This is a genomic window from Photobacterium sp. NCIMB 13483 (genome assembly GCF_003025475.1).
GTDB classification, from domain to species: Bacteria; Pseudomonadota; Gammaproteobacteria; order Enterobacterales; family Vibrionaceae; genus Photobacterium; species Photobacterium piscicola.
The window spans coordinates 1-57,671 of sequence record NZ_PYLV01000015.1 but is presented as its reverse complement, the minus strand read 5'-3'; the positions used below and the strand labels follow the sequence as shown (position 1 = coordinate 57,671).

The window sequence follows — 57,671 nt, the reverse complement described above, 5'->3', positions numbered from 1 at the left end:
GAACAAACATCCAAATACCAATGCCTAACGCAACCAATGGAACAATCCATATTGGTGATACTTGTTTCAAACGTTGCACTTTAGCCTCAACCGGCTGGTTATCACTCATAATCTGCTTTCTCATTTATGTACACTAGGCACTACTGAATGGGATTCAGTAGCATCTAACTCTGAATCTTGTTTATACGACTTACCTTTAGGTATCCAAAATACCCGCGGATCAAAACTCATCGCTGATAACATTGTAAATATCACCACCGTTGCGAAACATAACGCCGCAGGACCCGGTGAAATTGCCATCACATTTTGTAACTGTACTAAAGCCACCAAAATAGCAACAACGAAAATATCAACCATAGACCAACGACCAATAAATTCGGTTAAACGGTATAATTTTAAACGTTTAATTGCGACATGGGCGGAATTATCTGCTTGCTTACCCGCACAAAAGTAGAGCCATGCTAAGGTAAACATTTTTGCCATAGGAATAAAAATACTGGCAATGAAAATAACTAATGCAATCGGCCACGACCCCATTTTCCAAAGTAATACAACACCGCCTAAAATCGTAGAGCCTTCAGTTTGACCTAAGCTCACGGTGTACATCATTGGATATAAGTTAGCGGGAATATAAAAAACGATGGAGGCAATTAAATATGCCCAAGCAAATTGCAATGAATGGGTAGCATCAAAGACATGTAATCGGCTATCACAACGTAAACAACGTGCGTGATGGGTTGTTGGCATTGGATTTATTTGATTACAAGCATGGCACCCAACATGGTTATGATCCATATGTGTATCACCATCATGAACCCCTGCTACGGGAACCATGGCAAAAAACTGATCCCACAACCACGTTCTATCAACTAATGAAACACATTTAACGACTAATACACTGTAAAGACAAAACGCCCAAAACGAATTCCCTAAGCCTATGTGAGCTAATGCGGATATTTTAACAAGACTCACTAACACGCCAATTAAAAATACATCAACCATTAGCCATGGCTGGATTTTAAACAATACTCGGCATAAAAATTTAAGCCAACTACGCGCATGAATCACATGTCCAATATTCTTTACTTTGTGGGCACAATAATAAAGGTAAAGAACTAACACTATATATGCCGCAGGAAACACAATAACGGTTGTCATTAATAAAACTGCTAAAACACTATTTTCAAAATGCTGCAATGTTTCCGCCGCATTTAATAGTGTAATTTGATGCCCCATACCATTTACAGTAAAAGATAAAAATGGAAATGAGAGGCTTAATGCTAGCATGATCAAACACGCGATACCGTAAGCAACTGGACGTTGAAAAGGTAAACTAACGGTTTTGATTAAAGTATGGCCACAACGAGGACACGTCGCTTTTTCACCTTCATTTAAATTCGGGATATCAACGACTAACCCACACTCTTCACACGCAATCATCATCGATTGTTGCACGTCAACCGCCTTTCGTGCGAGTTTACTTTGTTTACTCAACGTACATCACCTATGACAAATAAATCTGATAGTATAGTTTACTAACATGTTAAAAATCATTTTCAAAAAATAGACAAATGGTCAGCAGTCTTTCGCTGAGCCCCCCAAACCGCATTATTATCACATCCTAAATCTATATCGCTACATATGATTATTTTAGAATATGCCAGTTATTCCATCATTCTAAAACGCAATCCAATAATTACAAGTAATGCATTAAACATCAAAAACTTAACAACAAAAGTTGGCTAATTAATATAATTAATCCTTATATATTGTTTAATATAGTTAGATTATTTATGATTAGTTATCATTATCTTTACTATGAAATTTTATTTTGAACGGTATACATTATAACAGTATTCTCGCTCTATGCTGCATTACATTTACCAACAGTTAATTTTTACTTATGCTCTTCTTCTAATAACAGAATTATGCTACTTAGTTTAATAAAGCACAAATCTCCAATAAAACGCCTTTTTTTCACACAAAAATACTGCTTATTGTAAATTTAACCACTTTTATCCCTACTTATGATTTGAAATCATGATGAATTGTTACAAATAAAGACTATTCATCTGTATTTCAAACACAGTAATATAGTATTTCATTAAGTATCAATATATTATCCGATAAAAGACACCACAACATGAACATTAGCCATAGTATTAGAAAGAAGATCACCCACTACATTTTACTATGCCTAAGCTTATTAGTTATATTCAATATAGGCTATTGGTCCTATAACCAATATACTAATATTCAAAAGATGCTGACACGAAATCAGACCGTCACAGAGAACAATGTATTAACGATTGTTAGTAAACATACTGACTTATTAACAGCAATATCGAATGATACCGTCATGCAGGATCTATCATTACAGTTACCCCAACGAATTGAAATTATTCGCCCCTATCAACAAGCATTTAATATCGAAACATTAGGTATTAGTGACATGAAAGGTAATGCTGCAACAACTTACCGAATGAATGCTGAAAATATAAACTATCGTCATTATTTTCAGCAAGCAATACAGGAAAAAAGATTAACGATTAGTAACTTAATCTACTCTCCTATCTCTAATAGCTATGTTTATATAATCTGTAAGCCGTTTAATAATAGCATTAATGAAGGCACTATCTTTGCATCAGTCTCTTATGCTGATATCAATCACGCCTTAACTTATCAAGAAAACACCAGCATCAAAAATAATATTCTCAATGATTGCAAAGACACCAGTAATAATTGTAAGAACACGAATACACTCAAGAAAAATAATATTTATTCTTCATTAAATAACGAACAAATATCACATAACATTAAGAATAAAAACACATTTAGTTATCATGTTATCAATAATAAAAATCAACTTGAAATATTATCATTACATCCATTAAAAAATACACCTTGGTATTTAGTTACAACACTTAACTATAATCAATATTTAAAAGATAGAGTTCTTTTTATGATTATTAATATTTGTATCTCTGTCATTGCATCAATCGCTATTGGCTATTACCTAATGAAAAAAGTATCTATCATTACATCTCCGATAGATGCATTTATTAAAGAAAGTACCTCTATTGTTCCAATTCAATCACCATCTAAAAATAGCAATATCGATATAAATCATCATTTTAAAAACATCATTAACACGACTAAAGATGGTGTCTATTGTTCTCGAACAAATTTACTGAATCGTAAGTACTTTATTCAACATGCAAACATTACGATTCAAAAACGTCATCAAAATTTAGCCTTACTTTTTATAGACCTAGATAACCTTAAAACCATCAATGACACCTTAGGTCATTATTACGGTGATGATGTTATTAGTATCTTTGCCCAACATGTGAAGTCATTTTTTAATAATCCAATCGATTTAATTGGTCGTTTTGGTGGGGATGAATTTATTGTATTAACCAGTGGTTTCAATAATGAAACAGATTTAATCAACATATTAGAAACTCTGATTAGTCAGCTAAATGGTTCCGTAAGTAATGGTGACATAGTCATTCCGTTTTCAGCATCGATTGGTGTTGCCGTAACAGATAATCAAACACGCGATATCGAACAATTGATCAACAATGCAGATCAAGCGGTTTATGACAGTAAGAAAAAGGGCAAAAACTGTTACAGTTTTTATGTTAACCATTAAAAAAGCCCCTAATGTTATCATCAACATTAGGGGCTTTTTTTACATTATTCGGTATTAATCTTGTGGTACTACTGGCACTGGAAATAAGCGGTCATAAGCAATGTTGTACACATATGCATAAATGAGATAGAAGAGTACCATTCCAATATCAAGCACAAAAGCTTCCCATAACGTCACTTTTAGCGCCCAAGATAAGATAGGAATCGTAACAAAAAGAAGTCCAGCTTCAAATCCAATACTATGAAGAATACGAACAATTGTAGTTTTTACCGTTGTTTTATAACGACGATAAAGCATACGATCAAACCATATATTGTAAATATAGTTCCAACCCGTTGCTAAAATTGAAAAAGCAATCCCGACTACGCCAACATGACTACCATCAAACCCGAATTGGCTTAATACACACACCAATAAAATTAAACCAATAACTTCAAAACAAATCGCATGGCGAATACGATCCAACCGCGTTCTCATCAAAAATTCCCTCAGTACATGTATTTTTATAATCGATAGCTTTTCTGTATACGGACTATAAATGTTTTTTTGCTATTAACAAGCTAGAACCTATCCGCAAAAGAGATAGATTAACTATTTGTCTAACAATTCCGAAGCCTTATAGCTGCGCTGAGTTACCATAGTTGACGACGATAGCATATTTAAATTCATGGATTGTTGTAACGCTTTTTTATCCGCCTGTAATTGCATGACTTGCTGGCGAAGCTGATCAATAACTAATTGAGAATTATGTTGTTTTTCAGCTTTCTCTTCTAATTGTTGAAATAAATTTTCAACGTCAAGCACACTTGTTTCGGTTCTATTTTTTGATACGATTAATGCTTGTTGTCGTTGCTCAGCCTCAATAGCAAGCTGTTTTACAAACGATCCCATTTCATCAGCAGATCCAACAAGACGATTAAATATTAATAAAAAAGAACAAATTTCTGCATCAGTAGAAAAATTGGGATAACGTATTTTATGATCTATTTCTGTCCATGCTTCTTCAAAAATAGTTCTCACTTGTACTTCAGTAAAAATACGTCGGTGTTGTAGTTCACTACCAAACACATAATGTAATGATCGATAACCTGCTGGATGTATTTTTACTGTAATATCTGCGGGTAATTCAGCCGACACTTCATCATCACCATTTCGAACATAATAAACTGGTGGCTCTTCATATTGCCACTTACTCATTAAATAATCATGAATAGCTAACCCATCATCTTTAAATAAATGTAGCGCACGTACGCCAATAAGATCAGTAACAATGGCGTCATAATTATACTGATTAATACCGAGATATTTAGCTTTAAACGTCGCACTATTAGGTTGTGTTTTTCGAACAATTTTCTCCATCAAATGCTGTGGTTTTTTCACTCGCCAACGAACAGAATGAACATGAGAACATTGCTGAATAATGCGTGCATATGATTCTGCGGTAACATTCAATGCCTCGGTTCGTTGTTCATGACACAAACCAATTGCTTTTAATGTCGACCATGAAATTTGGCTTGCTTGCCACTGCTGTTGACTAATTCGATTCTGGTAAAGAAACTCATCTTCTGTCAAAGAAGCAATACTCATGCTGACTCACTTATTGATAAATAACATTACAGATAAAAACGAACGAACAATTACTTATTGTTGTGTTTGTTATTTTAATAAATGCGTTAAATTATGCTTTTTACATATATTTTTCAACTTAATACGAATCTTAAAATGATAACAAAGTTACCACTAATAATATTAAGACTGCAGTGAATAACTTGACCGAATAACCTGCTGGTAATACTCATCAATCGATGTGGCTAACGAAAAATGATAAAAAGCATATAGAGATACATTAGTATAAACTTCGTACTCACCGCGCTGGCCAAAATCAATATAAAGGCAGTCATTACTCGCATCATGCCCTATTTTTTTTATCACATCAGAACTCACAATAAACCAATTAATCATTCATATTCACTCGTTATTATTTGAATAATTAATCATGCCAAAAACGTTATAACATACCTACTTTTTTTTGCTTTTCATCATTTTTGCAGCCAAAAACGGCACTTAACTAACGCTTCTCTCAGTTATACTAGTCACTTTAGGGCTGCTCACGTAAACTGACCGTATTATTTTGGTACTTAATCGTTTAGGAATTGAGTAAAAACATGAAACGTATTCCAACAAATATTATTACTGGCTTCTTAGGTGCAGGGAAAACGACCTCTATTCTTTCTTTGCTCGCTCGCAAACCTGAACATGAAAAGTGGGCCATTTTAATTAATGAATTTGGTAATGTTGGTGTCGATGGCGCTATTTTAGAACAGCAAGGGGCAATTATTAAAGAAGTCCCTGGTGGCTGCATGTGTTGTGTGGCAGGTTTACCTATGTCTGTAGGTATTAACGCATTACTCGCACAAAAACCTGACCGCTTATTGTTAGAACCAACAGGCCTCGGTCATCCCAAAGAAGTCATCAATAAGTTAACCTCTGAAAGCTACCGTAATTATGTTGATCTTCGAGCAACCATCACAGTGGTTGACCCTCGCCATTTTGCTGACAGTATTTATACTGATAACGCTAATTTCCAAGATCAACTTGCATTAGCTGATGTTGTTGTTGCCAACAAAATCGATCAGTGTGACGATTTTGATTTATACACATTCCAAACCGCAATGGAAAAAGCAGAGCCTAAAAAAGCCCTAATCGCAGAAGTAGATCATGGTCGTCTTGAACTTGAGTGGCTAGACATTGAACGTATAGAACGTCAGGCACAGCATAGCCACCACCACCATCACGATAATCAAATGGAACCATTGCCAGAATTAGAGCTCGCTCCTGGTCAGCAGTTTATTCGTAAAGAAAACCATGGTCAGGGTTATCACAGTTGCGGTTGGTTCTTCGCAGCTGATCAATTATTTGAATTTTCAAAACTATTTAGTCTATTTTCTAATCTTAATGCTAATCGTGTTAAGGCTGTAGTGAATACTGAAAATGGCTGCTTTGCCTTTAACGTGGTCAATCAAGTGGTATCGGTTAATGAACTCTCGCTAGAAGGCTTTGAATCACGCATTGAAGTGATCGATAGTGAAGTTCTACCGTGGAATGAACTAGAGAATATTTTATGTTCAATCACTGAAAACACAGTAGCTAAATAACCCTATTGATCCGTACTTATCGATTCATTGCTCATACCGATTGCAGTAATAGTGAGAAATTTTATCACTTTACTGCTAGGTTATAAAATAGAGCTCATAAAAAGAAGGGAGCACAAATGCTAAACCCTAATACTGCTAAAACCGTCATTGATCACGCGCTATTTCTTGGTGCCGATTTTGCTGAATTATTTGTCGAACATCATCAATCAAGTTCAGTCCAACTTATCTCGGCTGAAATTGATAAAGTTAACTCAGGCATTGATTTTGGCATTGGCATCCGCCTATTCTTTGGCCATAAAGTCCTCTACGGTTACACCAATAGCACCGATGAAGAAGAGTTAAAACGTGTTACTTCTTTACTGGCTGCAAAAGATAAACGCGACCAAATATTAACGGCGGGCTCTTTCGATTTAAGCCGTTATGACAATAAACATAGCTGTCAATTACCGCTAAGCCAAGACACCAATATGGCGGCTAAAATTGCCTTTTTACGCCAAGCTGATCAAGCTGCTCGCGCTGAAAACGAAAAAATCGCCCAATTTATCGGTAGTGTTGCACAACGTGAACAGCAAATTGAGATCTTCAATTCCGATGGCCTTCATATTGGCGATACTCGTCATTACACCCGTATTTCTGCTAATGCTGTTGCACAAAATGGTAGTGAGCAATCAACAGGTTACGAAGCACCTGGCGCATTTACAGGATGGGAATTTAACACCCATCTAGACGCACAAAAGCTGGGACATGATGTGGCACAACAAGCCATGGTTAAACTGTTTGCTGACGCCTGTCCATCTGGTGAAATGCCAGTCATCATTGGTAACGGCTTTGGTGGCGTTATCTTCCATGAAGCCTGTGGTCACTTACTTGAAACCACTTCTGTTGCTAAAAAAGCCTCGGTTTTTTACGACAAAATGGGCGAAATGATTGCTAATTCTGTTGTTAGTGCTGTTGATGATGGCACCATGACCAATCAATGGGGTTCCATCAATATTGATGATGAAGGCATGGAAACCCAACGCACTCAATTGATTAAAGACGGTAAGCTAACTAGTTTTATGGTCGATCGTATGGGTGGGCTAAAAACTGGCTTTGAACGTACAGGTTCCGGTCGACGCGAGTCTTATAAGTTCGCCCCTACTTCACGAATGCGTAATACCTTTATTGAACCGGGAACAAGCACTCTTGATGATATGCTTGCGGGCGTTGAACGTGGTATTTATGCTAAGAAAATGGGCGGCGGATCAGTACAGCCAGGTACGGGTGAGTTTAACTTTGCCGTCCAAGAAGCATATTTAGTTGAAAACGGTAAAATCACCAAGCCACTAAAATCAGCCACATTAATCAGCACAGGCCCTAAAGTACTAAAAGAAATTAGCATGATAGGTAATGATTTTGCCCTTGCCGCTGGCATGTGCGGATCTGTAAGTGGCTCAGTGCCAACAACCGTCGGTCAAGCAGCATTGAAAGTGGATAATATTCTTGTGGGAGGTGGCAACTAATGACAGATCAAAATGCACTACAACAGGCCATCGATTACGTCCTTGATCGTGTTAAGGCACATAATGCCGAAGCTGATGTTATTGCAAATCGCAGTAACAATTTTTCATTAAAAGCTAACCAAGGCGAACTGGATGAATATAAAGTAACATCTGGTCAAGTCATTGGTGTACGAGTAGTTAAAGATCAACGTACGGCCACCAGTTACTCAGAATCACTTGATATCGCTAGCCTTGATTTAATGGTAAATAATGCGCTAATTAATGCTGAATATTCTCAACAAGATCCCCATCAGAACATCAGTTGTCTTGATAGCCGATTAGCGACAATTGAACCTGAAGTGTACCAAATAGAAACGGCAACTGTTGATGACAAAATTGCACTTGCGTTATCATTAGAGCAAGGTGTAGTGAGTAAGCCTAATGCGACCAGCGCACCTTACAATGGTTTTGCTGAATCAGATAGCCATGTCATTTTAGCCAACACCCAAGGCACATTATGCAGTCATAATGAACGTTCAACATATTGCTATGCTTATACTTTATATGAAAAAGATGGTAAACAAGCCATGCATGGTGGTATGTCATCAGGACGTTTATTTCATCAGCTAGATTCAACATATTGTATTAACCACGGCTACGACATGGCACAAGCACTATTAGATGGTGCTCCCATTGCCAGTAAGCACTACTCGGTAATATTTACCCTTAGTGCTTTGAGTAACCTCTTTTCTGCTTATGGCATGTGTCTATCAGGACAAGCAGCAATGAAAGGGATAAACCCTTGGCGTGATGCGCTTCATACTCAAGTTGCAAGCCCACTGCTAACTATTACTGATACCGCGTATGTAAATGGCGGCTTTGCAATTAAAGCATTTGATAGTGAGGGATTTGCAACCCGTGACACATTATTAATTGGTGAAGGTAAGCTTCAGAGCTTATTACACAATAGCCACACTGCGAGTTATTTTGGCATCGAGAATACAGCCAATGGTTCCCGTTCAGCCAAAGGTGGATTAGGTGTCGGTGGTTCTCATACCGTTATTCAAGCAGGTAGTAGTTCCGAAGCAGATATTACCGCTGGTGAATACCTTGAATTAGTTGAATTACAAGGCGTTCACTCAGGTGCTGATGCCGTAAGTGGTGACTTCTCATTTGGTGCTAGTGGTTTTCTCTGCCGTGACGGACAACGCGTACAAGCGGTTCGTGGTATTACTGTTGCCGGTAATTTCTACCAAATGATCAAAGAAATTGATGCCGTAGGAAACCAACTTGATAATGACTATAGCCGCAGTTTCTATGCTCCTAAAATACGCTTCTCTCGCTTAAATATCGCAGGGAAATAATACAATTTAACCTGATTAAACCTTACTGATGTTCTTCATCAGTAAGGTTTTTTTTTGCGCCAACTCAAATACTTGTCCATTATTATCGTTACAACTAACAATCCCTATTATTAGATTTAAAATCTTTCACAAAATGCGATAACATAGAAAAAACACCTAATAAGAATGAGAATAAGACCATGAATCTTACTGCCATTGCAACACTACAAATGAATAATAAAATGTTTGCTAACCCACGTCGTATTGCACTCTTAAAAGCCATTGATACAACGGGTTCTATCAGCCAAGGAGCTAAATTAGCAGGCATTAGCTATAAAGCCGCCTTTGATGCAATTAAAGATATGAACACCAGCAACGAACAACCGTTAGTTAACTGTGAGAAAGGTGGTAAAGGCGGTGGTGGCGCAACCCTAACGCGATTTGGTCAACGTCTGATCCAGATGTATGATCTGTTAAATAAAATTCAAGATATGGGCTTACAAGCGCTTAATGATGAAAATGCACCTCTTGATAGCCTGCTCGGCGTTATGAGTCGTTTCTCACTACAAACAAGCGCGCGTAATCAATTATTTGGGCATATTAGCGCCATTGAAACCCATGACCTATATGATGTGGTCACTATTGCGATTACTGAGCAGCATCAGATTCAAGCAACAATCACCCATGGCAGTACCTTGCGTTTGCACCTTAAGCCTAACAAAGATGTGGTGACATTAATTAAAGGGCCAGCAATTACGGTCTGTAGTGAAGAAAATCTTATTCATGGAAAGCGGGATCGGTTTGATAACCAATTGCTTGGTACACTTACCGCAATGAAACAAGATAAGCAATCAACTGAAATCACAATTAGCTTAACTGATGAAATTAGCATTTGTGCTTTCGTTGACAACCAAGATTTAATGGATGAAACGTTACGGTTAGGTATGCCTATTTACGGCTTATTTCATTCAACTCAGGTTATTGTTGCGAGTATGTGCTAAAGAATAAATTGATAATAATAACCTTATGCTCAAAGGAATGAGCTTATTATCAATCCTCATTTTATATCTTGTACACCCACACTACATTCACCTGAAAATGCATTGTAGTTAAAACCTTTTCTTATACAGTCAGTAAAACGTGCATAATCTTCATATTGCTGAACAACGATCAATCCGCAGGCAATAAAGACAAACGCTAAGGTCGTCATATTCCACCAAATTTTTTTCTGTTTAAGTGAACATAAAAAAAAGGTGACGGATAATGGAACGCAAGCAATACTTATAAACCATAGTGTAGCCGATGAAAATATCATTATGAAATACCAGTAAAGTGCAATTTACGCTACTAGCATTTTAACGCTTTTTATTAATTAAACCTTCACTTTAATTTCAAAAATATACTAATTTTACCGTAAACTAACATAAACAAAGAAACATTGATAAATATGATGCTTATATAACCATACCCTTAGCGTGATAAATATAAAAAACATTGCATCTATTAATATTAACAATCAATAGACACAATGGTTTTAAAACAACGCTTAATCATAATCAATCACTAAATAACCAATCCACCATCGACTTTTAATACTTGTCCCGTAATAAAACTTGATTGTTTACTCGCTAAAAATAATGCGCAATTCGCAATATCTTGTGCTTTACCCATACGCTTTAATGGTGTTTTTGATGTCATATGATCAATCACCTTTTCAGGTAAGTCGACTGTCATTGGTGTTTCTATAAACCCAGGAGCAATACAATTTGCACGTACTTGTGCACCTTTACGCGCAAACTCTTTTGCCCATGACTTCGTCATTGCAATCACACCAGCTTTAGTGGCGGCATAGTTAGTCTGACCTATATTACCGTCGGTTCCCACAACTGACGACATGGTAATAATTGAACCACTGCCTGTTTGCATCATCGTAGGTGCAATCGCTTGGGTCATATTAAATACCCCTTTGAGATTAACATCCATGACTAAGTCCCAGTCAGCCTCTGTCATTTTATCGATTAAATTATCACGTGTGATGCCAGCATTATTCACTAAAACGTCAATATGCCCATATTGTTCTGTTAACTGCTTCACAGCATCTGCAACCCCTTGTCGATCACAAACATTAAGCTCTAAAGCGGTCACATTAGGAAACTGTTGTTCTAGATCCGCCATCATGCCCATATTCATATCACAAGCAATAACACGGGTTGCGTTTTGACGAGCAAAGGTTTCAACAATACAACGGCCAATTCCTTGAGCCCCACCTGTTACAAGACATACTTTACCTGCTAACATATTTTTCCCCTCTTTATATTTATTATCATCCTATTACACAAAGTAAAACTAAGTGCTTAATCTTCATTCTAGATAACTCTAGCGAGAACATTAGGCCTAATATCACAAGACACAATTGCATAAACAAGATAATCGCCATTATTACCACTATTATTAAGTGCAACATGAAGCATATTGGTATACTTTATTCATAGCTTATTTTTACTTTTAATTGTTGTCGTAAGGAAAACGATGCTAAATAAAATTATCTTTTTTCTGCATGTTGTACGGTGCCAATCTGTCACAGAAGCAGCAAAACAATATGGTATTTCAGCATCAGCAGGAAGCCGTTGGATCACTGAACTTGAAGAAATGATGGGCATCAGTCTGGTAAAACGAACTACGCGCAAAATTTCTGTCACACAGGCTGGGCAACACTTATTTCAACGTTTCACGCAGATTAATAATCAAATCACCGATGTACTTAATGAAATACAAAACCTCAGCCAAGAAGATAGTGGCACCATAAAAGTCGCCTGTACTCCACTGTTTGCCAAGCATTATTTAAGTGTCATTATTGGTGAATACGTCAGTGATAACCCCAACATTAATTTTGTCGTTATTGAAACGGCTTTTGAAGTCGATAATGTGCATGAAGTTGATTTTGCGATACGCGCGAATGCGACTTATCGTGGTTTTCAAGATAAAGACAGTTTATTGGTAAAACGAACCCTATTCCGTGAGCCACTAAAAGCATGTTGCTCACCTGCTTATATTGTGCGTTATGGGCAACCCGTTATTCCTAACGATTTAAAAAATCATTTATGTTTATTTGCAACCACGCTTGTTGGTGGAAACCGTTGGATTTTTGAACAAGATGGAGAATATAACTCAGTACAGATTTCACGTACCGTCGAAGTTGATGACAGTGAAATTTTAAAAAGTATTGCACTTTCTGGTGGGGGAATTGCGTATTTGCCTTACAGCTTGATTCAAGAGGATTTACAGCAAAACAATTTAGTATCAGTGCTTAATGACTATATTAGCAGTGAGTTTGAACTGAGCTTATATTACAAACCCAGAAAATACATGCCAGCTCGCTGTGCTAATTTTAAAGAATATCTATTGAAACGCGTCGCAGACATTAACCTTAGCCGTAATGTAAGTTGATACCCTCAAAAAAAAGACATAAAAAAGCCAGACTTTCGTCTGGCTTTTTTTATTACGCTAGCGCAAATTAAGCGTCAGTGCGTGGCTTACGGTCGCCCGCTGGACGTGCTGCTGCACCATCACGGTTGCCACGGTAGCCACCACGGCTATCGTTGCCACGGTTGCGATCGAAACGACGCTCGCCACCGCGCTCACCGCCACGGTTGCCTTCGCGATTGCCGTCACGGCTACCACGATGACCAGTACGCTCACCGCCACGGTTACCGTCGCGATTACCTGTACGTGGACGATGTTCACGTAGTACTTCACCTTCAACAACAACTGCTTTAACGTCATTCTGGCGAATACGTAGTTTCTTCAGTTGTGCTGCAACTTCTGCTGTCATCTTCTTAGGAAGTTGAACAAAAGTATGTGAAGGAGCAAGTTTAATTGCACCGATGAACTCTTTGCTTAAGCCAAGTTCGTTTGCAATTGCGCCAACGATATCTTTAACTTGAACGCCTTGCTCACGGCCAACTTGTAATTGGTAAGTATCCCAATCAGCGCTGTTGAAAGTGCGACGTTCGCCACGCTCACCACCACGCTCACCGCGACGTTCGCCACGATCAGGACGGTCACCACGACGATCACTACCACGGTCATCACGATCACCACGACGCTCACGACGTTGTGATTCACGCTCGATAGCTGCGATCATTGGATCTGGACCTTTATAGAATAAAGGACGATTACCTTGTTGGCGTTGAAGAAGCATTGCTGCTAGTGTTGCTGCGTCAACATCGATTGATTCTTGTAGTTTTGCTACTAGTTCAACGAATGCATCAACATTTGTTTGTTCTTTCTGTGCAGCTAGTTCTTCACCTAAACGGTTTAAACGAGATGCAGCTACTAGATCACGTAGAGGAAGTTGGATTTCTTCCATACGAGACTTAGTAACACGCTCGATAGTACGTAGCATGCGGATTTGGTTAGTACGAACCAATAGGATCGCTTTACCTTCACGTCCAGCACGACCAGTACGGCCGATACGGTGGATGTATGACTCAACATCAAATGGGATATCGTAGTTGAATACGTGTGTGATTCGTGCAACGTCAAGGCCACGAGCAACAACGTCAGTTGCAACTAGAATATCGATCACGCCACGTTTGATATGGTCAACAGTACGCTCACGTAGCGACTGAGGAATATCACCGTGAAGTGCCGCAGCTTTAAAGCCACGAGAAGATAACCAATCAGCTAGACGCTCAGTATCTTGACGAGTACGAACGAATACGATTGATGCATCAGTATCTTCAGTTTCAAGAAGACGGCTCATTGCTTCGTCTTTCTCTACGCCTTTAACAACCCAAAATTGTTGAGATACTTGAGATACAGTACGGTTCTCACCTGCAACGTCAATGCGTGCTGGATCACGTAAGAAACGATCAACGATTTCTTTAACGATTGGAGGCATAGTTGCAGAGAAAAGTACACGTTGTGCAGTTTCTGGTGCTTGTTCCATGATCCAAGTAACGTCGTCAACGAAACCCATTTTTAGCATTTCATCAGCTTCATCAAGAACGAAAGTAGATACTTCGTCTAGGTGAAGTTGCTTACGTGAAATAAGGTCTTTAACACGACCAGGAGTACCAACAACAATGTGAGCACCATTTTTTAGTGCACGCATTTGATCAACGATTGAAGCACCGCCGTAAATTTCAAGAACCTTAAGGCCTTTGATATTTTGACCAAGTACTTTAATTTCTGCAGCAACCTGAATTGCAAGCTCACGTGTTGGAGCCATAACAATAGCTTGTGGCTTATGCTGAGAAAGATTTACTTTGTTCAGTACAGGCAACGAGAACGCTGCTGTTTTACCAGTACCAGTCTGTGCTTTACCAAGCGCATCCGTACCAGTTAAAAGTAGAGGTATTGACGCCGCCTGGATAGGTGTAGGCGATACGAAACCCATAGAGTCTAGTGCGGATAAAAGCGTGTCGGCCAAATCTAATTGGCGAAATTCTGTAACAGTTTCTTGCATTGGGATCCCAATATATGATCAACTTAAAAACGGGGCCCCTTTGCTACAGAGGGTTCTGCAACAGCAACCACTAGCACGGGCCTCGACTAATAGGGGGCGTATTGTGGGCTAATACTGGATAAAAAGCCAGAAAAAATTGAACAACGTCACAAAATAACTCACAAACAACCATTTATTGAACAAATAGTACATCTGATAAACATTTTAGAACTTTTCATCGATTACCAATTAACTATGTTGTTGAAAATAAGAGCAATAGTTAACCTCGCTACCAAACTTAATCTATTAAACTGAGTTTTGACATTAGATTAGGGTAATCTTTTATTAGCATTTTTATATTGCCGTTTTTTTTGTTCCTTCTTTATATAAGTGTTCTTTTTGATTTTTTATGCTTAGCGAGCACTCCTCGACAACACTCACCTTTAGTTATTGTTTTTTAATGAATTTAAATAAACAAATTAACATTGCTTTATATAAATTTAGTGCTACCAAAACATAAAAAAGCTATATATGCCGTTTTAAGGTTCTTTTCTGTTTCTAGCCGATATTTTCTTTATTATTTATATTTATCATCATATGTTGTTATTAAATATTTACTTTATGACACAAACTGCAAAATATGAAACGTAACTCATTGATTGTAAGATAAATCATGATGTAAGATGAAAATTAAAACAGTCAAATCTTGGTTTTAGATGACCAAAAACGTATAGTGTCTATGTCGATAATCTGAGACCAGACATAATGTTTCAAGATAACCCGCTGTTAGCACAGCTAAAAAAGCAAATACAAGAAACACTTCCTAAGAAGGAAGGTTACATCAAAGCGACCGATCGTGGCTTTGGCTTTCTAGAAACTGATAACAAAGAAAGCATCTTCATTCCACCGGTATACATGAAAAACGTTATGCACGGTGACCGTGTTATCGCCGTTCTTCGTACCGAAAAAGAGCGCGAAGTTGCTGAGCCACAAGAGCTTGTTGAACAATCTATTACACGCTTCATTGGCCGTGTAAAACTGATTCGTAATCGCCTACATATCATTCCAGATCACCCACAGTTAAAAGAAGCGATTAGAGCACGTGCCGCAAAAGGTATTAATCCCGAAACCTTAAAAGAAGGTGATTGGGTTGTTGCTGAACTAACTCGCCACCCTCTTGCTGGTAGTAATCAACCATTCTTCTGTGATGTCACTCAAAAAATCACTGACAGTAATGACAAAATTGCACCTTGGTGGGTGACACTTGCTCGCCACCAGTTACCTAATGCAGAGCCAGCACCACAAGATAGCTGGACCATGCTTGATGAAGGTATCGAGCGCCAAGACTTAACTGATTTGCCTTTCATTACTATTGATGGTGAATCAACCAAAGACATGGATGATGCCTTATATACTGTCGCTAAAGATGACGGTAGCTATGAAATCACCATTGCGATTGCTGATCCTACCTCTTACATTGCCGTTGGCGATAAGATGGATGATGAAGCGCGTGAACGTGGATTCACTATTTATCTTCCAGGCCGCAATATTCCAATGCTGCCACGTGAGCTAAGTGATGAGTTATGCTCACTTATCGAAAATGAAAAACGCCCAGTTCTATGCTGCCGTGTTTCTATCGATAATACGGGTGTTATTCAGAATGACATCACTTTCTTTGGTGCATGGATCAAATCTCAAGGTCGTTTATCTTACAACAATGTGTCTGATTTCCTTGAAAATGGCCATTGTGATGACTGGACACCAAGCGCTGTTATCGAACAACAAATCGTTGCTCTACAAGGTTTTGCAACGTTACGTTCTGATTGGCGTATGGCAAATGCCGTGGTATTCCCAGATCGTCCCGATTACCGCTTTGAGTTAAGTGAAGATAACGATGTTGTCGCTATTCACACCGACTTACGCCGTATTGCTAACCGCATGATCGAAGAAGCAATGATCACCGCCAACATTTGTGCGGGTCGTGCTTTACAAGAGAAATTTGCAACGGGTGTGTTTAACGTTCATAGCGGCTTCAATCAAGAAAAACTTGATGCTGCAATGGAGTTCATCACCAATGCAGAAGCACCGTTTACTAAAGATGAAATAGTTACTTTAGAAGGCTTTAGTGCATTACGTCGTTGGTTAAACACGCTAGATAGCACCTATCTTGATAACCGCCTACGTAAATTCCAAGCTTACAGTGAAGTGGCTAATACACCTGCGCCTCACTATGCAATGGGTCTGGATGTTTACGCTACATGGACATCACCTATTCGTAAATACGGCGATATGATCAATCACCGTTTACTAAAAGCATTAATCACAGGTAATGAGCCAACACAAAAGCCTGATGATAATGTAGGTGATGAGATTGCTAATCACCGTCGTCACCATCGCATGGCGGAACGTGACGTGTCTGATTGGCTATACGTGCGTTTACTTAAAGATGCAGTGAAGAACGAAACCGTCTTTAAGGCTGAAATCTTTGATATTAACCGCGCAGGTATGCGTGTACGCCTACTTGAGAATGGTGCCGCAGCCTTTATTCCAGGTTCGCTAATTGTTGATAATAAAGAGCGTATTGTATGTAGCGGTGAGCTTGGCATTATCAGCATTGATGGTGTTAAAGAATACCAACTAGGTGATACTTTTGAGGTGAAACTAGCGGAAGTTCGCGCAGCAACACGTCAATTAGTAGCAAAACCTGTACAACAGTACCCAGCACCAGAAGTAACATCAGTACCGGAACAAGCAACAGACGCACCACAAAAAGCATAACGATGTAAATCGGCTTTATAACAAAACAAAAGGCCAGTGAATGCTGGCCTTTTTTACATCTTACACACTATTATTCCAATATAAATAATTCATAGAAGTCAGCTCTCAATGTCAAATCATACTCCAGCAAGCGATAACAAAAAAAACAACGCGCCAGACCAATGCCAACTTATCGAACAGCAAGTAAAACAATGGCTTGAAGATGTCGTCATCGGCCTTAATTTATGCCCTTTTGCCGCAAAGCCTAATCGCAATAAACAAATTAAGATCTTTGTGAGTGAAGACGATAACGAAAATGATCTGCTTGAAACAATTTATATGCAGTTCAAAGAATTAGATGAAACACCACCCGAAACACTAGAAACAATTCTAGTGGTCGCCCCCTACTTATTTGAAGAATTTGATGACTACAATCAATTTCTTGATCTTGTTGAAGGCTTAGTGGTTCAATTAGGAAAAAGCGGCACCTATCAAATTGCCAGCTTCCACCCTGATTACTGCTTCTATGGTGCAGAACCTGATGATGCAGAAAACCTCACCAACCGCTCACCCTACCCAGTATTTCACCTTATCCGTGAAGAAAGCATGGCTAAAGTGATCAAGCACTACCCTAATCCAGAAGCAATCCCTGATCGTAATATTGAATGCGTTGAAAATTTAACGCCAGAACAAATGCGTCAGTTATTTCCTTATTTAATCAAATAATAGATCGCTTTTTCTTAACGTTATAACCTTAAACGTCGAAGTCATAAAATAGCGACAATATTCAATTATTGTCGCTATTTATTTGTTATCTTAATAGCCCATTACATCTTCTGCTTAGGGCTCATTGTTAAATGCTGTCATTGTTTCGTCTACACTCACCCAATTTACGCTTTATACTGCCCTTGCTTATCACTGCACTCATGGTTATTTGTTACCCTTTATTCACCCCTTTTGTAGTGAGCTACTCACAACTGTGGGTTAATCTTCCTTTTATACTACTGGGTGCGGTTATTATTCTCAGTAACAAACAACCTCAAGCGCAAAGTGGGTTTATTGCTATCGTTATGTTGGTTGCTTACTGCGTTATTTTATATTGGCTACAAACGTCATTAGCAAATACCGACACTAAGTTAATTTTTTGTTTGTTAGCGACACTATTACCCATTAATCTTTTATTGCTGCGCTTTATTACCCTACCTAAATTACTGTCTTGGGGTACTGCGGCATTATTGTTATTGGTGATGATTCAATGCAGTATTGGTGCAACTATCAGCTATTTTTATCATACTGATTTTGAAAACTGGCAACAGATCCACCTTTTTACCTATCACAATATTTCATCACTGCCGTTAATTTTAATTCTTTTTAACCTTGCTGTGTGTTGTAGCACAGGAGCATTAGCCGTTAAATATCATCGTCGCATTGATCGTCATATTTTTGTATGTAGCTTATTAGCGACCACCACTTTTATTTTTTTTCATTATCCATTTATATCAAGCAGTGCTTTTATTCTATGCGCTGTATTTCTGTTAATTGATCTTGGTTATAGTCACTACCAACAAAGTTTTCGCGATCCACTCACTCAATTAGCAGATCATCGCGCCCTTGCACAAGCGCTCCCCCTATTACACCATGATTGTACGATTGCAGTACTAGATATTGATAACCCAACCGCCATCATTGATAAACATCATCCACAAGCGATAAGTGATATACAAGCTTCTATTGCCGCCATCTTAACGGAGCAAACTCAACTATCGCCACATCTCTATTTTGTCGCACAGCAATTTATTGTGATTTTTGAGCATAAAAAAATAACCGACTGTCAGGCCATAATAGAACAACTGCAACACGCTATTGGCTCAGAAAAACACACGATAGCGCCCATAATAATTGAACCTCAGCCACAACAAACAGCAACAAAAGTAAAAAAACCACGAAAAAAAGCCATCAAAGTCAGTGTTAGCGTAGGGATGTGTAGTGCGAATACCGAGCAAACAGCCGCAGTAGTATTACAACAAGCCATTGAGGTATTACGCATAGCACGCCAAAAGAAGAAAAAGCAGCAAATCTACATCGCAGAAAATAATGATGACACATTATGTTAACGATAAAGATCACATAATAAAAAGCCCGATAGAAATCGGGCTTACTAAGAATTTACGAGTATTGGCGTAAAATTAGCTAAGAGGAAAGCGCAAGAATAAAAGTAATGTTAGCGTTTTCAGCGGCCATACTCATGCTAACAACTACATTCACCGTTATTTATAGCACAATGTTCACACATAAACGCATCATTTAGTTAACAAGACACCGCGTAGCCACTAATCTAAATAATATGAGCGAAAACATAAACCACTCGATAAAAACAGTACAATAAACACCTACTTATTTGCATCAATTCATTGTTTTACATTTTGGTATAAAATAATAAGAGGCAGTATTGAACCGTCACTCAATGGGAGGATTAAAATGAACAACCAAGATAGAATCGAAGATATGGAACAGAAAATATCTATTGCCTACCAAGAAGGTCATTTTGAGCAAGCAAAAGCCCTTGAAAAGACACTCAAGCGTGTTCGAGGTCATCATAATTTATACGATGAGAACGATCCATACTCCCTAGAAGGCCGAATATTTAACGATGACGAATAGCATATCAATGGATAAGTAAGGACCATCACCATTACTTATCCATTGCATACTTTATGACACATAAAAAACTCACTTTGCTTTGATATTGAAGCCGCAAATCATCAGTATTCTGCAACACAGAAATAGACGATTGCTATGGTGTTTCTACTCCATGTCTTTTCTCATGCAAAATCACACCAGTATATAAATCCATCTCTAGTTCAACCGATTCACCTATTTTGTTACGCGCTTTCACTGCAATTTCATTATGCTTTCGTTCGATCTTGATCATTCTAAAATCATAATAACCGTCAGATTCAAGTTGCTTCATGGCACTCGGCACACTTAGCATATTAGCCGCGCTGGTATCTACAGGATCAGCATGAGTAATATAACTTTGTAATAAGCAACACATGCTACTACTAATAAATAACACCTTAACACTTCTGATCACTTGTCCCCCTTAATAGCACACTTGCTAAAGTTAACATTAACCTTCTCAATATTATCTCTCTTATGTAAGAAGCAAGAATTGCACCAATAATTATAAAATGACTTATCTGTTACTGTTATTTACCTTAGTGAAACTATTATAAAAAGCGCCTAATAATAAAAACAATAGCTGTGTATTCGCAAACTATGATATCAATAAAAATTCGACCAAACAGTGGCCTATAATAACTTATCGTCTCATGGTAATAAGTAACGATAGTGTCAGAACCACATCCATTACCGTTTTGGAGCATCATCAATTTAAAGGATAACATTATGTCAGAATTACATCGTATCGAAACTGATAGTATGGGTGACGTTGAAGTCCCGCAAGACGCGTTATACCAAGCTCAAACACAACGTGCTATCAATAATTTCTCTATCAGCGATTTAACCATGCCAGATGCTTTTATTCAGGCACTCGCCTATGTAAAGCAGGCAGCAGCACGTACCAACCTTGAACTACAATTAATTGATGATAAAACAGCCCATGCCATTATTGACAGTTGCCAGCTAATTATTGATGGGGCTCACTCGGATCAATTTCCCATTGATGTATTCCAAACCGGATCGGGTACCAGCTCTAATATGAATGTTAACGAGGTGATTGCAACACTAGCCTCACAACAATTAGGCATAACAGTCAGCCCTAATGATGATGTTAACCGTGGTCAAAGCAGTAACGATGCCATTCCAACAGCCATTCAAGTCAGTGCCGCTATCACCTGCCACCAGCAACTATTACCCGCATTAAAGCATTTAGAACAAGTACTAGCACAAAAAAGTCAGCAATTTAGTCATTGTGTGAAAACAGGTCGTACCCATTTAATGGATGCAATGCCGATTACACTAGGACAAGAATTAGGTGGATGGCAAAGCCAAATTGAACATGCGCGTAATGGTATAGAACAAGCATTAGACACCGTTTCTGCACTTGCGCAAGGAGGGACAGCTGTTGGTACAGGTATCAACACCCATCCGCATTTTGCAGCCATATTTACAAAAAACATTGCAATTGCAACCGCCGTGCCTTTTACAACCAGCAGCAATTTCTTTTATAGCATGAGTAGCCAAGATGCTGTAGTTGCTTTGTCGGGGCAGTTAAAAACCCTCGCTGTGGCAATCATGAAAATATCTAATGACCTACGTTGGATGAATTCAGGCCCTCTTGCTGGCCTAGGTGAAATTGAGTTAGAGCCATTACAACCCGGTTCATCGATTATGCCGGGAAAAGTAAACCCAGTGATCCCTGAAGCTGCGGCAATGGTGGCAGCACAAGTCATCGGTAATGACGCAACAATTACCGTTGCAGGTCAATCTGGCAATTTCCAACTCAATGTAATGCTGCCAGTTATTACCTATAATTTATTGCAAAGTATTACTTTATTAGCCACAACTGCGGTGCAATTAGCAGATAAAGCCATTGCTACGTTTACCGTCCGGAATGAACATCTCAAACAAGCGCTGAGTAAAAATCCGATTCTTATCACAGCTTTAAATCCTGTTATTGGTTATTTAAAAGCGGCAGCCATTGCCAAAAAAGCCTATAAAGAACAACGTCCTATTATTGATGTCGCAGAACAAGAAACAGATTTAAGCCGCACTGAACTTGAATCATTGTTAGATCCTAAAAAGCTTACCGAAGGTGGTATTGCGAAATAAGTTCCTTTTAATTAGAAATATAAAACATTGTTCAGTTTTGAAATGTTAGTATAATGAATGTTAGTCTTAAGCAATTAATCATTGCCGCTACTTGTCCATGTGTAAAACTGGATGTAACGTATAATATAAATAGACGCCAGTTCAACACCTTGTGCTGGGTATCTCTGACAAACAAAGAGCATTATTAATGAAAAAATTTGTTTTAGCCGCAGCTATCGCGTCAACACTATTTTTAGCAGGTTGTAGTGATAAAGTTGACGAGTCCACAATTACTAATGTTGTTCAAACAAGCCAGTACGAGCAGCCTAATCTAGGTATTACTGCAAAAACAACGCCTTTTGAAGTAAAAAACCTCAAGATTACTAAAGTATTGCTTGATACTAAAACAGACTACAAAGCAGAAGTAAGCTACGACTTAGTTGCAAATAAGAGCTTAGACGAATTTAAGAGCTCAATGAAAGCACTTGCTGCTAAACCACAAGCACCAGCAGCAAATACGACCGATACTACTGCTGATACGACAAAAGATGATATGACATCAGCACTGCATACATTAAAAAATAATCTAGCAGCAGAAGTAATGGTTGTTGCATTTAGTGCTAAATACGGTGATTTCAAAGCAGGACAAACCGTTGATACGATTAATGAAACCGTATCAATGAAGAAAGTAAATGATCAATGGGTTAAAGATTAATTCTCTAACCATAAATCATAAAAAACCGCCTCTTTGAAGGCGGTTTTTTTATCGCTTTTATTTATAACTGTACTTTTTATTAAGTACTATAAATTAAAGCTCTTCTTTCAAGATCTTCATTAATGGTTATTTATCAATTGGAAATAATTTCCCTTCAAAAACAGTACCATAAATAGGAATATCTTTTAGCTTTTTCAACTCAACTTTATAAGGGTCTTGTTCTAAAATGGTAAAGTTTGCAATCTTACCTGTTTTGATACTACCCAAGTTCTGTTCTTGTCCCCAAGAGTAAGCCGCTTCAATCGTAATACCACGCAATGCTGCATCACGAGATAAAGCTAAATCAGGACGCACGACGTTCCCTGAGTTGGTAATACGTGTGGCAGCGCTCCACGCTAATAGTAATGGATCAGACGGTGCCATTGGAGCATCTGAATGAAGAGAGACTGATATGTTCTCTTTCTCAATGGTGGCTAAACGTACCATCGCATGAGCACGTTCTTTACCTAAACCAACCTCACCAAATTTTTCACTAAAACCTGTCACGTAATAAGGATTTACGCTAATAATTGCGCCAAGGGATTTTAGCTTCTTAATTTGTGCATCGGTTGAGTTAGCAAAATGAATAATGGTAAAACGGTGATCTTTACGTGGATATTCTGCTTGGCGCTTTTCTAAAATACCAATAAGCTTCTCAACCCCAAGATCACCATTTACATGTACTAATACTTGGTAATCATTTTCCCAGAAGATCTTGGTAATCGCTTCCACATCTTCTGGTGTTTGAATCCATTCACCATGATGTCCATCTTGATAGCCGTCTTTCATTTTCATTAATTGTGAAATGATCGCACCATCAAATAACAATTTAACTTGTTTATCAAAATAACGAACTTTACCCGTTTCTGGTAGTGTCGTTGTAATACGCTCCACTTCTTTTAATACACCCTCTTTTCCTTTTGTGAAATAAGGTGTTTTACTCTCAGGTGTAAAAAACGAATACATAGGTGTTGATTCACTGCCTAACACATCAAGATAAGTGTCAATCATATAATCAGGAATAAAAGCACCAGGCTCATTATAAGCCGTCACACCTTTTTGGTGTAACATGGTTACCATTTGCTTTAATCCAACAGTAAAACGTTCTTTATTGGCAAGATCTGTTGCAATGCGTGGTAATAAATAAATTAATGCGCCACCTTCTAAGAAATGTCCTTTTTCTAAATGAACTTGATCCGCGACTTCTTTTCCTAACTTATCTACATCCGCTTGGTTTAACTTATATTTTTCAATAAAAGCTGAATTGACATAAAACTCATGCGCAGAGCGATGCCATACACCAATCGGACGGGTGCTTGAGATCTTATCCAACTCTTGACGTGATAATTCGCCATGGAAATAGTTATTAAAACCCCATGTCCATAATGTTTCATTAGGATCTTTTAATGCTTTTTCTTGAGCCGTTAGCGCAGCAATATAATCCTCATGATTGGTTACTGCTGGCCATGTTTTATTAGGTAACTGCCACTCTTCTGGCGCAATAACGGGCATGTTTAATGTCAATGCACCTAAAAATGGGTGTAAATGCTGTTCAATAAAGCCAGGCATTAGCACTTTGTCATTCAAATCTATCTTTTTAGAATCTGGATATTGTTTTAGTGCATCTTTCTCAGAACCAACGTAAACAATTTTGCCATATTGACTCGTTACCACAGCTTCTGCTGTTGGTTTTGCCTTTTCCATCGTAATAATTGGACCGCCATAAAAAATGGTTGTCTCAGGTGTTGTTGATGGGGCCGCAAATGCCGAGTAAGAAATAACTGAAGATAAAAATAATAAAGACGAGGCTATTTTAGTCTGTTTCATAAACATGATTTATCCTTAAATCTAACGTGTCTTAAAGATATACTATCTCATTCAAAAAAACGAATAATTAATTGATTTTAAAACATTGTTTACAGTTAATTATTCCCGTCTTATATTAAAAATGCCTGTACTATATTGAATATGATTATTTATATTTAAAACTAGAGACAAGTGACAAACTCAGTTAAAGTTATTTATAGATAGATTAGTATTATAAGGAAGAATATACGATGAATCTTGCTCAAGCTGTACTGACAGTACCCTCACATATGGTGCCCGGTGGTATGCCGCATCCGAATCTTAAGCAACTGGGGTTTAAAGATTTTGAGCGTTGTTCTATCGTCGATAAAACAAAGCTAACGCAATTTAAATTTTCAGTGCCCGCCTTAAATGCTACCGAAGACCAATTCGACGAAGCTATTGAGCAATTTATCTGGCTTTTTGCCAAAGGCACGCCTTATGTTATCGATAAAGAATTTAGCGATAATACACCTGATAGCCACCACCGTTATTACTACACCAATAATAAACGTGTTTGCGAAGTAATCCGCTAATTATATCTGTTAATGGCCAATCTATCGTATTGATTTAGATTGGCCACCCCGCCTTAGGCCATTACAACTGTGCTAAGGTGCCATTATCAGATTGTATTCGTAGCCAATCACCGTCAGCTTTTAATAATAGTAGCGTGCCATCTATATTGACTGACTTTTCAGTTAAGTGATTAAGTTGATGGGTATTATTTCTAAATACACGCTTTAAATTTGTTCCTAAAAGCGTGTTCATATAATGTTGTAAAGCAGCGTCTTTTTGAAACACCACGGTGGTATTATCCGCTAATTGAATCTGTATTTGCTCAATATCAGTAACAACAACCTGCTGTTGTGCCAATTCAGAGGCAAGATCTAGATCATTAATACAACTCGTTGTAATAATCACTACAGTATTACTCATCGCCATTTCCTATTGAAGAGACATCTATCGTTAACGATAAATTACACCCACCACTACAAAAATAACATAAGATCATTTTTATATTGCATAACCCTGTAGTACTCAGAAAATGCTCGCCACGAACAAGTTACGTAATCAAATGTAGTAAAAACAACATCGGAACATCATAAAAGTGTCATCGTTATTTCCTACTCTGATGGCTAATTACACACTAACTATAAATATAACAACAAAGAAAGAAGGAATTACACTTGTCATTTACCACTCAGACGATAACCAATAACAACATAACGATGCCATCTTACCTTGCTATTTTTGACTTAGATGAAACCCTTATTGCAGCAGACTCAGCCCGCCTATGGAGCCATTTCCTTGTTGAGAAAGGGCTAGCGCCTGTTACATTACTCACACATGAAGCCACCATGATGATCGCCTATGCTAAAGGCACGCTAGATATGAACAGTTACATGACCACGACACTTGAACCACTAAAAGGGAAAAGTCCTAACGAGATAAAACAACTGGTTGATGACTTTATTCAAGACATTATTATACCAGCAATATATCCACAAGCACTTGATCGTATCGCATGGCATCGCAAACGAGGAGATCATATTTTGATTATTTCTGCGACAGGCGAGCATCTGGTAAAACCAATAGCAACCGCCCTTGGTATTGATAATGTTATTGCAATTGAAATAGAACAAAATCAAGGGGTATATACTGGAAAAACAACCGGAATATTAAGTTTTAAAGAAGGAAAAGTTGAACGTTTAAAGTTATGGTTACAACAACAAAAACACAGCTACAAAGGCAGTTATGGTTACAGTGATTCAATCAATGATTTACCATTACTTAGCTTGGTAAATAAGCCTTTTGCTGTTAATCCTGATCCAATATTAGCCATGCATGCTCAGATGCAAGAATGGACGATCATGGATTGGCGTCACGACAACAATATTCTTCGTTAACGGCGTTCTTCCCCTTTCGTTATATTAGCGCCCACCTTCTCAAAATAAGCAACACGATCACTATAAAAAACGCACAATAATGAGAGCCGATTGCTCATCAAACAATAAATAGTATCATTATGCTTGATAATACATTTATCAGTACCCATTTACAGATAGTAACAAACTAAATTAAATTTCTTGTAGCAAACTATAGATGTAGTACAGCGAACGTAATACAGTATTCGCGCATTCTATTTCGATTTACAAATTATGATGGTGTATTCATCACCTATTCAACATCGGTATGGGAATACTATAATTTGTGAATAATCTTATTTAGCAAGGCTGATGTTAGCGAAACGACCATCAACCAAGCAACGGTACACCCTACCACTGACAGGGTATTGAGAAGGTAATTATAATGACTCCACAAGAAAAAGAACTTATTCAAAGCGTTGCTGCTAAGCTTCAAAAAAGCCCTGAAAGCAAGAAAGATGCAGAAGCAGAGCAATTTATTAACACTGAAATTGGCGCACAGCCTGATGCTATCTACAAACTAACACAAGCGGTTCTTGTGCAAGAAATGGCATTAAAGCAATTAAAAGAAAAGAACGATTACCTAGAGAAAAACGCTGAATATTATAAAGAAGAATCAAACCGTGGCACCATGAGCCGTATGTTTGGTGGTTCTCGTCAAGCGCCTCCACAGCCTCCACAACCCCCTGTTCGCCAACCAAGTGCTTTTGGTGGTTTCATGCAAACAGCAGCGGGTGTCGCGGCGGGTATGGTTGCAGGTAGTGTGATCAGCAATATGCTGTTTGATGATAAACCAGCTGAAACAGCTGCGGCAGATCCAGCGCCAGCAGCAGACGCGGCAACAGACACAGCACAGACGGATACAGCAGCTGACGCAACGACTGATCCACAAGCTGATAATGAAAGCTTCTTAAATGATGACTCAAACAGCTTCGCTTCTGACTACACCGGTGGTTTTGGTGATGCAGGCTTTGGCGATAACAATGGCGGCTTTGGTGATTCAGGCTTCGGCGGTGATGATAACGGCTTTGGTAACTCAGGTTTCGGTGACGACAGTGGTTTTGGCAACGACGACACCTTTGCTAACAATAGCGGTTTTGGTGATACCGACGGCGGCTTTGGCGGTGATTTTGGTGGCGACGACGACGATTTCTAATCGCTTTGTCCTGACCTACAATAAAGAGCGCTTATGCGCTCTTTGTTTATTATATAAGCCAGCTCTCAATCTCTCTCCATGCTTATTTCACCACCCTTCTGCTGTAAGCATTACCTCAGTATCCTGACACCAGCTTACAAAAAATATTGCGTTTATTTTAAAATTTCCATCGTAACGTTTAATACGCCAGTGCGAGGATTACCAATGGCTTTAAATGCAGAACTTGATAAATCAATCATACGCCCACGAATAAAAGGCCCACGATCATTAATAGTAACAATCACACTTTTATGATTACTGGTGTTGGTTACTTTTACTCTTGTACCAAAAGGCAATGTGCGGTGGGCAGCGGTAAGCTTACCTTGATCAAAAATTTGTCCATTCGCTGTCTTTCGCCCTTGAAACATATTGGCATAAAAAGACGCTTTGCCATAAATCACCTTTGATGAAGATGTTGGTGCTGATATTTGTGTAACCTCTTTCTTATACTCAACAGGTTTTACGATCAACACTGGTCGTTGTGGTTCAACTTTTGCTGTTTTATCAGGTATATCTGATGTTGCACACCCAGACACTATAATCAAAAGAACCGAACTTAAACCCCAATTTCGTATCATAGACCTATTCATACTAATGACCTCCACCGAACATTATGATTCAGCTGTTTAGTTATACATCAATATAAAACAGCCAGTGCTTACTAAATTCTATCACCAAATGTACGTAAAAATGGAACGAATTAAAATTTACGATTTTTAAATAAAAAAAACCGACATTATTGATAATGTCGGTTACAAAAAGGAAATAATAAAACATACTGTTCTCGCACCATCTTTTATTTCTACATCCATTGTAAAAATAAGCAATGACAATATATACAGAGCAAGCTGCATGCCAACGTCTATTTTTTAGTGATATAAATAAAATAGCCACTAATAATATCCATTACCGCCATTGTCATAGTATTAATATCCTTTATGCAAATATAATTTATATGTAACCGTGCAAAATGCATTGCATAACTCTGTGCATTATTGAAACAAGGTAAATATAAATTACGTAACTTTACCCTAGTCGCGCACCACAAAGCCCTTTAAAATGCCCGTTTTCAATCAATACAGATATATTTTATGTTTAAGTTATTAACGTCAATGCCACCATTGGTCGCATTATCAATTGCCATCATTTTTGAAGTCATTGCCACTTCGTTTATACCCAAAGCAGAGCAATTTACGAAACTGGTACCCAGTGTGATTATTATTACAGGTTACGCGATTGCGTTTTTCTTATTATCTGTCACCGTAAAAACCATGCCAGTGGGAATTGTATATGCAATCTGGAGTGGTTCAGGCATTGTTCTGGTCGCAACCATTAGCTATTTTGCTTATGGTCAACGCTTAGACTTACCCGCTATTATTGGTATTGGATTAATTATTGCGGGTGTATTAGTGGTTAACCTTTTATCAAAAACTGTTTCGCATTAACCCTCTCAATTAAACCTTTATCGTTGTTTTCATTTAAAGCTAAACAGGAGAAGCCTTAACTTCTCCTCTGTTTTTAACACCAATACAGCAACCACCAACACCGCGGTAATTAATACCCAATAGAAGCAATAAAATTATGTAGCCAGTGCTGCCCTAGTGGCGTAAATACAATAATAAAAACACTGATATTAATAAAAATTGTTAGCCATAAAATAGCTTTAAACGGTTGTTTTTGTGATTTATGCCGCAGGATTTTCTGCGCCCATAACGCACCAGGCCAACCACCAGCTAATGCTAATAAATGCAAGCTCGCTTCTTTGGTTCGCCATGCCTCTTTGCGTGCTGCTCGTTTATCATGGGCATACACAGCAAAAGTCACAATACTTAAACAGACATAACCAATTAATACCCAATACGGGCACTGAAATAACCATACACACAGGCTAACCAATCCAAGGAACAACACACTGAATCCTTGGGCCTTACTCATTGGAGCCGTATATTTATCTAACCCAGAATGAGGCTTAACAAATTCAACAGCTTGTGCAGCTTGCTTACCTTTATTATCCCTACCCAATTGATAATGCACACTTTCATTCACTCTAGGGCGGCTTTGGCGATCCACTAATGCGCTAATATGAAAAAACACATTTTCACCCCCCGCTTGAGGTTGAATAAAGCCAAAGCCTTTTTGATGATTCCATTGCACAACCGTGCCTTTATATTTCATGTTTTACCTATTGTTTTACACTGTAAACAGAACGAAGATTAATTAACGATGAATAATAGATAACACCATGAATTACTGATGCTTTATTATAACAATTATCAATGAATACTTTGTTTAATAATGGCTATAACGACATTACACTGCCGTAAACCTTTTTTTGCTATCAAGTTAATACTTTCATCATTAAAAATATCACAATTGTTGAGTGCAATTAAAGTAATGCATACAATAGCAACACACCCTCTTCCATTATTGTTATTAAAATAATTGTCGTAACCACGGCTTAATATTCATCTATACATCTCGTTAATTTGCTTATTGCGCCTTTCATCAAATTAGGTGAACCATGTTTAAACGCTTTGAAAATTTCACGGAAGCATTTCCCAAACAAGACCCTGAGCAACCACCACAAGGTATTATTGCTTTTTGTCGTTACTATAGCCGAGGCTTTGAAAAGCCATTGATTATAATGGCAATCCTTAGTGCAACTGTTGCTATTCTCGAAGTTGTGTTATTCGGTTTCATGGGAAAACTGGTTGATTGGCTAACAGAAAGTGATCCACATACTTTTCTGGCTCAAAATGGTACGAGTCTGTTTTGGTTAGGGTTGGTTATTTTGGTCTTAATGCCAACACTGGTATTAATTTCATCGTTAATTACCCATCAATCATTATTGGGCAACTATCCGATGTCAATTCGATGGTTAGCACACCGTTACTTGCTCAAGCAAAGTGTGTCGTTCTATCAAGATGATTTTGCTGGTCGTATCGCGACCAAGGTTATGCAAACCTCACTTGCGGTGCGTGAAACAGTAATGAAAACCGCTGACGTATTTGTCTATGTCTCGGTATATTTTACGTCATCGTTAGTCATTCTAGCCCAAGCTGACTGGCTATTAATGCTACCAATGTTATTTTGGTTAGCCGCTTATGTGTGTATTCAACTTTATTTTGTACCTAAACTTAAACACATTGCAGCAGAACAAGCAGACGCACGTTCAACCATGACGGGCTCAATTGTGGACAGCTACACCAATATTTCCACAGTTAAATTATTCTCTCACGATCAACGTGAAACCGAATATGCCGAAAAAGGCATGAAAGGCTTTTTAAGCACGGTTCATCAACAAATGCGGTTAGTAACAGGGTTTAACTTCTGTGTTCAATTAACTAACTATACCCTGCTGTTTGCCATTTCTGCGATCTCGATTTATTTATGGATGCACAGTGCAATTCAAGTGGGTGCCATCGCAATAGCTATCAGCCTTGCATTACGCATCAATGGTATGTCGATGTGGATCATGTGGGAAGTGGGCGCATTATTTGAAAACATAGGTACGGTTGTGGATGGCATGAAAACTTTATCAAAACCAATTGCGATTGAAGATGCCCCTGATGCTAAACCATTAGATGTCACTCAAGGTGGTATTGAATTTGATGATGTTAGCTTCCATTATGGCGAAAATAAAGGCGTGATCAGCCATCTTAACCTCAATATTAAACCCGGTGAAAAAGTGGGTTTAGTCGGGCGTTCTGGCGCAGGTAAATCAACCTTAGTTAACCTATTATTGCGCTTCCATGATGTTGAAGGCGGACAAATACGCATTGATGGCAAAGACATTACCTCTGTTACTCAAAACTCGTTACGTTGTAACATTGGTATGGTTACCCAAGACACCTCATTGCTGCATCGCTCTATTCGTGAAAACATACTCTATGGCGCCCCTGATGCTGGTGAAAAACGTTTATTAGCGGCAACACATCAAGCACATGCCCATGAGTTTATTGAAACGCTCACCGATTCTTTTGGTAATGTCGGCTATGATGCTCAAGTGGGTGAACGTGGCGTTAAACTTTCAGGAGGACAACGTCAGCGAATTGCTATTTCACGGGTCTTACTTAAAAACGCTCCAATATTGATTCTAGATGAAGCCACATCAGCATTAGATTCTGAAGTTGAAGCCGCAATTCAAGACAGTCTTAATAAATTGATGCAAGGTAAAACCGTCATAGCCATTGCCCACCGTTTATCGACCATTGCCGCGATGGATCGTTTGATTATCCTTGATAAAGGCCAAATCATTGAGCAAGGCTCCCATGCTGAGTTATTACAGCAAAATGGCATTTATGCACAATTATGGGCGCATCAGACGGGTGGCTTTATTGGCGAGCAGGATGTTTCTGACAGCGCTGATGATTTGAATCGGAATATATAGCTGTAGTGCCACTATAACGAAGCCGCTTTTTTAGCGGCTTTTTTTTGTTATGTGCTTTATGGTGGGTTAGCTGATTAGCTAACTTACTTATGGACAAAAGCTTGTTAGGTACTCTGCTCTATTTAGGCTGGTAAGTATTAGGAAAAATAAGGGTAATGTTATGGTCTACTTAAGTTTACTAGCACTCAATTTCCCCGTGGCATTAATCAAAATAATATGATCTATACTTACCCCTGAACTTTTGGCTTCTTCTATATATTTAACAAGTTCATAGTATGAACTACTTGGACACCCAGAATTGAGCACTACGTAAATTCCTTTATCTGTTTTTTCGCCACATTTGTATTGAGTAAGTTGGTGCGTAAGACCACTCAAGGCATTTGGGTTTTGTGACAGCTTAAGTTCGACACAGATTTTAGATCCGTTACCTTGGGAAAATTTAAAATCAACAATACCACCACCAGTACTTGTTTCTGGTGATATATCAACATCATACAATTCACAGGTTCGACGCAAATATGATTCAAATACTCGTTGAAAATGTTTTTCTGGCCCATCTTTCAAACTTCGCCACAGATCTCTCTCTTCAACTTGATGCTTGAATGAATCAATCTGCGTCAAAAGCCAGCTATACAGTTCGTTCTCATCCATTTTTAACTGGAAAAATAACTTTGTATCTCCCATTAAAAAGCCAAAATTTTGATCGATCAATTCCAAGTGCTTTTCAATGCCAATCAGGTTTTTTGATTCTATCATATTGACTATTTGATCACTGATGTCAAATAGATGTTCGAACATAAGCCATGCTTTGAATACATCGTGATCAGTCTCCCCTTCAAACTCAAAATCAGCGATTAAAAACTCCCAATCACCATCTTCGTCATAGCTTTTGAAACGGTCTGCAATCCTTGATGAGATATAGTCTTTTCGTTTCTGATTAAAATGACATCTTAGCTTGTTCAAAAGGAAGGTATGAAAGGTTGGCACATTCATTTCTTTTACATGAATGTTGCCATACGGAATGTTTCTAACGTTATGGTTATGATAACGGGCATCGCTTGTAGCTCTGTCATACTCATGATATACAGCTTTAGCATCGGAAGAATTTGGTTTAATCAAAGGTGAAGTGTACTTAAAAATATGATTCCGTTCTGATACGATCGATGAATCAATACACTTTCTTAGTTCTTTCACTTCATCAGTCATAGTCATACAATCCCATATCTTCTAAGTGGCTATTAATTATAAAGATTAAAAAGGGGTATGTCTTGCCTCCTATCTTTTATATGCCATAACATTCAATATTATAAAATCAGAATCTAGCAGATTTGATCTAAGGCATATGAGCTAGTCATGGAAGCTAGCTCATATGTGGACAGAGCTGAGCCAGCGTATACTTAGCTGGCTCTATGATGGTTACTCCATAGCTAAGAAGCGATTAGAGTCTATCAAAGATAGAGCCTTTTCTTGGACTAAATAATTTCTCGTAAAACTTAGTTGCATAATCATCCGTCATTCCTGAAACAAAATCACAAATCACACGCATTTGAGCTGCTACTTTCTTATCTCCATCAAGACCTTCACCAGCTTGTTTCCATCTAGCCAGAGTTGCCTTTGGAAGAAATCTTTCTGGATCTTTGGCTAGAGTTTGAAATAATTCAATAACTAGTTTCTGCCCTTTAAATTCTAATTGCTGAACGTTCTCATCTTGAATTACTTTTTCTACAACCAAATTAAATATACAATCTCTTACTTCCTCCACCTGTTCAGTCAACTTTATATTGAAGCGTAAAAGTGGGTCCTCACATCCTGAACCATTGTCCACAAACTTAGTACTATTAATCATTAGGTTAACCAAAGCGCCAATTGCTTCCTTACGCTTATGACTAGCTCCAAATAGATTTGTCAAAATGCTCTTATATCGAAGGGATTCGTTATCATTTGCCACGTCATTGAACAAGGACTCTTTACCTTGAAAATGTTCTTCCCAAGAAGTTTTGGTAATCATGCCTAAAGAAAGAGCATCTTCTAAGTCATGAAGGCTATATGAGATGTTGTCAGCTAAGTTCATAATTGAGCAATCTAGTGACTTGTACAACGTTAGTTTGTGTGGCTTTTTGTGATCAACTTTAGTCTTGGTAAATTTCTCAATATCCTCTAGAGAAAAGCCATCAGATATGAATTCAAATATATCTGAGTCTATATCGTGATAACATTTTGGCGGTTTCTGAGTGTTAGCTTTGAAGAGCCAATATGGTAGGTGTTCATCCTTTTCAAACTTATAGGAGTCTTCATTAACCAGTTCCTTGTATGTAACCGGATATTTAAGAATGCCCAATAACATTCTCCGAGTAGGATTCAAGCCGTGATGCTCAGTATATTTATCTAGTTTTCCAAGAATTCTTAATGTTTGACCATTTCCTTCAAAGCCGCCATAAGCTCTCATACAGTAATTTAACGCCACTTCTCCACCGTGACCAAATGGGGGGTGGCCGATATCATGAGCTAGGCATATGCTAGTAATTAAAGCAGATTCTGGCAGGTGTTCCTTTAAACCCACATCACCATTTTTGTCAAGAAATTGAACAATCCCGCGTCCAATCTGAGCGACTTCCATAGAGTGTGTTAAACGTGTTCTATAAAAATCATTTTCGCCTAAACCCAATACCTGTGTTTTAGACTGCAATCGGCGAAAAGCAGCCGAGTGTATCAGTCTTGATTCATCTCTTTCATATTCACTGCGAGTATCATTAGGCCTCGAACATTGCTCTAATCTTCTTTGTGTTAACCTATTCATTCAGAACTTCCTATTCATCGTGTATCATATTGACAGGTTAGTTTAGTTTAATATGAACTCTTGTAAATCAAGTATCTAGTAAACTTTAAACTACGACACAATGTGAGCCTAATACCTTTCCCCTTCTCACAGCAGATGAGCATACTGAAAAAAACAGAGCACTAGAATCATCCAATCATCAACACAAGGAAATACAATTAAGATTAGAATTAATAGGGCAAATATACATTAACAGTATGTGAATGAGTAAAAGAACTAACAACTAATGGGGCAAATTCGAGCTAGCCATAAATGAATTAGCAAGAAAACTAACCCATAGTTGGACATTAATGTGTGAGACACCTTGATCTATTTGAGTTGGTAGGTATTAGGAAGAGTAAAGATATCAATGCAAAGTTAAGGTGTAACATTCATGTGCGATTAAGGTGAGAGAAGCGAAGCAGATGCACGTTTAGAATCACATCTAAATGTTTTATAAGCTTTATTTAGTTCAGCTCGTAAATATTTTTTTATGTAACTTAAACTAATTGACTGATTTCCGCTCAACGGAACACTAATTACGGGCGTATTATTTCGATTTGCTCGGTCTATTTCTAACCTAACCCACTTAGATTGTGGAACAGAATCTGTGTTGAGCAGCACAACAAGATCAGAATTATCTAGTTGCTCAATGACAAATTTTTGTTTGTCCTTTGCATCATTATCTATGATATCTACAAACGGCTTGCCATAGTCAGAGGCAATATTTGAAATAGACTTGAGATGTTCAACCGTAATCACCGCATCTCGAAGGGTATAGCTTATGAAAATGTTCATTACGCAATGCGGCCTTGAGAAAACAAGAAAAAACCCACAATGGACAAAGACATTAGAACAAAGTAAAGCGACATTGATAAATTAAACATAGCTTTAACCCAACTAACGTTTACAGTTGAGATGTTATTACTTGGAAGTCGGTTTCTTGATGCTATAGCCTGAAGCCTTATATTCATACGCTTTCTTGTAACACGCTGGTAATAATATGCAGTAAAGTCAGCAATCCAAAAACCAAACGTAACAAGAAAGGGAACCACAAAGTATGAAGGGTCTAGAGTATCAGATGTTAATTTACTAAGTGCTACAGCTACAATACCGATTACTGCTACACATAGCTTTTTAAATTCGAAACAGTTTTGACTAATTTTCAAAGTCGCTTCATGAAGTTGATCAACTTCAACCCAATCCATTTCGTCAGCAGCATTACGCTTATACTCTTCAAAACCACACTCATCACTCATTATATCTAATCTCTATTTTATATTTAGATAACGCTATTATACTGGTTAGCTTTACGATAAAAAACTAACTGCTTATTAATGAGCATGCTTACTTTCACGTAAAGCAAACTTTCTCATCGATAAAATCATGAAGCGAAATGTAAGGTTGAAGTGCAGAATAGGTGGCACTTGCAGTATTAAAGAACACAATCTCCTTATTTGTTAGCTCTCTTTTTTGAAGAGTTTGCGAACATAAAATCGCACGATAGAAAATACATGGTACACCCTAGCTTTAATCTTGCTGTCGAATGTTTCTTTAAAAGGTACTAGATATCCAACTGAGCTCGTTCCCATATGAACAATATCAATGTCTCGCACTTTCAATAAGTGATAACCGTGAGATGTCTGAGTTGAGACCACAAGCTTATCTGAGTCAACAGCGATCGGTTCATCGCATTCTATCTTTATAGAACAGTCAGCATATGCTTCTATTTCATATTCATCTTGAGTTTGAAATACAAGATCATCGTAATCCAACAACTGTAGTCTTTCGGGACGACAGTTGTTCTTTTGTGATACTTGAAATGTCACTTTCGTGAAGCATTTTAAGTACCTAATTTTTACCGGATAAGCTTGGCGATTTATAAAATAGAGGAAAAATGTCGTAGAAGTTTTCTTTTTATGCACCAAGACTCTTTTTAGTTTTAACGGCTTGAGTCGACTTCGAGACCAAGCGATAAGGACTGATACAATCGCTACAAGAGATGCGACTGAACTAAGTACATCCACAAAAGACTTAAAACTCAAATTTCACCTCGGTATTGAGTTAAAGCTCGATAGAGCTAACAGCTTATTAGTAAGTATTCTTACTATCACGTAAAATAATGCCCCTAAATTTCACAATCATAATCAATTTGGTTTAAAAACATCATTAGTTTGATTGCATTATTTTGTTTCAAAATATTTATTGGAACGCAGAAAGTAAAAAATGTATTTAATCAGTCTTATTAAAAACTGAATTCAAGCGGTAAAAACACCATGCTTTGTTTAATTTGGTTAGATATACAGTAAATAAAACTAATCCAAAATTACGTTAATACGATATAAATGAGTATTTGATCTAATTCGTTTTGGGTCATAAATAAGTTTACTAACATGCCCCTATTCGATCTCTATTAGCAAAAAAACACGTCCCCTAAAATAACTATGCTGCTTCACTTAATCTCAAGCTTTCATAGTAATCCTCAGCCAAAGCAGTTATTTTAAATTCAGCTTCTATTCCGACTATCTTTTCTACAGAACAACATGGGACAGCCATAAATTTCATGAGAACTAACCGTGATCTATTCAGCACAAGTTTGAGCATTAGAGAAGCAACGAAAACAATAACTCTACAACGCGTGGATGGTAGATTCCCTATCGCCCTCGCGGGCATTCACTGTAGGGAATAACAACGTTTGAACACGGGCATGTGTTGCTGAGAATGGCAGCAGCGAGAGAAAAAGTTATGGGGGCCCATTATTTTGTGGGCATTGTTATACCTAAAAATAGAAACATAGGACAGCCATAAATTTATGAGGCCAAACCGTGAGCTATTCAACACGAGTTTAAGCATTAGAGAAGCCAACGAAAAAAATAACTCTACAACGCGCGGATAGTAGATTCCCTATCGCCCTCGCGGGCATTCACTGTAGGGAATGACGGAATTTGGACACAGGTATGTGTTGTTGAGAGTGGCAACAGCGAGATAAAAGTTATGGGTGTCCATTATTGTATAATTCACAAGATATAGACATAAAGAAAAACTAAAACACAATATATGGGGACTTAGCAACTAAAAATAGTGACCAATATCAGATTCAAAATATGCAACACATGTAACTGTATATGTACACAGCAAAAGCAATTGACCTTACTTTTATCAAGGTTTAATTTTCACTGTATACAATTCGTACAGGATAACTGAGGAAATAATATGCCTAATTATGGTATCTCTGAGTTTTCATCAATATTTGTTACAACAGGTACACCAAAAATTACAAAGATTCATCGTATTGCCAATCGAGGTGAATACCAATTTTTCCGTGATTACTACCTACCTCTTCGTACTGCAATAAAAAGCCTTTTTATCCATAAACGCCATATTTCACATTTGTATGAAGTTGCTCGCAAGCAGAAAGACAATGGTAAAAAAGTTAACTTTGAAAAAGTAGCTAATAATTTTAAAGACTGGCAGTCCGGAAAAAATATTACTGCATATACTCCACCTCATGGCCATTTCAACTATCTTCAAACAAGTATCAACTGCAACCCTGAGCTAAATGTTGTTGTCAATGGTTTACCGAGGCTTGTAAAACTTCACTTCAATGCAAGTGATAGAATGACTCAAGAACGCGCAAACATTATTTGTTATTTAATATCTGACGTCATAAGTGACGATGACTTCACTTATTCAGTTTTAGACCTAGCCACTGGACAAGAGTTTTTCTTTAATGATAATCCAGATCGAATGCATCACAGAATCCAAGATGAGATTGAAGTAATACAATCACATTGGGCATAACCTCACAAACAAAGTTCCTACCAATAGCAAGGATGCCATTATCTCAATTACTCGAAACATAGGACTGCCATATATTTTATGAAGGCTAACCATGATCTATTCAGCACATGTTTGAACATTAAAGAAGCCAACGAAAATAATAGCTCTACAACGTGCGGATGGTAGATTCCCTATCGCCCTCGTGGGCATTCACTGTAGGGAATAACGAGGTTGATTTGGGAATTCACTTAGCCCATTATCCGTCATCTCGGAAGTTGAGGTACGAAACTATCCGTGATCTATTCACCACGAGCTTGAGCATTACAAACACCAACGAAAAAATAACTCTACAACGCGCAAATAGTAGATTCCCTATCGCCCTCGCGGGCATTCACTGTAGGGAATGACGGAATTTAGGCGTAGGCATTACTGTAAGGAATAATGGCATTTGGACTCTGCATATATTGTAGGGAATAACGACGTTTGAACGCAGGCATGTGTTGTTAAGAATGGCAGCAGCGAGAGAAAAATTATGGGTGTCCATTATTTTTTTGCTGTAAAGAATAACGGAGATTGGACGCTGCATGTGTTGTAGGGAATAACGACGTTTGAACGCAGGCATGTGTTGTTGAGAATGGCAGCTGCGAGAGAAAAAGTTATGGGAGTCCATTATTTTTATAGGCATTGTTATATCAAAATAAAAGCCAATACCTTATTCACTTTCGACTAAGAGTATTGGCTTTATTTGTATGATGGCTGTTGCGGTTGTTTTAACGTTTACAGACCGTAAGATGCTAGCAAGTTATGGAAATACAGTGAGATACTTGCCCAAGTTCGAGTGAACCAGCCACCTTGTTGAACGCTGTTGAGCGCGACAAGTGGCTTTGATTGAATAACTTTGTCTTTATAGGTTACGGTAATTTCACCTAATTTCTCACCCTTATCAACCGGAGCTTTGATATCACGGTCAATTTGAAACTTAGTTACCAAACCTTTCTCGTCAACACTGGAAGGAAGAACCAAGGTTAGTGGCTTATCAAGACCTAAAGAGACAGTATCTTGTTTTCCTCCCCAAACGTTTTGTTCAGAAAGCTTACTGTTTGCTGTATACAAGGTGTCTTGCTTGAAGAAGTGAAAGCCGTAATTGAATAATGCCTTACTTTGAGCGGCAACATCATTCAGTGATTTTGTGCCTAGAACAACGCCAACCAATTTCATTGGGTTATTGGGTATCTCAGCAGAGCTTACCAGTGAGTAACCCGCCGCTTCTGTACTGCCTGTTTTCATGCCCGTCGCATATTGGTAAGTGAACAATAAGCGATTGAAATTTGGTTGACGGATATGATTGTATTCAAAATACTTTTGACTGAAAAAATGAAAGTATTGAGGGTAGTCGTTCATGATGTGCTGTCCAAGCAGCCCAAGATCATAAGCGGTTGAGAAATGTGCTGGCGCTGGCAAGCCCATAACAGTTGTGAAGTGGGTATTGTGCATGCCTAACTTAACAGCTGTCGCGTTCATCATTGCAACGAATGAAGATTGCGAGCCCGCTACGTAATTTGCCAAAGTGACAGCGGCATCATTGCCTGATTCAACAATGACACCTGAGATAAGATCTTTTACTGAAACAAAAGAGCCAGGCTTTAAGAACATTCTTGAGCCACCCGTGCGCCACGCGACTTCTGGTACTTGTACTTTTGAGTCTAGTGAGATTACACCGTCAGCCAGTTTTTGCTCAACAATGTACATTAGCATTAACTTGGTGGTGCTGGCTGGGGCCATACGCATGTTGGCATCGTTAGCGGCAATAATCTGTCCCGTATTAGCATCCATTAAAATGAAAGCGCGTGCTTCAACTTGAGGTGAGAATATTCCTGCCTGAGCCCATTTTTGCACCAGTGTTTCTGGAATCCCATTATTGCCACCAGCTCCTACGGGTGCAGAAGGCACTTGTATATTTTCTGGAATACTGGTTTTTACATCAATAGCACCAAAGCTATTAAGTGGAGCTTGAGCTGCTTTGTATTGCGTTGCCGCGAAGTACTCACTATTAGGCATAGTGTTCATTGCATCGTTGCTAGGTGCGGCAAATACGGTACTGGAGGTAAATAATGCAGCGATGGTTGCTGCTAATGAAAGCTGTTTGATTATTATCATAAGAGTATTTAATTTACAGTTACTTACTAAAAGCGCGATATAAAAAAGCGACTAGATAGAATACTGACTTCGCTGAGTAATTAATGCCCTGCAGAGTCTATCCATCACTACCACAAAAATGGTGAGTGCTTTTTCGTTCTTGATCAGCGTTGCAATGACTTTGGTTACAAATCGCATTTATATAATGATGTTCCGATCATTATGCGAACATAACCTTAATCCCGTTGATAGCTATACCCAAATGATGGTGCGTAAGTTCTGCTTTCTCTGCAGATCATTTGAACCTCATGTTAGTTATAGCCTCTCAATATATTGTCTATTTCCATCTTACCAGCAGATCCTTTATAGAAACCTGAACGGTAATGATGTTTATACTGAATAAAATTCGGCAAGTCATTCCTTTAGGCTATCACTTAGGTTTTATGGGAAATAACGACATTTGAATACTGCCATGTATTGTAAAGAATGCTGAAGTTTGAACACAGAAAAGCGTTGTAAAGAATAAAGGTCGTTAAATACCGCGTAAGAATAATAAAACGCTATAAAAATAAATGTATCTACAGAATCAAGAATTAAAGTAATCCACTAAAAAATCAATAAAAGCACGAATCCGTTGGGGTTGCTGTTCTGCGTCTTTATAGACCATATACATGGGTAATTTTTGAGTTTGATATTGTGTCAGTAATAAAACCAACGCACCAGATTGTAGCTCTTGTTCTACCATCCATCTTGGCATCGCCGCTATGCCTTGACCTAATTTAGCCATTTGAACTAACATCTCAGGATTATCACTTCTAATTTGCTCATTAACCTTTATTTTTACGACTTCTTTGCCTGTATTGAAACGCCATAGATTTGATGGTGTCGATAAAGAATAAGTTAAACATTTATGCTGACGTAAATCGTCAATATCAACAATGGCTGGAATCGTTTTTAAATAATCAGGAGATGCAAAGTACACCAATTCATTATCCAATAACCATTTGGCTTTTAAACCTGAATCTTTAAGGTAAGCAGCACGTATGGCTATATCAATATTGCCTTCAAGTAAATCAACAAATTTATCAGACACTGAAACATCAACGGTAACTTGTGGATGTAAATTTAAAAATTGATTAAGAGGCTGAGACAGTAACTGGGTGCTAAAAGCACTTGGCACTGATAGCTTTAGTACCCCAGAAATGGTTGCCTGTTCTTGGCGTAAATTAGATTCAAAACAATCCATTTCACGGGTAATATTCAACGCTAAACCTAAATATTGTTGCCCACTCTCAGTAAGGCTAATCGCACGGGCATGCCGATAAAATAAGCTTACGCCTACTTGTTTTTCTAACCAAGCGATTTTCTTACTTACCGCACTTTGCGTCGTATTGAATTCATTCGCTGCAGCGGTAAAACTCCCTAAATGAGCAACTCGAGTAAAGACTTTTAAACAATCAAATTTATCCACAACACATTCCAGTTTGGAATCATAATAAGCGAAATACTACCCTTCTTAATCTCCAATTGGAATGCTTTAATAAGCTTATCGTTTATCAAGGAGTTTTCATCATGCTATTTATTCAAGGTCTACTCATCGCATTTTTCTTATTCGCAAGTTCAGTTAAAATGTTTGGTTGGGTAAAAGTCATCTTTGAACCGCAATTGGCCTTTTTTCGTCGTTATGGACTTAACCGTAGCATAATGTTTATTGTCGGTATTATTGAAGCAACAGGGGCAATAATGCTGTTAATCGGAATGATAATGGTCAGCCCATTAATCAGCACTATCGGGGCTACTTTTATTATATGCGTATCAACGGGAGCAATGTTCTTTCACTTTAGATTTGATACCGTAAAAGATGCTATCCCTTCAATAATAACGTTAATATTATCTGTTATTGTCGCCATATCTATGATTTCAGGACCGATTTAACATCAGAAATTATATAAGTAAAAATAACCGAAAATTAATGTAGCTTATTATTAACGGTTATCAAAGCACCACTTAAATAGGTTTTATTAGGTTGGCTCAAATCAATCATCAAATCTGCAAGATCTGATGGGTGCACCCAAGTAGTAGGATCGGCATCAGGCATAACTTCACGATTTATAGCTGTATCAACAATCGTAGGTAAAACTGCATTTACACGCACATTTGATGATGCCCCTTCTGCGGCCAAGCTCTCTACCAATGCATTCAATGCGATTTTTGAAGCCATATAAGGTCCAAATCCTGCGGGTATATTACGTACAGTATCTCGAGCTGATACAAACATTAAGCAACCGTCACCTTGAGCCTCCATTAATTTAAACACTTCACGTCCAAAAACGAATGCGGTCATAAAATTAACATTAAATAGATCCACTACTTTATTAACATCAATATCTTTCCAGTAGCTCCATGTATATATTCCAGAACAATGAAAGTAAGCATCAACATGGCCCAAAATATCAGCAGCTTTTGCTACCAATGTTTGACTTTGCTGTTCATCAGTCAGATCTCCCAATAAAACCGTAATTTTTCCCGAGTATTTACGTTCTAAATCTTTGGCTCTATTTTCATCACCAATGCGGCCAATCGCTACGATATGGGTTCCTGTCGCGGTCAGTTTTTTAATTAATTGTTGTGCCGTTACAGAAAAGCACGATGCAATAATAGCGGTATTTATAGAATTCATTTTGTTCTTCTCTCAATTAATCAGAATCTGCATATTAATGAGAATAACCAAAGACATGAACCAACGTTCAGGCAATATAGTTTTGCTTTAAAAGCAATTATGTAAGCATTAATGTTTAAAAAGTGCATCAATAATATAAGATAAACATGTACTATCTTGGTGATGAACAGTATTTCGCCCCTAAAAAAATCAACTTTATTATATGAGTCATTAATATGAGCCTTTTCACTCGCCTTGCTTATTTCAATTGTGTCGTAGAACAAGGTTCCATATCCAAAGCAAGCCAAGTTTTCGATGTTCAACCCTCATCTATTTCAAGACAGCTTTCTGCTTTAGAAGAAGAATTAAATGTTCGAATATTAGATCGGACAACACGCAATGTTGGCGTAACTGAAGCTGGATTGATATTTTATCAATATTCCAAACGTATCATCGCTGAATTTGACGAGGCGAAACGTGCGGTAAATATTGTGCACAACTCACCTAAAGGTCGACTTAAAATCAGTGCAACGGTGGCGTTTAGTGAAAGTAAAATACTGCCACCTTTACCTTTATTTAGAAACGCATTCCCTGACATAAAAGTTGAGATTGAAATTACTGAAAGGATCGTTGATCTAATTGAAGAAAATGTCGATGTCGCTATTCGTAGTGGTCGATTACCCGATTCTAATTTAATCGCTAAAAAACTCATGAATAATCATTTTATACTTTGTGCGAGTCCAAGCTATTTAGCACATCGAAGTATGCCTAAAACAGCCGCAGATTTAGCCCAACATGATTGCTTGATCTATGGATTTAAAGGTTGGCATAATTGGTATATCTTAAATAATAAACCATCAAAAATAGAGATTCCCTATTACATGGAGATCAACTCTGTTAATGGCCAAAAGCAACTCATATTAAACGGAGGTGGTGTCGCTCTACTACCACAATGGGCGATAGATGAAGAACTAAACAATGGCAAACTAGTACAACTGCTCCCTCAATCGACATTCAGTCCATGTCACTATGAAACAAACACCTATGCGATTTATCAACATCGGCAATTAATCTCAAGTAAAGTACGCGTCTTTTTAGATTTTCTGACTGAACATTTTAGCTAAATGCTACGCTTAGACGGATATTTAACCTTTAATAACAATAACCCTACTTAGTTCCACATTTAATAACGCAAAACAACAATCTCTCTTTATAATTAATTAAACAGATGGTTAATAAACCTTAATCGTGCATGAATGGAATTTTGTCTTAACACACCGAGAAGAAAATCTAATGTTGCAATAGCGTAACTTGAACCCTTTTCCAGTCAGACGTAACATGCGCACACCATTATTTAGAGAGGACACCGCTTTGAACACACCCAGTCGGTACTGGAATGAGATTTTTCCTCGTTAATCTGCCCTCTCTCGCTTTTGCATGTGAGTTGGCAATCTTTAACTGCCAGCATGCGCAATCCCTTATGTTCATTGCTTCTGTTTAAATCTTATTATTCCAGTTTTGTATTGGTAGATCCTGTATTTATCAGTTTCAAATCGTGTTTTAAAGTGTTCTTTATATCATCGCCATTAGTGGAGATATGAGACATGCTGAACGCATACACATTAAACGACCTACGTTTACAACGTTTAGATTTAGACGCCCAAGATCCTATTTCATCAGCATTATGGGTTGATCTCATCGAGCCCAATGAAGCAGAACGAGAACGCGTTCAAGAAGAGCTAGGTCAAGGCCTTGCTACACGTCCAGAACTAGAAGACATTGAAGCCAGTGCGCGTTTCTTTGAAGATGAAGATGGCTTACACATTCACTCTTTCTTTTATTTTGAAGATCTGGATGATTATGTAAGTAATGCGACAGTCGCTTTCACCATTCGTGATGGTCGCTTATTCACCCTGCGCGAACGTGAATTACCAGCCTTTCGTCTTTATCGCATGCGTGCTCGTACACAACGTTTACAACAAGGCAATGCTTATGAGTTACTACTCGATCTATTTGAAACAAAAATAGAGCAACTTGCCGATGTTATTGAAGATATTTACAGCGAACTAGAATCAATTGGTAAAACCATTTTAGGCGGCAACAAACCCGGTGCTAATTTTGATCAAGCTTTATCACATCTAGCAAAACAAGAAGATGCGGGATGGAAAATACGCTTGTGCTTAATGGATACTCAGCGAGCATTAAGCTTTTTAGTCCGCAAAGCGCGTTTACCTGAAATTGAATTAGAACAAGCTCGTGAAGTGTTACGCGATATTGATTCTTTGCTACCGCACAATGAATCTTTATTCCAAAAGGTTAACTTCCTGATGGATGCGGCAATGGGCTTTATTAATATTGAGCAAAACCGCATTATTAAAATATTCTCTGTGGTATCGGTTGTATTTTTACCACCGACACTGGTTGCATCAAGTTATGGTATGAACTTTAAGTTTATGCCTGAGCTTCACTGGGAACTCGGCTATCCCTATGCATTAGGGCTGATGGTGTTGGCGGGGTTTGCACCTTACCTATTTTTCAAACGTAAGGGTTGGCTATAAGCCACTATTTATTCTTGCGACACGACTGATTGTTTATAAAAAAAGAACCCTACTTCAAAGCAGGGTTCTTTAGTATTTATAGTCAATCTTCACTGACTGACAGTCTAAAATAACTGTTATTTGCTAACCGTTATAATTGTGGGTTTAGACCTAACTTTTCTAACACTAGCTTAAAGTTAGCTTGACGCTCTTTCGCATTATGCACTTCGCCAGTCGAACAAACAGAATCTGGGCAACCACGGTTCACAATACCTGAAACATCATCAATAAAATCAGTCCCTTTTAAGCCACCATCAACGTACTTTTTCAGTTCGTTATAGTAATTCCAATCTGCATATTGACCACCTTCATCAGAATATGCTTGAACCGATGTTACCCAGTAGAATAAACCTGCAATCCATTTGATTTCTTTGTTCTCTTCAGAGCTACAAATTAAGCCAGGGTTCGAACAGAAATCCAGATCAGCATACAATGGGTTTGCCGGTGGTGCTTCAACTGTTACGCCATCAATTGTTTGACCAATCGTTGCAGGATCAACATGTGAGCGACCTAAGTAATGGTTAAGCGTACCAAAGTTCTGGCGACCCGTAGTTTGAATAACACCACGTCCCCACCAGCCACAACCTTCAACACTTTCTTGGCTACTACCATCCCAAAGGAATGTACCTGCTTTTTGACCAACATACGTTTTACACGTATCGCGTTCCCACACTTGCTTTGAGGTATCCACTTTCTCTGGTACATCATTACAGTGACCACTGTTAGTCCAGCGACCAACACTGCCATTAACAAGTAAACCACGCTCTTCTAATACAGCATTAGGCGCTGCAAATACTGGAGCTGGTGCGCCATACCACTTAGCATGTGTTAACGCGCTCACTTCCATCTTGTTATCACGAGGACAAGAATATGCGTAATCTAAGCCTGAATTAGGGTTTACACCATAATCTGCATATTTCTGACCTAACTGACCACAACTTGCTGACATCGGATAGTCTGCGGGTGCACCGTATTTAACTTCAGACCAGTTATTCTCATCACACGCATTGTAACGAATAGTTTCTTGCATGCTTTGAGCTAAGAATGCAGCAATCGCAACTTTGGCGTAAGTGATATTCGTTGCATCATCTGCTTCATCATTTAATAGCCAGAATTTATTACCTGCAACACCAATGTTATGCATTGCATTTAGGCCATCAAGGAAATCATCCCACTTATAAACGGTAGATGGAATCCACTGTGATTGCGGTGTTTCATAAAGGAACGCTTCATTATTCATTACATCAGCAGCGTTAGTTAATTCACGGTTAAGTGCTTCAATACGCGTTAACGAACCTTTTTCTAACTCTTTACCGACATAATATAGTGGCACTTTTGTTTCTTGGTAACGTTCAATTTGAGCGGTTAAGTTAGTGGTATTTTTATCAAACAATAGCGCAAAAACATTACTGTAAGCTGCTTTACGAATTTGTGCTTTATGTGTTGTATCACCCATAAAGTAGTTAGCGGCTTGATCTGTTGGTATGCTCGCCAGCATAGCCGGTGTCTTTACGTAATCAGTAACTTGCTTCACATACTCTAACGCATTATGCCATTGATCACTTGATAATGGCGCTGTTGTACTTGATTTAGTAAACACAACAAAATCAGCTTTAGTTGCGCTATCAGCTTTATAAAGTGCTAACTTATCTAATAGATCAGCCGTATGATTAGACGCTGCATCCCATACTGACTGACGGCCTGAATGAGTATTAAAGGCAAAATCACCAATCGTTAAAGACCAACCAAATGTCGCTTCTGGCGCAAGTGTAGATACAATCAAATTGTACGCTTGTGCCCAGCCTTTTAGATCATTGCTCAGAGCATTGATAGCATCAATATCAACTTTGCTGCCCGTACTATCAACGGCTTTGATTAGTGCTTCTTTAACCGCAATATTTTGTGATGATAAAGTCTTATCTTGTGTTGCCTTATCAAGCACATCACTACTGATAATAATCGATGCAGAATCCGTTTGAGTCGCTGTTTCAATCATCGATACAAACGATGCTGCTAGCTTATCAACATTGGTTAAATCTGCACTACTGCTTGCTTCAAAAGTTAATGTCGCAGGAGTCGTTGAAGATGGACTTGCAACGACAAATGTATTTGGCCAACCAGCAACTTCCAAACGAACAGGATCCATCGGGTTTGGTAGCGAAAGTAATGGCGCAGTGCCGGGCTCTGAACCATCACAGTTTAGGTGCAGCGTCCATGAAGCATCACTGCCTGGTGCTGTTTGCGTCCAGTAAATAGCAGAGTAAGCGATATTGTTATGAACCATAATGTCGCCCCCTGTCGCGTGATCGCCACGCGTCCAATCAGGGTAAACATTAAACTCTTCACATAATCCACCTGGTGGTGTTACTGGTGGCTCTACTGTTTCTTCTTTAACGGTAATAGTTAAACTTGTGTTTGAAGAAAGAGCTTGTGCATCCGTTGCGATAGCATTCAGGGTTACGCTACCTGTTTGAGTCGGCTGCCAGTCACAACTAAATGTACTTGCTACAGCGGCATCAAAGGTACAAATTTGTTGGTTATTCGCATTAACAACCAATGTCGTTAGATCTTTATCTACATCTGACGCGCTAATAGAAATAGAAACTGTATCCGTTTTATTAACGGTTGAACCATTAGCTGGAGAAACAAAGCTCACCACAGGTGCGGTAAAATCTTCATTAGTTTCAGCGTCGATTTTCACAGAAACCGATTGCTGTTCTATTTTTTGGTTATTTTTATCAAACACAAAAACATTAATTACTGCACTACCCGCTTCATTTGGCGTCCAAGTTTGCGTGTAAAGCATATTACTTTGATCAATTGCTTTTTCTGCTAATTTAGTACTATTAACCCAAAACTCAACTTTAGATGCTAACTCACCCTCAATGTTGGCTTTGATTACAATCGCTTCATTAACCTTCAGCAACTGACCCGCCATTGGCGATAAAATAGATACTTCTGTTACATCAGGCTCAGGAGACGGCTCACCAGAACACTCAGTTAAAGCCCAAAACCATGAATCAGCACTTGGTGCTTCCCAAATACCTGGGTTATTTTGAGCAATAAAGCACTGGCCGTCATAGGAGACAACATCGCCATTTTTGACTTGTGTTGTGCCAGGAATGAAAGGAATAATACCGTCAAGATCTGGGTTCGGATTAGGTTCAGGCTCAGGATCTGGAGTCGGGTTTGGATTGGGCTCACCAGTACATTCAGCAGACTCCCAAAACCATGAATCAGCACTTGGAGACTCCCATATTCCAGGGTTATTTTTGGCAATAAAACATGCGCCATTATAAGAAACCACATCACCATTTTGAACTATTGTTTCTCCAGGAACAAAAGAAACAATACGAGCGTCAGCTGCATAAACATTACTACTAAGAATAGCGCTAAATAGAGCTGCTGTTATTTTATTTATTTTTTTCACTTAACTTCCTAAGTATGTCCACTCGTTTTAACAAATCTAAAGCTCTCATCCTCATAAGTACCGATTGTTGTATTCCATACAACTTACTTATATTTAGCCTTTGTTTTCACTAATGAAGCGTTACTAACCAATATAATTTTATACATTGTACAATTAAAAATTATAGCTATCACTAGATTAACTAATAGATTATGTAACAAACAGTTAAAGTGTTGCACTAAATGTAACAGCCGCTATCCATATCCTTTTTAAGCAATTACCCTTATCTAATAAAAGGCTTACGTGGAATAAAACGGGATTTTAAAATATCCTTTCAATTAATAATTGGTTTTTATTTTTAGTTCAAATATGAAATTATTTAATTTTTACTGCTGAATAATACATCTGACATCGATGACAATTGCTTAATCTCATTTGATAATGAATAACGTATTATTAAAGATTAAAGCTTTTTGTCGGTTGGAAATGAGGTAACATAGTGCCATCACTGCTAACGTATTAGATAGCAATTTTCTGAATGAGATTAAGGTAAAATCAATGGATTACCAACATTACTATGAAGCTATGATCGAAATATTGGTTGATAATTTTGATACGGATATTGGTGAGTACAATGGTAAAATTGAGCTGTCTGTTGATGAATATAACGACAGTTGCACCATTGCCAAAGAATTTAATGTCGCTTATAACCCAGAACACACAGTATTAGAAGTGTTACAACAATCAACGCCTGAAGTCGCTGAAATAACATCTTATATTGTTTCAGCCCCTGCATTAGGTTGTCTTATTGATTATTTAGAAGATGAATTGATTGTTGATTTTGAAGATTAGTCCTCTTCGCTAACACCTTATTTTAAAAAGCTAACAGTTATTGCTGTTAGCTTTTTTTATTAGCTCAATACTTATATAGCCACAATGACTATCCTTAGGCACATAGTTAATGTCTTACAGGTAAATTTATCATTAAAGGTCTTAATTATTATAAATATCAATTGAAGATTAATTTTTGTTCGATACCATAAGACAACCAACTACTCATAATTGCTATCCCATGACAAATAGCATAAGGCAAAGGATGCAGCCCAAAATCTATATCAAACTAGAAGGTATTACTTGGAAAGTGACCACGAATGGCCAATGGCTACCACTGAGTCCATCTGAAACGATTGATATTGAATTACCTTTCATTTGTGAGCACACACATTTTAACGATATTATCAGTATTCATTTTAATGAAAGCGAGATCTTGACGGACTAAGGCTAGCACATTTCCCCTAACTATCACTCAATATTCATACCGTACTCGCTGTTACTACAGCGGGTTTGAGAAAAAATAACATCTAACGCTTTTATATCCACAACGTCTTTATATATCCCAATGATTGATGTAATTAATCTCTTCACAGCACTAATAATGTAGCTAGCTTCTCTATTCACATACCGGCACCTGATATAAAAAGCTCACCTCTTATAATAACCATGACTTTCACATTTTCATGGATAAATTAATGTTAGATTCTGATCTTAAAATATCTCAATGGCGGCAACAACGTAAAAAAGGGCTATTTCATTTTATCATAAGCCATTATTTTTTAGGATGTTTAGGTTTCTTAGGAGGAAAAACACTGGAAAGATTATCATTCTCTGATGATGATTTAGATTTACTGTTCGCCAAAGAATTATTAATCACGTTTATGACTCTTAGCATTATAATTCCATTAGTTGGCTTTTTTTTTTGGTGCTGGAATGAACGTAAATATCATCGCCATAATGAAAAATACAATTCACATACTACCGAAAAAAAATCATGACTAAAAAAGGATTTTAATAATGAATACCCGACAAAAAATTGCTCTCGGACTAGGCTCAGGATTACTTATCGGTTCCGTTGCAACAGTATTGCCCACTTTTCAATTTGGTTGTTTTGTACTCGGATTAATCTTATTCAATTACGTTATTCTTACTAAGAAAAACTAACGTTTAGCAATAACAGCAAATTTATATTGGCACAACAATATCACAGGCATAACGCAGGCAGTAGTCGTAATAATGTCACTTAACGTATGGTACTTCTGATACATCATTAAAGCGGCATAACCCACCATAGAAAGCACCATCCCCCCTCTTAATTTGGGGGTATATACAAGAAAGTAGCCAATAAAAACAAGCGCAATGGCGGTATGGGTACTGTAATCCAAATTAAATGCTGGCCAAATCCCCAACGCATTATCAAAAAACATAACTGCATAAATAAAAGCTGTTGAGAGCAAGACTCCACTCAGCGCGAATAACCCACTTCTCATCCCCTGCTCACGTCCTAATTGCACCATCCTAATAACGCATATAATGACGATCATTGGAGTATAAATATCAGCAACAAAAGCCCATTGTTCAAAAGTCATTATTGGTATTTTCCAAATAAATAATACGTATATTCACATAGATAATGAGGTATTTCATCTGTTTTAAGTGCGAGGTGCGAGGTGCGAGGTGCGAGGTGCGAGGTGCGAGGTGCGAGGTGCGAGGTGCGAGGTGCGAAAATTTAAGTTAACTTTATAGTACCAGTCAAATAATCAAGTTATTTAATAGGGTTGGTTTGGACATTAGTGGATTTGAACCCGCTTTTATTGCACCAATTAAATACATCACTATTTTATTCATACGAAAAAAAGCCAACATCTAAATGTTGGCTTTTTAAGAATTTGGCGGAGAGATAGGGATTTGAACCCTAGATACGCTATAAACGTATGCTGGTTTTCAAGACCAGTGCTTTCAACCGCTCAGCCATCTCTCCATGCGGCGTATAATACAATTCACATTAGCTACTGTAAACTAAAAAACGGTCAACTGATTAATTTTAAAACGTTTTTTAATGTATTTTACCTAACAGATACAGTTAGATAACTAAAACCATTCATCTGTGGTTATTAAATGCACACTTTCTATATTTCTCTTTTAGCGTTGCTATCTTTATTTTCGTTATCTCAGTAGTGATCCGTTATAATAGAAATAGTTATCTCATTATTAGACTGAAAAACACATGGCAAACAAACCAGACTTTACGGAAGAAGAATACCAAGCTTTTGCTCAGCTAATGGATTCCTATAATCGAACCTTTGCAATTTCACTCACCACCCTCCTTTTGTCTATTCTAGGTTTTATTATTGCTGAAACTCAAATAGGTTACGCCATCACTGATACTATTCGATGGGTATTTGGCTTATTGGTTGTATTACCTTTAACGATTACCGTTATTGGCTCAAAACGGGATTTTAATAATTTGGCATTTAGCATGCCAAAAACAATTCTCTATTCAGCACTTAATGCAGTAAGCCTAATTACTATCGTTGCGCTGGTTTTTAACCTTAATTAACACTTCTCATCCTCTCCTCCATTTATTTGATTCCAATAATGAACCGCCAACTCACTGACGGTTCAAAATAAATAAACCACTAATACAATGATAATAAAGAAATAAATTATAACATGCATTTTAAATGACTCTTTTGCGTTGACAGATATTTCTTTGAAGCATAACATGCATTCAAAATACAACTTAAAGCGTTAGAGGAATTTTAAAATGGCTGTTCATGTCAAAAACAATATTACTTGGGTTGGACAACGTGATTGGGAAGTACGTGATTTTCATGGCACAGAATATAAAACAACCCGTGGTACGAGCTATAATAGTTATCTAATTCGTGAAGGCAAGAATGTGCTCATCGATACCGTTGATCACAAATTCACATTAGCTTTCCTACAAAATTTAGAACAAGAAATTGATCTTAACGACATTGATTTTATTGTTATTAACCATGCAGAAGAAGATCATGCTGGTGCGCTAAGTGAATTAATGAGCCGTATTCCTAATACACCTATCTATTGTACTGAAAACGCAATTGACTCAATCGTTGGTCATCACCACCACCCAGAATGGAACTTTAACACCGTAAAAACGGGTGACACGCTTGATATTGGTAATGGTAAAGCATTAGTGTTTGTTGAAACGCCAATGTTGCACTGGCCTGATAGTATGATGACTTACATGACCGAAGATGCAGTTCTATTTAGTAATGATGCTTTTGGTCAACATTACTGTGATGAGCGTTTATTTAATGACGAAGTTGACCAAAACGAATTGCTTGATCAGTGTTTACGTTATTACTCAAATATTTTGACGCCATTTAGCCCACTTGTTACCAATAAGATTAAAGAGGTTCTAAGCTTTAACCTTCCAGTTGATATGGTTGCCACTTCACACGGTGTCATTTGGCGTGATAACCCAACTCAAATTATTGAAAAATATCTTGAATGGGCTAATCAATATCAAGAAAACCGTATCACTATTTTCTATGATTCTATGTCAAATAACACCCGTATGATGGCTGATGCTATTGCCCAAGGGATCACCGAAGAAGATGATCAAGTCATTGTGCGTATTTTCAATGTTGCTCGTCATGATAAAAATGAAATTCTTGCTAATATGTTCCGTTCTAAAGGGGTACTTGTCGGCTCATCAACAATGAATAACGTCATGATGCCTAAAGTTGCTGGCCTACTAGAAGAAATCACAGGCTTACGTTTTAAAAATAAAAAAGCAGGTGCCTTTGGTAGTTACGGTTGGAATGGTGGTGCTGTTGATCGTATTCACGCGCGTTTAACTGATGCTGGTTTCTTCACGACTATTGGTCTTAAAACCAAGTGGCGTCCAGATGGCAAAGCATTACAAGAGTGTCGTGATCATGGTAAAAAAATCGCTAAAGAGTGGGCTCAAAATGAACGCCCTTATGATCATTACACACCTTTCACTACCGAAGTAACGCCAGCAGCAGCAATACAAGTCGCGATTGATGCTCCTGAAATAATCGAACAAGCAAGTGTTGTTGAAGTAGAGCCAACAACAGAGACGGCAGTTAAATGTTGTGCACAAGCTGCAGGTGGCCAGAAAATGTTATGCACGGTTTGTCAGTGGGTTTACGATCCTGCACTTGGTGAACCAAATCAAGATGTTGCCCCTGGTACTGCTTGGGAAGATGTGCCAGATAGTTTCCTATGCCCTGAGTGTGGTATTGGTAAAGAAGTATTTGAACCTATTAACTAAATGAAATGAGAGCTAACAATGTCAAATCCAATTATTGTCATTGGTAGTGGCTTCGCTGCTTACCAATGGGTGAAATCGTTTAGAAAACTGGATCAACATACTGCTATTACTTTAGTGACGGCAGATCAAGGTGCTGATTATTCGAAACCAGAACTAAGCCATGTCTTTAGTCGTAGCCAACAAGCAACAGATCTTATTAAACAAACTGCCGCTGAGTTTGCAGCAGAATATAATATTAAGCTAATAACAAAAACGGCTATTAAAGAAATTAATACCACACAGCAATGGGTGTATTTTAATCAGCAACAATTGCATTATTCTTCATTAATAATTGCCACTGGTGCTACTTCATTTATACCAACATTTGCAGGTAATGCGACAGATAAAATCATCACATTAAATAGTCTGTCTGAATTACAACAAAATCAATCACAAATAAATGCCGCAAAGCATATTACTATTTTAGGTGCGGGTTTAATTGGTACTGAAATCGCGATTGATTTAGCCACCGCTGGTAAACAAATTACATTATGCGATAAAGCCGCTGCCATGATGCCCGCTTTACTGCCAGAATTTATTGCCGCAGAGTTGTATCAAATATTAAGTCAAAAAGAAATAGATCTTCAGCTAAACGCTACCATAAATGAAATTAATTCTGATGGCAAAAAGATGATAATTTCACAGCAAGGTAGAGAAGATATAAATACAGATATCGTTATTGCAGCGATGGGACTAGCACCAAGAATTGATTTAGCAAAACAAGCCGGAATCAGTACTAATCGAGGCATTATAGTTAATAATATGCTACAAACCTCCGCTAATAATGTATACGCTATTGGCGATTGTGCTGAAATCAATGGTAAAATTAGTGCGTTTATTCAACCCATCATGTTATCAGCGATGGCACTGGCTAAAACATTAGCAGGAACACCGACGCCATTATCACTACCACCAATGTTAATTAAAGCAAAAACGCCATGGTTGCCATTAAGTTTAGCGGGGATCACAACCGCTATGGATATCCATTGGCAAGTTGAACGAGATCATGAAGGCTATATTGCAAAGGCACATACAGCAGATCAGACTCTTATTGGATTTATCGCTTCTCATAATAAACAAAAACAAGTATTTGCATTATTAAGACAATTACCGCCTGCATTATAAATGTAATGGCAAGCAGCATTATTGTTGTTTGCCATTTTTATACTTGATATATACTACTTACTATTGTTAATCATCCATTCTATTTTTATAACTATCAAACTTATCTATCGTTGCAATGTAATGACTCAAGCATTTCACCATGAGGTAAACCGTGGTACTCAATATGATAAGATCGCTTATGTTCATCAAGATTATTCTCTAACTTTTTTAACATAAGAAGTGCCGTATTTCGACTACAAAAAAATGCATCGACAAAAGTAAGTAGTTCACCACACTTAAGTTTTATCATACATAATGTCAAGGAAGGTAACTTATCAATCATTTTTTTTATGGAATCACTAGGATCATTACCAATTGCTGTTTTCACATCATAAATATGTATTTCTGGAAATAGTATTGTATCTTTGGCAATTTCTTGTTCAAATAAACTTTCTATAATAAAAGCCGCATCATTAATATGTACGGTTTTTATACATTCATCAAACTCAGATAAATAATTTATTAACTTATTGGGCTCTTTAATGAATGAATTAATACAATCTAATGTATCATGATGGCTATGATTAAAATTTTTCATCATTTTGTCCTTGTATTATTCTTTCTATATTAAATACCTATATTTAATGAATTGATAGTAACTAAAATGGAAATTACCTTTATAAGAAATAAAATATCAACGACACTAGTTGATAATAAAAATTATTTTAGCAATAACAATACATAACCAATATTATCTACTGTGAAGTCTCTATTTGGCTTCACTCTACTGGACTTGAACCAGTGACATCTGAATTAACAGTCCGCTAATCTTCCAATAAAGAAGCACCAACTGAACTAAGAGGGAATTGTATGGTGGTGGATCAAGTATCCGGCACTGTCGCAACCTCAAAACCTAGCACCTAGCACACCAAAATCCAGACGTAAAAAAGCCCGCAATTTCTTGCGGACCTCTCTATTTGGCTTCACTCTACTGGACTTGAACCAATGACATGTGAATTAACAGGCCGCTAAGCTCCCCAATAAAGAGTACCAACTGAACTAAGAAGGAATTATATGATGGTGGGAGTTAGCTTCACACTCTCTCGCATTCTCGAAGCATCAAAATCCAGACGTAAAAAAGCCCGCAATTTCTTGCGGGCCTCTCTATTTGGCTCCCTCTACTGGACTTGAACCAGTGACATACGGATTAACAGTCCGCCGTTCTACCAACTGAACTAAGAAGGAATTATATGGTGGTGGGAGAAGGATTCGAACCTTCGAAGGCAGT

Annotated in this window: 52 protein-coding genes and 3 tRNA genes (1 of these 55 running past the window's edge); 28 read left to right on the top strand and 27 right to left on the bottom strand. The window is 37.8% G+C overall.

All coding sequences use genetic code 11. The features are described from left to right. Positions 1-109 carry the 5' end (the start) of an intermembrane transport protein PqiB gene (gene pqiB / locus C9I86_RS12710; protein WP_080156190.1) on the bottom strand. Its footprint begins 1,532 nt before the window's first position, so 109 of the gene's 1,641 nt are visible here — the first part of the coding sequence; its start codon is at positions 107-109; its stop codon lies beyond the left edge, outside the window. Positions 110-120: 11 nt separating this feature from the next. After that, the gene (locus C9I86_RS12705; RefSeq protein ID WP_080156566.1) at positions 121-1,443 is read right to left on the bottom strand and encodes a paraquat-inducible protein A; all 1,323 of its coding nucleotides are present in this window, start codon (positions 1,441-1,443) and stop codon (positions 121-123) included. An 820-nt stretch (positions 1,444-2,263) separates the two neighbouring features. On the opposite strand from C9I86_RS12705, the gene C9I86_RS12700 reads away from it, so the two are divergent. After that, entirely contained in the window at positions 2,264-3,655 is a 1,392-nt protein-coding gene (locus tag C9I86_RS12700; protein WP_158258945.1) for a diguanylate cyclase domain-containing protein, read from the top strand. Between the two features lie 54 nt (positions 3,656-3,709). Here the strand turns inward: C9I86_RS12700 and C9I86_RS12695 are convergent, their stop codons facing one another. From C9I86_RS12695 to C9I86_RS12685, 3 genes are all read right to left on the bottom strand, one after another. Beyond that, positions 3,710-4,132 (bottom strand): PACE efflux transporter, encoded by a 423-nt coding sequence (locus C9I86_RS12695; RefSeq protein ID WP_080156192.1) that lies wholly within the window; start codon positions 4,130-4,132, stop codon positions 3,710-3,712. Positions 4,133-4,246: 114 nt separating this feature from the next. Beyond that, positions 4,247-5,242: a RelA/SpoT domain-containing protein gene (locus C9I86_RS12690; RefSeq protein ID WP_107276529.1), complete on the bottom strand. Its 996-nt coding sequence runs from the start codon at positions 5,240-5,242 to the stop codon at positions 4,247-4,249. 162 nt (positions 5,243-5,404) lie between these two features. Continuing rightward, positions 5,405-5,617 carry a KTSC domain-containing protein gene (locus C9I86_RS12685; protein ID WP_080156194.1) on the bottom strand — a complete coding sequence of 71 codons (213 nt, stop codon included), beginning with the start codon at positions 5,615-5,617 and terminating at the stop codon, positions 5,405-5,407. Between the two features lie 203 nt (positions 5,618-5,820). Here C9I86_RS12685 and C9I86_RS12680 point away from each other — a divergent pair, with 203 nt between their 5' ends. The 4 genes from C9I86_RS12680 to C9I86_RS12665 all read left to right on the top strand — a co-directional run bounded on the left by C9I86_RS12680 (position 5,821) and on the right by C9I86_RS12665 (position 10,635). Continuing rightward, the gene (locus C9I86_RS12680; RefSeq protein ID WP_107276528.1) at positions 5,821-6,810 is read left to right on the top strand and encodes a GTP-binding protein; all 990 of its coding nucleotides are present in this window, start codon (positions 5,821-5,823) and stop codon (positions 6,808-6,810) included. A 116-nt stretch (positions 6,811-6,926) separates the two neighbouring features. Then, positions 6,927-8,312: a TldD/PmbA family protein gene (locus C9I86_RS12675; protein ID WP_107276527.1), complete on the top strand. Its 1,386-nt coding sequence runs from the start codon at positions 6,927-6,929 to the stop codon at positions 8,310-8,312. Beyond that, positions 8,312-9,655: a TldD/PmbA family protein gene (locus C9I86_RS12670; protein ID WP_080156197.1), complete on the top strand. Its 1,344-nt coding sequence runs from the start codon at positions 8,312-8,314 to the stop codon at positions 9,653-9,655. Before C9I86_RS12675 ends, C9I86_RS12670 begins: the two co-directional genes overlap by 1 nt. 179 nt (positions 9,656-9,834) lie before the next feature. Beyond that, the gene (locus C9I86_RS12665) at positions 9,835-10,635 is read left to right on the top strand and encodes a TOBE domain-containing protein (protein WP_080156198.1); all 801 of its coding nucleotides are present in this window, start codon (positions 9,835-9,837) and stop codon (positions 10,633-10,635) included. Between the two features lie 56 nt (positions 10,636-10,691). Here C9I86_RS12665 and C9I86_RS20070 read toward each other — a convergent pair whose 3' ends face one another. Continuing rightward, positions 10,692-10,844 (bottom strand): hypothetical protein, encoded by a 153-nt coding sequence (locus C9I86_RS20070; protein ID WP_158258944.1) that lies wholly within the window; start codon positions 10,842-10,844, stop codon positions 10,692-10,694. Positions 10,845-11,197: 353 nt separating this feature from the next. Then, positions 11,198-11,932, bottom strand: coding sequence for a beta-ketoacyl-ACP reductase (locus C9I86_RS12660; RefSeq protein ID WP_080156199.1), 735 nt, complete (start codon positions 11,930-11,932; stop codon positions 11,198-11,200). 231 nt (positions 11,933-12,163) lie between these two features. Between C9I86_RS12660 and C9I86_RS12655 the strand changes: the two genes are divergently transcribed. Then, positions 12,164-13,081, top strand: a complete 918-nt coding sequence (locus C9I86_RS12655) for a LysR family transcriptional regulator (protein ID WP_080156200.1) — start codon at positions 12,164-12,166, stop codon at positions 13,079-13,081. A gap of 67 nt (positions 13,082-13,148) precedes the next feature. On the opposite strand, the gene C9I86_RS12650 is transcribed toward C9I86_RS12655, so the two are convergent. Beyond that, the gene (locus C9I86_RS12650) at positions 13,149-15,104 is read right to left on the bottom strand and encodes a DEAD/DEAH box helicase (protein ID WP_080156201.1); all 1,956 of its coding nucleotides are present in this window, start codon (positions 15,102-15,104) and stop codon (positions 13,149-13,151) included. 744 nt (positions 15,105-15,848) lie between these two features. Between C9I86_RS12650 and C9I86_RS12645 the strand changes: the two genes are divergently transcribed. The 4 genes from C9I86_RS12645 (at position 15,849) to C9I86_RS12630 (ending at position 20,501) form a co-directional block, all read left to right on the top strand. Then, positions 15,849-17,861 (top strand): exoribonuclease II, encoded by a 2,013-nt coding sequence (locus C9I86_RS12645; protein ID WP_107276526.1) that lies wholly within the window; start codon positions 15,849-15,851, stop codon positions 17,859-17,861. 108 nt (positions 17,862-17,969) lie between these two features. Next, a complete protein-coding gene (locus C9I86_RS12640; RefSeq protein ID WP_107276525.1) occupies positions 17,970-18,566 on the top strand; it encodes a DUF1415 domain-containing protein in 597 nt (198 codons plus the stop codon). A gap of 131 nt (positions 18,567-18,697) precedes the next feature. Then, positions 18,698-19,954, top strand: a complete 1,257-nt coding sequence (locus tag C9I86_RS12635; RefSeq protein ID WP_107276524.1) for a hypothetical protein — start codon at positions 18,698-18,700, stop codon at positions 19,952-19,954. 391 nt (positions 19,955-20,345) lie between these two features. Beyond that, the gene (locus tag C9I86_RS12630) at positions 20,346-20,501 is read left to right on the top strand and encodes a hypothetical protein (RefSeq protein WP_235865784.1); all 156 of its coding nucleotides are present in this window, start codon (positions 20,346-20,348) and stop codon (positions 20,499-20,501) included. A gap of 133 nt (positions 20,502-20,634) precedes the next feature. On the opposite strand, the gene C9I86_RS12625 is transcribed toward C9I86_RS12630, so the two are convergent. Continuing rightward, positions 20,635-20,934, bottom strand: coding sequence for a PepSY domain-containing protein (locus C9I86_RS12625; protein ID WP_235865786.1), 300 nt, complete (start codon positions 20,932-20,934; stop codon positions 20,635-20,637). A gap of 314 nt (positions 20,935-21,248) precedes the next feature. Between C9I86_RS12625 and C9I86_RS12620 the strand changes: the two genes are divergently transcribed. Further along, entirely contained in the window at positions 21,249-22,634 is a 1,386-nt protein-coding gene (locus C9I86_RS12620; protein WP_107276523.1) for an aspartate ammonia-lyase, read from the top strand. A 187-nt stretch (positions 22,635-22,821) separates the two neighbouring features. Further along, positions 22,822-23,328 carry a hypothetical protein gene (locus C9I86_RS12615; protein ID WP_080156208.1) on the top strand — a complete coding sequence of 169 codons (507 nt, stop codon included), beginning with the start codon at positions 22,822-22,824 and terminating at the stop codon, positions 23,326-23,328. Positions 23,329-23,454: 126 nt separating this feature from the next. Here C9I86_RS12615 and C9I86_RS12610 read toward each other — a convergent pair whose 3' ends face one another. Next, entirely contained in the window at positions 23,455-25,194 is a 1,740-nt protein-coding gene (locus C9I86_RS12610) for an amidohydrolase (protein WP_080156567.1), read from the bottom strand. A 230-nt stretch (positions 25,195-25,424) separates the two neighbouring features. Between C9I86_RS12610 and C9I86_RS12605 the strand changes: the two genes are divergently transcribed. Next, entirely contained in the window at positions 25,425-25,748 is a 324-nt protein-coding gene (locus tag C9I86_RS12605) for a hypothetical protein (RefSeq protein ID WP_080156209.1), read from the top strand. 61 nt (positions 25,749-25,809) lie between these two features. Here C9I86_RS12605 and C9I86_RS12600 read toward each other — a convergent pair whose 3' ends face one another. After that, positions 25,810-26,148: a hypothetical protein gene (locus C9I86_RS12600; RefSeq protein ID WP_107276522.1), complete on the bottom strand. Its 339-nt coding sequence runs from the start codon at positions 26,146-26,148 to the stop codon at positions 25,810-25,812. A 251-nt stretch (positions 26,149-26,399) separates the two neighbouring features. Here C9I86_RS12600 and C9I86_RS12595 point away from each other — a divergent pair, with 251 nt between their 5' ends. After that, positions 26,400-27,119, top strand: a complete 720-nt coding sequence (locus tag C9I86_RS12595; RefSeq protein WP_235865788.1) for an HAD family phosphatase — start codon at positions 26,400-26,402, stop codon at positions 27,117-27,119. 403 nt (positions 27,120-27,522) lie between these two features. Further along, positions 27,523-28,293: a DUF2076 family protein gene (locus C9I86_RS12590; protein ID WP_107276521.1), complete on the top strand. Its 771-nt coding sequence runs from the start codon at positions 27,523-27,525 to the stop codon at positions 28,291-28,293. A gap of 152 nt (positions 28,294-28,445) precedes the next feature. On the opposite strand, the gene C9I86_RS12585 is transcribed toward C9I86_RS12590, so the two are convergent. Further along, positions 28,446-28,910 (bottom strand): septal ring lytic transglycosylase RlpA family protein, encoded by a 465-nt coding sequence (locus tag C9I86_RS12585; protein WP_199190788.1) that lies wholly within the window; start codon positions 28,908-28,910, stop codon positions 28,446-28,448. Between the two features lie 534 nt (positions 28,911-29,444). Between C9I86_RS12585 and C9I86_RS12580 the strand changes: the two genes are divergently transcribed. Continuing rightward, on the top strand, positions 29,445-29,777 hold the full coding sequence (locus C9I86_RS12580) for an SMR family transporter (RefSeq protein WP_199190789.1): 333 nt from the start codon (positions 29,445-29,447) through the stop codon (positions 29,775-29,777). Positions 29,778-29,886: 109 nt separating this feature from the next. Here the strand turns inward: C9I86_RS12580 and C9I86_RS12575 are convergent, their stop codons facing one another. After that, positions 29,887-30,507 carry a cold shock and DUF1294 domain-containing protein gene (locus C9I86_RS12575; RefSeq protein ID WP_107276518.1) on the bottom strand — a complete coding sequence of 207 codons (621 nt, stop codon included), beginning with the start codon at positions 30,505-30,507 and terminating at the stop codon, positions 29,887-29,889. Between the two features lie 346 nt (positions 30,508-30,853). On the opposite strand from C9I86_RS12575, the gene C9I86_RS12570 reads away from it, so the two are divergent. Continuing rightward, positions 30,854-32,722, top strand: a complete 1,869-nt coding sequence (locus C9I86_RS12570) for an ABC transporter ATP-binding protein (RefSeq protein ID WP_107276517.1) — start codon at positions 30,854-30,856, stop codon at positions 32,720-32,722. A gap of 165 nt (positions 32,723-32,887) precedes the next feature. Here the strand turns inward: C9I86_RS12570 and C9I86_RS12565 are convergent, their stop codons facing one another. The 5 genes from C9I86_RS12565 to C9I86_RS12545 all read right to left on the bottom strand — a co-directional run bounded on the left by C9I86_RS12565 (position 32,888) and on the right by C9I86_RS12545 (position 37,462). Beyond that, on the bottom strand, positions 32,888-33,928 hold the full coding sequence (locus C9I86_RS12565) for a hypothetical protein (RefSeq protein WP_107276516.1): 1,041 nt from the start codon (positions 33,926-33,928) through the stop codon (positions 32,888-32,890). Positions 33,929-34,160: 232 nt separating this feature from the next. Continuing rightward, a complete protein-coding gene (locus C9I86_RS12560) occupies positions 34,161-35,519 on the bottom strand; it encodes an anti-phage deoxyguanosine triphosphatase (protein WP_107276515.1) in 1,359 nt (452 codons plus the stop codon). Positions 35,520-35,939: 420 nt separating this feature from the next. Beyond that, a complete protein-coding gene (locus C9I86_RS12555; protein ID WP_107276514.1) occupies positions 35,940-36,335 on the bottom strand; it encodes a TIR domain-containing protein in 396 nt (131 codons plus the stop codon). Next, on the bottom strand, positions 36,335-36,796 hold the full coding sequence (locus tag C9I86_RS12550) for a hypothetical protein (RefSeq protein ID WP_107276513.1): 462 nt from the start codon (positions 36,794-36,796) through the stop codon (positions 36,335-36,337). The genes C9I86_RS12555 and C9I86_RS12550 overlap by 1 nt, the downstream gene beginning before the upstream one ends. A gap of 201 nt (positions 36,797-36,997) precedes the next feature. Continuing rightward, positions 36,998-37,462, bottom strand: coding sequence for a hypothetical protein (locus tag C9I86_RS12545; RefSeq protein ID WP_107276512.1), 465 nt, complete (start codon positions 37,460-37,462; stop codon positions 36,998-37,000). Positions 37,463-38,750: 1,288 nt separating this feature from the next. Between C9I86_RS12545 and C9I86_RS12540 the strand changes: the two genes are divergently transcribed. Then, on the top strand, positions 38,751-39,338 hold the full coding sequence (locus C9I86_RS12540) for a hypothetical protein (RefSeq protein WP_045037852.1): 588 nt from the start codon (positions 38,751-38,753) through the stop codon (positions 39,336-39,338). Positions 39,339-40,094: 756 nt separating this feature from the next. Here C9I86_RS12540 and C9I86_RS12535 read toward each other — a convergent pair. Next, the gene (locus C9I86_RS12535; protein ID WP_107276511.1) at positions 40,095-41,474 is read right to left on the bottom strand and encodes a D-alanyl-D-alanine carboxypeptidase family protein; all 1,380 of its coding nucleotides are present in this window, start codon (positions 41,472-41,474) and stop codon (positions 40,095-40,097) included. Positions 41,475-42,039: 565 nt separating this feature from the next. Next, positions 42,040-42,924: a LysR substrate-binding domain-containing protein gene (locus C9I86_RS12530; protein ID WP_107276510.1), complete on the bottom strand. Its 885-nt coding sequence runs from the start codon at positions 42,922-42,924 to the stop codon at positions 42,040-42,042. Positions 42,925-43,025: 101 nt separating this feature from the next. Between C9I86_RS12530 and C9I86_RS12525 the strand changes: the two genes are divergently transcribed. After that, on the top strand, positions 43,026-43,388 hold the full coding sequence (locus C9I86_RS12525; protein WP_107276509.1) for a DoxX family protein: 363 nt from the start codon (positions 43,026-43,028) through the stop codon (positions 43,386-43,388). 34 nt (positions 43,389-43,422) lie between these two features. Here C9I86_RS12525 and C9I86_RS12520 read toward each other — a convergent pair whose 3' ends face one another. Continuing rightward, on the bottom strand, positions 43,423-44,133 hold the full coding sequence (locus C9I86_RS12520; RefSeq protein WP_107276508.1) for an SDR family oxidoreductase: 711 nt from the start codon (positions 44,131-44,133) through the stop codon (positions 43,423-43,425). A 215-nt stretch (positions 44,134-44,348) separates the two neighbouring features. Between C9I86_RS12520 and C9I86_RS12515 the strand changes: the two genes are divergently transcribed. Together C9I86_RS12515 and corA are read left to right on the top strand one after the other, a co-directional pair. Further along, complete coding sequence (locus C9I86_RS12515) at positions 44,349-45,236, top strand: LysR family transcriptional regulator (protein WP_107276507.1); 888 nt, start codon at positions 44,349-44,351, stop codon at positions 45,234-45,236. 480 nt (positions 45,237-45,716) lie between these two features. Then, entirely contained in the window at positions 45,717-46,670 is a 954-nt protein-coding gene (gene corA, locus C9I86_RS12510) for a magnesium/cobalt transporter CorA (RefSeq protein WP_080156255.1), read from the top strand. 130 nt (positions 46,671-46,800) lie between these two features. Here the strand turns inward: corA and C9I86_RS12505 are convergent, their stop codons facing one another. Further along, positions 46,801-50,139 (bottom strand): Ig-like domain-containing protein, encoded by a 3,339-nt coding sequence (locus C9I86_RS12505; protein WP_158258943.1) that lies wholly within the window; start codon positions 50,137-50,139, stop codon positions 46,801-46,803. Positions 50,140-50,676: 537 nt separating this feature from the next. On the opposite strand from C9I86_RS12505, the gene C9I86_RS12500 reads away from it, so the two are divergent. The 4 genes from C9I86_RS12500 to C9I86_RS20205 all read left to right on the top strand — a co-directional run bounded on the left by C9I86_RS12500 (position 50,677) and on the right by C9I86_RS20205 (position 52,116). After that, entirely contained in the window at positions 50,677-50,970 is a 294-nt protein-coding gene (locus tag C9I86_RS12500; RefSeq protein ID WP_080156257.1) for a hypothetical protein, read from the top strand. Positions 50,971-51,214: 244 nt separating this feature from the next. Continuing rightward, on the top strand, positions 51,215-51,397 hold the full coding sequence (locus tag C9I86_RS12495; RefSeq protein ID WP_080156258.1) for a hypothetical protein: 183 nt from the start codon (positions 51,215-51,217) through the stop codon (positions 51,395-51,397). 250 nt (positions 51,398-51,647) lie between these two features. Further along, positions 51,648-51,950 (top strand): hypothetical protein, encoded by a 303-nt coding sequence (locus tag C9I86_RS12490; RefSeq protein ID WP_107276506.1) that lies wholly within the window; start codon positions 51,648-51,650, stop codon positions 51,948-51,950. A gap of 19 nt (positions 51,951-51,969) precedes the next feature. Further along, on the top strand, positions 51,970-52,116 hold the full coding sequence (locus tag C9I86_RS20205; RefSeq protein WP_162841591.1) for a hypothetical protein: 147 nt from the start codon (positions 51,970-51,972) through the stop codon (positions 52,114-52,116). Here C9I86_RS20205 and C9I86_RS12485 read toward each other — a convergent pair. Further along, on the bottom strand, positions 52,113-52,541 hold the full coding sequence (locus tag C9I86_RS12485) for a hypothetical protein (protein WP_107276505.1): 429 nt from the start codon (positions 52,539-52,541) through the stop codon (positions 52,113-52,115). The two genes, C9I86_RS20205 and C9I86_RS12485, sit on opposite strands and share 4 nt — an antisense overlap. 301 nt (positions 52,542-52,842) lie before the next feature. Further along, positions 52,843-52,933, bottom strand: a tRNA-Ser gene (locus C9I86_RS12480). Between the two features lie 246 nt (positions 52,934-53,179). Here C9I86_RS12480 and C9I86_RS12475 point away from each other — a divergent pair. The 3 genes from C9I86_RS12475 to norW all read left to right on the top strand — a co-directional run bounded on the left by C9I86_RS12475 (position 53,180) and on the right by norW (position 56,404). Further along, a complete protein-coding gene (locus C9I86_RS12475; protein WP_107276504.1) occupies positions 53,180-53,512 on the top strand; it encodes a hypothetical protein in 333 nt (110 codons plus the stop codon). 207 nt (positions 53,513-53,719) lie between these two features. Next, positions 53,720-55,240, top strand: a complete 1,521-nt coding sequence (norV, locus tag C9I86_RS12470; protein ID WP_107276503.1) for an anaerobic nitric oxide reductase flavorubredoxin — start codon at positions 53,720-53,722, stop codon at positions 55,238-55,240. 18 nt (positions 55,241-55,258) lie between these two features. Next, on the top strand, positions 55,259-56,404 hold the full coding sequence (norW, locus tag C9I86_RS12465) for an NADH:flavorubredoxin reductase NorW (RefSeq protein ID WP_080156263.1): 1,146 nt from the start codon (positions 55,259-55,261) through the stop codon (positions 56,402-56,404). Positions 56,405-56,504: 100 nt separating this feature from the next. Here norW and C9I86_RS12460 read toward each other — a convergent pair whose 3' ends face one another. The 3 genes from C9I86_RS12460 to C9I86_RS12455 form a co-directional block, all read right to left on the bottom strand. Continuing rightward, on the bottom strand, positions 56,505-56,984 hold the full coding sequence (locus C9I86_RS12460) for a hypothetical protein (protein ID WP_146142632.1): 480 nt from the start codon (positions 56,982-56,984) through the stop codon (positions 56,505-56,507). A 173-nt stretch (positions 56,985-57,157) separates the two neighbouring features. Further along, a tRNA-Asn gene (locus C9I86_RS20065) sits at positions 57,158-57,249 on the bottom strand. Positions 57,250-57,552: 303 nt separating this feature from the next. Further along, positions 57,553-57,628, bottom strand: a tRNA-Asn gene (locus tag C9I86_RS12455). Between the last annotated feature and the right edge of the window lie 43 nt (positions 57,629-57,671).

Excerpts from the sequence above, each read along its gene's own strand:
- C9I86_RS12605 (WP_080156209.1), top strand. The coding sequence starts at position 25,425 with ATGAATCTTGCTCAAGCTGTACTGACAGTACCCTCACATATGGTGCCC.
- C9I86_RS12700 (WP_158258945.1), top strand. The coding sequence starts at position 2,264 with ATGCTGACACGAAATCAGACCGTCACAGAGAACAATGTATTAACGATT.
- C9I86_RS12690 (WP_107276529.1), bottom strand. The coding sequence starts at position 5,242 with ATGAGTATTGCTTCTTTGACAGAAGATGAGTTTCTTTACCAGAATCGA.
- norW (WP_080156263.1), top strand. The coding sequence starts at position 55,259 with ATGTCAAATCCAATTATTGTCATTGGTAGTGGCTTCGCTGCTTACCAA.
- C9I86_RS12630 (WP_235865784.1), top strand. The coding sequence starts at position 20,346 with ATGGAACAGAAAATATCTATTGCCTACCAAGAAGGTCATTTTGAGCAA.
- C9I86_RS12535 (WP_107276511.1), bottom strand. The coding sequence starts at position 41,474 with ATGATAATAATCAAACAGCTTTCATTAGCAGCAACCATCGCTGCATTA.
- C9I86_RS12560 (WP_107276515.1), bottom strand. The coding sequence starts at position 35,519 with ATGAATAGGTTAACACAAAGAAGATTAGAGCAATGTTCGAGGCCTAAT.
- C9I86_RS12565 (WP_107276516.1), bottom strand. The coding sequence starts at position 33,928 with ATGACTGATGAAGTGAAAGAACTAAGAAAGTGTATTGATTCATCGATC.
- C9I86_RS12550 (WP_107276513.1), bottom strand. The coding sequence starts at position 36,796 with ATGAGTGATGAGTGTGGTTTTGAAGAGTATAAGCGTAATGCTGCTGAC.
- C9I86_RS12610 (WP_080156567.1), bottom strand. The coding sequence starts at position 25,194 with ATGAAACAGACTAAAATAGCCTCGTCTTTATTATTTTTATCTTCAGTT.
- C9I86_RS12585 (WP_199190788.1), bottom strand. The coding sequence starts at position 28,910 with ATGATACGAAATTGGGGTTTAAGTTCGGTTCTTTTGATTATAGTGTCT.
- C9I86_RS12475 (WP_107276504.1), top strand. The coding sequence starts at position 53,180 with ATGGCAAACAAACCAGACTTTACGGAAGAAGAATACCAAGCTTTTGCT.
- C9I86_RS12645 (WP_107276526.1), top strand. The coding sequence starts at position 15,849 with ATGTTTCAAGATAACCCGCTGTTAGCACAGCTAAAAAAGCAAATACAA.
- C9I86_RS12515 (WP_107276507.1), top strand. The coding sequence starts at position 44,349 with ATGAGCCTTTTCACTCGCCTTGCTTATTTCAATTGTGTCGTAGAACAA.
- C9I86_RS12500 (WP_080156257.1), top strand. The coding sequence starts at position 50,677 with ATGGATTACCAACATTACTATGAAGCTATGATCGAAATATTGGTTGAT.
- C9I86_RS12615 (WP_080156208.1), top strand. The coding sequence starts at position 22,822 with ATGAAAAAATTTGTTTTAGCCGCAGCTATCGCGTCAACACTATTTTTA.
- C9I86_RS12520 (WP_107276508.1), bottom strand. The coding sequence starts at position 44,133 with ATGAATTCTATAAATACCGCTATTATTGCATCGTGCTTTTCTGTAACG.
- C9I86_RS20070 (WP_158258944.1), bottom strand. The coding sequence starts at position 10,844 with ATGACGACCTTAGCGTTTGTCTTTATTGCCTGCGGATTGATCGTTGTT.
- C9I86_RS12525 (WP_107276509.1), top strand. The coding sequence starts at position 43,026 with ATGCTATTTATTCAAGGTCTACTCATCGCATTTTTCTTATTCGCAAGT.
- C9I86_RS12540 (WP_045037852.1), top strand. The coding sequence starts at position 38,751 with ATGCCTAATTATGGTATCTCTGAGTTTTCATCAATATTTGTTACAACA.
- C9I86_RS12655 (WP_080156200.1), top strand. The coding sequence starts at position 12,164 with ATGCTAAATAAAATTATCTTTTTTCTGCATGTTGTACGGTGCCAATCT.
- C9I86_RS12495 (WP_080156258.1), top strand. The coding sequence starts at position 51,215 with ATGCAGCCCAAAATCTATATCAAACTAGAAGGTATTACTTGGAAAGTG.
- C9I86_RS12590 (WP_107276521.1), top strand. The coding sequence starts at position 27,523 with ATGACTCCACAAGAAAAAGAACTTATTCAAAGCGTTGCTGCTAAGCTT.
- C9I86_RS12620 (WP_107276523.1), top strand. The coding sequence starts at position 21,249 with ATGTCAGAATTACATCGTATCGAAACTGATAGTATGGGTGACGTTGAA.
- C9I86_RS12670 (WP_080156197.1), top strand. The coding sequence starts at position 8,312 with ATGACAGATCAAAATGCACTACAACAGGCCATCGATTACGTCCTTGAT.
- norV (WP_107276503.1), top strand. The coding sequence starts at position 53,720 with ATGGCTGTTCATGTCAAAAACAATATTACTTGGGTTGGACAACGTGAT.
- C9I86_RS20205 (WP_162841591.1), top strand. The coding sequence starts at position 51,970 with ATGAATACCCGACAAAAAATTGCTCTCGGACTAGGCTCAGGATTACTT.
- C9I86_RS12650 (WP_080156201.1), bottom strand. The coding sequence starts at position 15,104 with ATGCAAGAAACTGTTACAGAATTTCGCCAATTAGATTTGGCCGACACG.
- C9I86_RS12665 (WP_080156198.1), top strand. The coding sequence starts at position 9,835 with ATGAATCTTACTGCCATTGCAACACTACAAATGAATAATAAAATGTTT.
- C9I86_RS12555 (WP_107276514.1), bottom strand. The coding sequence starts at position 36,335 with ATGAACATTTTCATAAGCTATACCCTTCGAGATGCGGTGATTACGGTT.
- C9I86_RS12575 (WP_107276518.1), bottom strand. The coding sequence starts at position 30,507 with ATGAAATATAAAGGCACGGTTGTGCAATGGAATCATCAAAAAGGCTTT.
- C9I86_RS12675 (WP_107276527.1), top strand. The coding sequence starts at position 6,927 with ATGCTAAACCCTAATACTGCTAAAACCGTCATTGATCACGCGCTATTT.
- corA (WP_080156255.1), top strand. The coding sequence starts at position 45,717 with ATGCTGAACGCATACACATTAAACGACCTACGTTTACAACGTTTAGAT.
- C9I86_RS12570 (WP_107276517.1), top strand. The coding sequence starts at position 30,854 with ATGTTTAAACGCTTTGAAAATTTCACGGAAGCATTTCCCAAACAAGAC.
- C9I86_RS12640 (WP_107276525.1), top strand. The coding sequence starts at position 17,970 with ATGTCAAATCATACTCCAGCAAGCGATAACAAAAAAAACAACGCGCCA.
- C9I86_RS12490 (WP_107276506.1), top strand. The coding sequence starts at position 51,648 with ATGTTAGATTCTGATCTTAAAATATCTCAATGGCGGCAACAACGTAAA.
- C9I86_RS12705 (WP_080156566.1), bottom strand. The coding sequence starts at position 1,443 with ATGATGATTGCGTGTGAAGAGTGTGGGTTAGTCGTTGATATCCCGAAT.
- C9I86_RS12680 (WP_107276528.1), top strand. The coding sequence starts at position 5,821 with ATGAAACGTATTCCAACAAATATTATTACTGGCTTCTTAGGTGCAGGG.
- C9I86_RS12460 (WP_146142632.1), bottom strand. The coding sequence starts at position 56,984 with ATGATGAAAAATTTTAATCATAGCCATCATGATACATTAGATTGTATT.
- C9I86_RS12635 (WP_107276524.1), top strand. The coding sequence starts at position 18,698 with ATGCTGTCATTGTTTCGTCTACACTCACCCAATTTACGCTTTATACTG.
- C9I86_RS12600 (WP_107276522.1), bottom strand. The coding sequence starts at position 26,148 with ATGAGTAATACTGTAGTGATTATTACAACGAGTTGTATTAATGATCTA.
- C9I86_RS12685 (WP_080156194.1), bottom strand. The coding sequence starts at position 5,617 with ATGATTAATTGGTTTATTGTGAGTTCTGATGTGATAAAAAAAATAGGG.
- C9I86_RS12695 (WP_080156192.1), bottom strand. The coding sequence starts at position 4,132 with ATGAGAACGCGGTTGGATCGTATTCGCCATGCGATTTGTTTTGAAGTT.
- C9I86_RS12660 (WP_080156199.1), bottom strand. The coding sequence starts at position 11,932 with ATGTTAGCAGGTAAAGTATGTCTTGTAACAGGTGGGGCTCAAGGAATT.
- C9I86_RS12485 (WP_107276505.1), bottom strand. The coding sequence starts at position 52,541 with ATGACTTTTGAACAATGGGCTTTTGTTGCTGATATTTATACTCCAATG.
- C9I86_RS12580 (WP_199190789.1), top strand. The coding sequence starts at position 29,445 with ATGCCACCATTGGTCGCATTATCAATTGCCATCATTTTTGAAGTCATT.